We start from the raw sequence: 57,671 nt of genomic DNA, 5'->3' as shown, positions 1-57,671 counted from the left end.
TGGCCGCGGCCAGTGGCCGGCATCGTTCAGGGTTAGCGAAAAGCCGGGCTGGCGAATGCGCGCGGCAAGCTGACTGAGCGCCGTGGCTTTTTCAGTGTGAACATCGCCCAGAAACGCCAGCGTCAGGTGCAGGTTTGCCGCCGCCACCGGATAGCCGATGTCAGCCGGAAAAGCCTGCGCGCGCCAGCTCACGATCTGTTGCTGTAAAGCGTCAGGCAGCGCGAGGCCAAAGAATAAACGTCGTGTCTGCATAGCGGTCTCCGGTAAACAAGACGGGAATGCTACAATGTTCGCCAGCTTATCACCACGCGATCGCGGAGTTTTCGTTTGAGTGTTTTACCGGTCAGTGCCGTCCTGCCGCAAGTGCTTGATGCGCTTCAGCAGCACCCTCAGGTTTTACTGGTTGCGCCGACCGGCGCGGGCAAATCAACCTGGCTTCCTCTACAGATCTTGCAGCAATCGACGCTTACCGGCCGCATTTTGCTGCTGGAGCCACGGCGGCTGGCGGCGCGCAACGTAGCGCAACGGCTGGCGGAGCAGCTCGGCGAGCAGCCGGGCGAGACCGTAGGCTATCGCATGCGGGCGGAAACGCGCGTTGGGCCAGGCACGCGGCTGGAGGTGGTAACCGAAGGAATTCTGACCCGCATGCTGCAGCAGGATCCGATGCTTGATGGCGTGGCGCTGGTGATTCTGGATGAGTTTCATGAGCGCAGTATTCAGGCCGACCTGGCGCTGGCGCTGCTGCTGGATGTGCAATCGGGTCTGCGTGACGATCTCACGGTGCTGATCATGTCCGCCACGCTGGATAACAGCGCACTGCAAACGCTGCTGCCAGCGGCACCGCTGATCGTCTCTGAAGGACGCAGCTTTCCGGTCGAACGTCGCTATCTCTCGTTGCCAACTCAGCTACGGTTTGATGAAGCGGTAGCGCGGGAAGTGGCGCAGCTGTTGCGTGAAGAAGGCGGCTCGCTGCTGCTGTTTTTACCCGGCGTGGGCGAAATTGAGCGGGTGAAAAATCAGCTGGCAGAACGCGTTGCGGCGGATATCGATCTCTGTCCGCTCTACGGCGCTTTGCCGCTGGCGGCTCAGCAGCGTGCCATTATGCCCGCGGCCGCCGGACGGCGCAAAGTGGTGCTGGCGACTAACATCGCTGAAACCAGCCTGACCATTGAGGGTATCCGGCTGGTGGTCGACAGCGCGCAGGAACGGGTGAGCCTTTTTGATGCACGCAGCGGCTTGAGCCGACTGATTACCCAACGTATCAGCCAGGCGTCAATGACGCAGCGTGCAGGCCGCGCCGGTCGCCTGGAAGCGGGCATCTGTTTGCATCTGCTGGCGAAAGAGCAGGCGGAGCGGGCACCCGCGCAAAGTGAAGCGGAGATTCTGCACAGCGATCTTGCTGCGCTGTGGCTGGAGCTGCTGCAATGGGGCTGCCGCGAGGCAAATCAGTTACGCTGGCTCGATATGCCGCCCGCAGGCCATCTGCAGGCGGCGCAGCGGCTGTTGCAGCTGCTGAATGCCACCGATCAGTCGGCGCAGCTCAGCGCTAAAGGGCGGCGCATGGCGCAGCTGGGCAGCGATCCGCGGCTGGCCGCGCTGATGATCGCCGCCGGCAACGATCGTCATCAGGTCGCCAGCGCCACGCGGCTGGTGGCGATTCTGGAAGAGCCGCCGCGTCAGGGCAGCGTGGATCTGCGTGACGCCTTCTTTCAGACGCAGCCGCACTGGCAGCGCCGCGCGCGCCAGCTGCAAAAACGGTTACAGCAGCCTGAGGGCCACCCGGACGTTGCGCATTTGCCTGCGCTGATGGCCAGCGCCTTTCCCGATCGTCTGGCTCAGCGCCGCGGACAGCAGGGGCGCTATCAGCTGGCAAGCGGTATTGGCGCCATGCTGGAAACTGACCATGCGTTAACGCGCTATGAATGGCTATTTACCCCGTTGCTGCTGCAAAACGGCGCGCAGCCGGACGCACGTATGCTGCTGGCGATGCCGGTTGAGATCACCGAACTGCTCGCCGCGGCGCCGCAGCTGGTGCGGCAAACCACCGAAGTGGAGTGGGATGAAGAAAAAGGTACGCTACGCGCGTGGCAGCGCGAGCAAATCGGCGCGCTGGTGCTAAGATCGCAGCCGTTGGCGAAGCCGGAAAAAGCGCAACTGCAGGCGGCCATGCTGCGCTGGATCGAACAGAAAGGCCTGACGGTGCTGAACTGGACGCCTGAGGCAACGCAGCTGCGTTTACGCCTGCACTGCGCTGCTGTCTGGTTGCCGGAGGGCAGCTGGCCCGCCGTGGATGATGCCACGCTACTGGCGACGCTGGATCGCTGGCTGTTGCCGATGATGGGCGAGGTGCGGGACCTGAAAAGTCTGCGTCAGGTCAACCTCGCCAACGCGCTCTTACACTTACTCACATGGTCGCAACGGCAGCGGCTGGATAGTGCGCTGCCAACTCACTACACTGTGCCGACCGGCAGCCGCCTGCCGATCCGTTATGATGAAGAAAAACCGCCTGCGCTGGCGGTGCGCCTGCAGGAGATGTTCGGCGAGGCGCAGAATCCAGCCGTGGCGGAAGGTCGGATAGCGCTGGTACTGGAACTGCTCTCACCGGCGCAGCGACCGTTGCAAATTACCCGCGATCTGGCGGCCTTCTGGCAAGGCGCCTGGCAGCAGGTACAGAAAGAGATGAAAGGGCGTTACCCCAAACATCTCTGGCCGGATGATCCGGCCAATGCGCTGCCCACGCGGCGTACTAAGAAGTTTTCCCCGCCTGAGAAATAAACGGCATCAGTGCCACTATTTCAGAGGGTTCTGTCAGGGAAAAATAAGAAAAGCGTATAGAGTACTCGGCCTTGCCGACGGCTAACTCTGGAGAAAAAAAACTGATGTCTGGAGACGATCGCGAACCGATAGGACGCAAAGGAAAGTCCTCCACACCGCCACGCAAGCCGACGGTAAAAGGTCGCCGCAGGGAACGGGAAGAAGAGAACGTGCAGGATGATTTCGATAATGATGAAGAAGAGGTTGCGCCGATGCCGCGTAAGGGAAAAGGGCGTCCGCCTGTGAAAAAACGGCGCTGGTTAGGGCTGCTGATAAAGCTGTTCCTGGTATTTGTGGTGGCGATGGCTGCCTATGGGGTTTATCTCGACTCAGAGATCCGCAGCCGTATTGATGGCAAGGTGTGGCAACTGCCTGCCGCCGTTTATGGCCGCATGGTTAGCCTTGAGCCGGGCATGTCCTACAACAAAAAAGAGATGATTGCGCTGCTGGAAGGCACGCAGTATCGCGAAGTTACGCGGATGACGCGGCCTGGTGAATTCACCGTACAGGCCAACAGCATTGAGATGATCCGTCGACCGTTTGATTTTCCCGACAGCAAAGAAGGGCAGATTCGTGCGCGCTTGAGCTTCAGTAACGGCAAGCTCAGTGAGATTAAAAACCTCGACAGCAACCGCGACTTTGGTTTCTTCCGTCTCGATCCGCGGCTGATTACCATGTTGCAGTCGCCTAACGGCGAGCAGCGCCTGTTCGTGCCACGCGCCGGGTTCCCGGATCTGCTGGTCGATACGCTGGTGGCAACGGAAGACCGCCACTTCTATCAGCATGATGGCGTGAGTTTATCCTCGATTGGCCGTGCTTTTATTGCCAACATCACCGCCGGTCGTGCGGTGCAGGGCGGCAGTACCTTAACGCAGCAGCTGGCGAAAAACCTGTTCCTGACCAGCGAGCGTTCGCTGTGGCGTAAAGCGCGTGAAGCCTATATGGCGGTGATCATGGATGCGCGCTACAGCAAAGATCGCATCCTTGAGCTTTACCTGAACGAGGTCTATCTCGGTCAGGCGGGCAACGATCAGATCCGCGGCTTCCCGCTGGCCAGCCTCTACTACTTTGGTCGTCCGGTGGATGAGCTGAGTCTCGATCAGCAGGCGCTGTTGGTGGGCATGGTGAAAGGCGCATCGCTCTACAATCCGTGGCGTAATCCGAAGCTGGCGCTGGAACGCCGCAATCTCGTGCTGCGTTTGCTGCAACAGCAGAAGGTGATCGATCAGGAGCTGTATGACATGCTCAGCGCCCGTCCACTCGGCGTGCAGCCGAAAGGCGGCGTGATCACGCCACAGCCAGCGTTTATGCAGATGGTGCGTAACGAGCTGCAGGCGAAAATGGGCGATAAGGTCAAAGACCTCTCCGGCGTGAAAATCTTTACCACGCTTGACTCCGTCTCCCAGGATGCCGCCGAGCAGGCGGTGGAAGAGGGCATTCCGACGCTGAAAAAACAGCGCGGACTGAAGGATCTGGAAACCGCAATGGTGGTGGTGGATCGCTTCACCGGCGAAGTGCGTGCCATGGTGGGCGGAGCGAACCCGCAGTTTGCCGGTTATAACCGTGCGCTGCAGGCGCGTCGTTCCATCGGCTCGCTGGCGAAACCGGCCACTTACCTGACCGCGCTCAGCCAGCCAGACAGCTATCGCCTCAACAGCTGGATTGCCGATGAGCCAATCGCGCTGAAGCAGCCTAACGGCCAGATCTGGAAACCGCAGAACGACGATCGCCGCTTTAGCGGTAAAGTGATGCTGGTGGATGCGCTGACCAACTCCATGAACGTACCAACGGTAAATCTCGGCATGACGCTGGGGCTGGCCAGCGTAGTGGATACCTGGACCAAACTGGGCGTGCCGAAAGATCAGCTGAATCCGGTGCCTTCGATGCTGCTCGGTGCCATGAACCTGACGCCGGTTGAAGTGGCGCAGGCGTTTCAGTCGATCGCCAGCGGCGGCAACCGTGCGCCACTGTCGGCACTGCGTTCGGTGATTGCTGAAGATGGCACGGTGCTTTATCAGAGCTTCCCGCAGGCGGAACGCGTTGAACCGGCACAGGCCGCTTATCTGACGCTGTACACCATGCAGAATGTTGCGGCACGCGGCACTGCGCGAGCGCTGGGCGCACGCTATCCGGGCGCGCATCTGGCGGGCAAAACCGGTACCACCAACGATCAGATCGACAGCTGGTTTGCCGGTGTGGATGGTAAAGAGGTGGCGATCACCTGGATTGGCCGCGATAACAACCAAACCACCAAACTTTATGGTGCCAGCGGCGCGATGCAGATTTATCGTCGCTATCTCGATAATCAGGCGCCGATGCCGCTGGTGTTAACGCCACCGGAAGATATCGCGCAGATGAACATCGATTCTGCGGGGAACTTCGTGTGTGGCACCGGCAGCAGCAGCTGGCGCACCATTCCGGTCTGGACCATCGATGCTAATGCGTTGTGTCAGCAGCAGATGCAGCAGCAACAGCAGCTGTTCCAGCAGCAGCAGGCTCAGCAGCAACAGCAGCAGCCAGCGGGACAACCGCAGCAAAACGCGCCGCAGGATGAGAGCAACGGCGTCGCGGGCTGGATCAAAGATATGTTTGGCAAATAATCTCCGGCAGTAACCTGAAATCCCGGCCACCATGCCGGGATTTTTTTTGCCTGCTTTTTACCCGGTCGATGGCTGTTTTCCGCTCGCAGGCCGCGCCGGGCGGGGAATTTTGTTGCAGACTTTCCGCCAATTCGCATATTATCCGACCGTTATAATAATAATTCTCGTTTCGTTTCGCTTTCATCCTTCTTATTGCTGAGAAAAACTATGAGTCCGCACGCATCCTTTCCTTCTTACAAAAGGCCGCTTTCTCTGCTGATCGCGCTTTCTCTGGGTAGTCTGAGCGCCTCGGCGCTGGCGGCTGACGCTGATACGCTGGTGGTTTCCGCCGACGGTGGCAACGCGGCGGCGGCAGAGAGCGCGTGGGGCCCGGCACCGACTATCGCGGCGAAGCGCAGCGCGACCGGCACCAAAACCGACACGCCGCTGGAAAAAACGCCGCAGTCGATCTCGGTCGTGACGCAGGAAGAGATGGAGATGCATGGCGTATCCAGCGTCAAAGGCGCGTTTAACTACACGCCAGGCGTGATGACCGGCAATCGCGGCAGTTCGAACGTCATTGATGCGCTGTCGATCCGCGGCTTCAGCGAAACCAACACCAATCAGTATCTCGATGGGCTGAAACTGCAGGGTGACAACTACTCTGAGTTTGCCATCGATCCTTACTTCCTTGAGCGCGCTGAACTGCTACGCGGTCCGGCCTCGGTGCTGTATGGCAAAAGCAACCCTGGCGGCGTGGTGTCGCTGGTCAGCAAATGTCCCACCACTGAGACGCTACGCGAAGTGCAGTTCCAGATGGGCGACGACAATTTGTTTTCAACCGGCTTCGATTTTGGCGGTGCGCTGGATGATGCCGGTGTTTACAGCTACCGTCTGACCGGCCTGGCGACCAGCCAGGATGCTCAGCAGGATATGAACAAAGAGAAGCGCTACACCATTGCGCCATCGTTCACCTGGCAGCCCGATCAAAACACCCGGTTTACGCTGCTGACCTATTTCCAGAACGAGCCGGAAACCGGCTATTACGGCTGGCTGCCGCGTGAAGGCACCGTGGTGCCGCTCACCGATGCCAGTGGCCGTCAGCACAAGCTGGCAACCGATTTTGACGAAGGCGAGAACAGCAACAAGATTTCGCGTAACACCAAAATGGTCGGCTACAGCTTCGAACATCGCTTTAATGATACCTGGAGCGTCCGCCAGAATCTGCGCTATGCCGATCTGCGTACCGACTATCGCAGCATTTATGGTGATGGTCTGAATGTTGCTGATAATTCCATAAACCGTGGCTATGCACATTCCCAGGAAGAACTTAATCAGTTCGCTGTAGATACTCAGGCCCAGGCTAATTTCACTACGGGTGCCGTTGAGCATACTGTATTGCTTGGCGTAGATTACCAGCGCAGTCGCAACGATATTAATGGCATTTTTGGCGCAGCTACACCGTTAGATGCAGTAAACCCACAGTACGGCAATGACACGCCCACCACGCTCTATGCGCCTTATCTATATCTGAATAAGCAGCAGCAAACAGGCCTGTATGCTCAGGATCAAATAGAGTTAGATCGTTGGGTATTAACCCTCGGCGGTCGTTATGACTATTTAATGAATTCAGCGTTTAATCGTACGGACAATGATGACAAAAAAGATCATCATCAGGATTTCACCTGGCGCGGTGGGCTGAATTACGTCTTCGATAACGGGATTGCTCCCTATATCAGTTATAGCGAATCGTTTATCCCCAATTCAGGAACGACCTTTGGCGGAGAGACGTTTGATCCTTCGCGGGCTAAACAATATGAAGCTGGCGTAAAATATATTCCGAAAGATCGCCCAGTGGTAATCACTGGGGCAATCTATCAGCTGACTAAAACCAATAACTTGACCGGCGATCCTACGGCGCCGTTGTTTAGCGTTCAGGGTGGAGAAATTCGTTCGCGAGGTGCTGAACTTGAAGCAAAAGCAGCGCTGAACGCAAATATCAATATCACGGCAGGTTATAGCTATACCGATGCTGAATATACTGAAGATAATTTCCTTCGCGGCAAAACGCCTGTTCAGGTGCCTAAACATTCCGCATCGTTGTGGGGTGATTATACGTTTAATGAAACAGCATTTAGCGGCTTAACGCTGGGTGCAGGGGTGAGATATATTGGCGAAAGTAAGAGCTTATATCGTCACTTACCCGCCAATGGTGACAAGCAGGATCAAAACTTTGATGTTGCTGGCTACACGCTAGTGGATGCCGCCATTAAATACGATCTGACCCGCTTTGGCCTGCCTGGCTCATCAATCGGTATCAATGTTAACAATCTGCTGGATCGTGAATATGTTGCCAGCTGCTATCGCGAACATGCCTGTTACTGGGGCGCGGAGCGGCAGATCGTCGGCACGGCAACCTTCCGTTTTTGATCGTCAACCGGGCGCGTTGCAGGCGCGCCCGCTAACCTGAAGAATTCCATGTCACATCAGTACGCCAGTGAAACCACCTTCCGGCTGGACAACGTGAGCTTCACGGTGCCTGGCCGCACGCTTTTACAGCCGCTATCGATGGCCTTTTCGCCGGGAAAAGTCACCGCGTTGATTGGGCACAACGGCTCAGGAAAATCGACCCTGCTGAAGATGCTGGGTCGCCATCATGCGCCGTCTGCCGGGCAGGTGATGCTCAACGACCAGCCGGTCAGCCAGTGGTCAGGCAAAGCCTTTGCTCGTCAGGTCGCCTATCTGCCGCAGCAGCTGCCAGCGGCAGAAGGCATGACGGTGCGCGAGCTGGTGGCGATTGGTCGCTATCCCTGGCACGGTGCGCTTGGTCGTTACGGAATGGAAGATCGTCAGCGCGTGGATGAGGCGATTGCGCTGGTGGGCCTGAAACCCTTTGCCAGCCGTCTGGTCGACAGCCTCTCTGGCGGCGAACGTCAGCGCGCCTGGCTGGCGATGATGGTGGCGCAAAACAGCCGTTGTTTGCTGCTTGATGAACCGACCTCGGCGCTGGATATCGCGCATCAGGTTGAAGTGCTGGCGCTGATTCAGCGTCTCAGCCAGCAACGCGGACTGACGGTAATTGCCGTGCTGCACGACATCAATATGGCCGCGCGCTACTGCGATCGCATGGTTGCGCTGCATGGCGGCAGCATGATTGCCGAAGGCGAGCCGGAAAGCATTATGCAGGCCGACGTGCTGGCGAAAATCTACGGTATTCCCATGGGCATTCTGCCGCATCCGCACGGCGGCGCGCCGGTAAGTTTTGTCTGGTGAGCGCAGGAGCCTTTATGCCCGATCTGTTTCGTCGTCGGCTGCTGCAGGCCGCCGCGCTCACGCCGTTAATGGCGTCACCTGCGCTGTTTGCGCAGGCACCCTCTGCCGGGCGTATCGTCGCGCTGGAATGGCTGCCGGTAGAATTACTGCTGGCGCTGGGTATCACGCCGCTGGCCGCTGCCGATACCACCAGCTATCGCCAGTGGGTCCAAACGCCAGCGTTGCCAGTGGATATCATTGACGTTGGGCTGCGTACCGAACCCAATATGGAACTGCTGACCCAGCTGCAACCCTCACTGATTCTCTATTCTCAGGGCTACGGTCCCTCGCCAGAACGGCTGGCGCGCATTGCGCCGGGCATGGGCTTCAGCTTCAACGACGGCAGCGGCAAACCCTTAACCAATGCGCGCCATTCACTGACGCAGCTGGCTGACAGGCTGGCGATGTCGGAACGCGCCGCGCACCATTTGCAGGCCTTTGATTCGTTTATCGCCTCGATGCGTCAGCGCTTTGCGGCGCGACCGCAGCCGCGACCGGTGCTGCTGATGTCGATGCTGGATAGCCGTCACGCCATCGCTTTTGGTAAAAACAGCCTGTTTCTGGAGACCATGGAGCTGCTTGGTTTACAGAATGCCTGGCAGGGCGAAACCAATTTCTGGGGCAGTGCAGTGATCGGCCTGGAGCGGCTGGCGGATATCGGTGACGCTGAAGTGATCTGTTTTGATCATGGCAATGAGCCGATGATGCAGCAGATCACCTCGGGCGCACTCTGGCGATCGCTGCCATTTGTGCGTCAGGGACATTTTCAGCGCGTGCCGCCGGTCTGGTATTACGGTGCCACGCTGTCGGCGATGCAGCTCTGCCACGTGTTAGATCGCGCGCTGGAGCCCGCATGAAAAAATCGTTAGCTTTTGCTCTACTTTGCGCGCTTTTCCTGGCGGCGCTGGCCCTGACGCTGATTAACCTGCAGGCGCGACTGCCGATGGCGCAGTGGGGCCAGGCGCTGTGGCAACCCGATAGCGATCGCATTCATCAGGTGGTATTTCATTACAGCCTGCTGCCGCGGCTGGCGCTGGCGCTGTTAATCGGTGCCGGACTCGGGCTGGCAGGCCTGCTGTTTCAGCAGATTTTGCGCAATCCGCTGGCGGAGCCGACCACGCTGGGCATTTCTACCGGCGCGCAGCTCGGCGTCACGGTGACCACGCTGTGGAGCCTGCCCGGTGGATTGTTGACCCAGCAGTTTGCGGCCATGGGCGGCGCGCTGCTGGTCGGACTGCTGGTGTTTGGCGTGGCCTGGGGTAAACGGCTGTCGCCGATCACCCTGATTCTGGCAGGCCTGGTGCTCAGCCTCTATTGCGGCGCTATCAATCAGATCCTCGCCATCTTTAAACACGATCAGCTCCAGAACATGTTTCTGTGGAGCACCGGATCGCTGAATCAGCAGGACTGGAGCAATGTGGCCTTTCTGTGGCCGCGGCTGCTGCTCGCTTTCCTGCTGGCGCTGGCGTTGTTGCGCCCATTAACGCTGATGGGGCTGGATGATGGCGTGGCGAAAAACCTGGGCCTGACGCTGGCACTGACGCGGTTTGGCGGCCTGCTGCTGGCTATTTTGCTCAGCGCTCAGTTGGTTAATGCCGCGGGAATTATTGGTTTTATCGGGCTATTTGCGCCGCTGCTTGCCAGGCTGCTGGGCGCCCGACGTCTGCTCAGCCGCATGCTGCTGGCGCCGCTGATCGGTGCGCTGCTGCTCTGGCTGGCCGATCAGTGCGTGTTGTGGCTGGCCTCTCATTGGCGGGAAGTTTCAACCGGCACGGTCACGGCGATCATCGGTGCACCTTTGCTGCTCTGGCTGTTGCCTTATCTGCGCAGCGGTTCGCAGACACCCGATATGCATCAGGGCGAAAACGTACCGCGTGAGCGCCATGCGGTGCTGCACTGGCTGTTGGGGCTGCTCGCTGTTATGGCGCTGCTGGCGCTGGCCGCGCTGTCGCTGGGCCGTGACGCGCACGGCTGGATGTGGGCCAGCGGCGAACTCTGGCATCAGTTACAGCAGTGGCGTGCGCCGCGTCTGCTGGCGGCGCTGTCAGTGGGTATGATGTTGGCGGTGGCGGGCTGCATTATTCAGCGTCTGACCGGCAACGCCATGGCCAGCCCGGAAGTGTTAGGCATCAGTTCAGGCTCCGCGTTTGGTGTGGTGATCATGATGTTTCTGGTACCCGGCAACGCTTTTGGCTGGCTGCTGCCCGCTGGCATTATCGGTGCGGCGGTGACGTTGGCGATTATTCTTTTGGTTGCCAGTCGCGGTGAGTTTTCGCCTCAGCGCATGCTGCTCGCGGGCATGGCGCTGAATAGCGCCTTTATGACCGTTCTGACACTGCTGATGGCCAGTGGCGATCCGCGCATGGCGAAGCTGCTGACCTGGATTTCGGGTTCAACCTACAACATTACCGCCCGTGAAGCGCTGAATGGCGCGCTGGTCGGTGTGGCGCTGATAGCGCTCGCGCCGCTGGCCACGCGCTGGCTGACGCTGCTGCCACTGGGTACGGCGACCGCGCGTTCCGCGGGTTTGTCGTTGTCGCTGTCGCGCATTGCCTTGCTGTTGTTGGCTGCGGCGCTGACCGCCACCGCCACCCTGACCATTGGACCGCTGAGTTTTATCGGGCTGATGGCACCGCATATCGCACGCATGCTGGGATTCCGTCGCGCCTTACCGCAGCTGATTATGGCGGCGTTACTGGGCGGATCGCTGATGATTATTGCCGACTGGTGTGGCCGAATGCTGGCCTTTCCGAATCAGATTCCGGCAGGGCTAATGGCGACCTTCTTTGGCGCGCCCTATTTTATCTGGTTGATGCGTCGGGCGAGATAAGCAGGGGCGGCAGGGCGCCGCCCCGATTTATTTACAGCTGAGCAAAACAGCGACGTGCCGCGTCGATGGTGCGCTGAATATCTTCATCGCTGTGCGCCACGGACATGAAACCCGCTTCATAGGCGGAAGGGGCGAGATATACCCCTTCTTGCAGCATCAGGTGGAAGAAACGCTTAAAGCGCTCAACATCACAACGGGTCACGTCGGCATAACAGGTGACGCTTTCGGCATCGGTGAAGAACAGGCCGAACATGCCGCCCACGTGATTAACCACCAGCGGAATGTTCTCCTCCTGCGCCACTCGCAGCAGGCCCGCTGCCAGCTTGTCAGTCTGTTCGGTCAGACGCTGATGCACGCCCGGCTGTGAAACCGCGGTCAGACAGGCAAAACCGGCTGCCATTGCTACCGGGTTACCGGACAGCGTACCTGCCTGATAAACCGGTCCGGTTGGCGCCAGCGCCATCATCACGTCACGACGTCCGCCAAAAGCACCTACCGGCATGCCGCCGCCGATGATTTTGCCAAGGCAGGTCAGGTCGGGCTGCACATTGTAATATTCCTGCGCGCCGCCCAAGGCTACACGGAAGCCGGTCATCACTTCATCGATAATCAACAAGGCACCGAACTCGTCGCACAGGCTGCGCAGGCCCGGCAGAAAATCGTCCTGCGGAGGAATGCAGTTCATGTTACCGGCCACCGGTTCTACGATGATGGCCGCGATCTCCTGTGGATACTGCTCGAAAGCCGCGCGCACGGAATCGAGATCGTTATAGCTGCAGGTCAGCGTGTGTTTGGCGAAGTCGGCTGGCACGCCCGGCGAGTTCGGCTGACCCAGCGTCAGCGCACCGGAACCGGCTTTCACCAGCAGATGATCGGCATGACCGTGATAGCACCCTTCAAACTTGATGATTTTATCGCGATGGGTGAAGCCGCGCGCCAGACGAATCGCGCTCATGGTCGCTTCGGTGCCGGAGTTAACCATGCGCACCATGTCCATGCTCGGCACCAGTTCGCACACCAGCTGCGCCATTTTCACTTCCATCTCGGTGGGTGCGCCAAAGCTCAGGCCGCGTTCGGCGGCATCGATCACCGCGTTACGGATGGCGGGATGATTGTGGCCCAGCACCATCGGTCCCCATGAGCCAACATAATCGATGTAGGCTTTGCCATCGGCATCATACAAATATGCGCCGTTAGCGCGTTCAATAAACAGCGGCACGCCGCCAACGCCAGTAAACGCACGCACCGGCGAGTTGACACCGCCCGGAATTAATCGCTGTGCATCGGCGAACAGGGTTTCAGACTTACTCATGGCGTGACTCCAGTCAGGGATTAATGCGCATATTCTAGGGAACAGGGCGCGAGGATGAAAGGCGCGACGTGGATTTGGCACTAATGGTGACATATTTCCCCAGGCGATTGGCGCAGAGTGACGTATCATGCGGGTTACCTGAGGCGGAAACGCTATACTTCAGAGGCAGGGCAGGCGGCACAGAGTGTCAAGCGCCCCCCTTGATTGCCACATCGGCCTGTAAGATAATAGAAACATTGAGGTCATTTTCTGACCTGGACGTTTTCGGAGTGTAAAATGAGCGACGAAGTAGCAGCATTGCCCCTGCAGTTTACCGATGCGGCAGCCAGCAAGGTAAAAAATCTGATCTCTGACGAAGAGAACCCGGATCTGAAACTGCGGGTTTATATCACTGGCGGCGGCTGTAGCGGATTCCAGTATGGCTTTACCTTCGATGATAAAGTTAACGATGGCGATATGATGATTGAAAAATCGGGCGTGTCGCTGGTTGTGGATCCGATGAGCCTGCAATATCTGGTGGGCGGCTCGGTGGATTACACCGAAGGCCTGGAAGGGTCGCGTTTTATCGTGACCAACCCGAATGCCAAAACTACCTGCGGTTGCGGTTCCTCCTTCAGTATCTGACTGAAGTCAGGCTGCACGTCCTGTGCGGCCTGTTATTACCACTCAATAGTAATGAGTTTTCCTGCTGTTTTTCGCTGTGCGTCGACGGGCAAACTGCTCTGTATCACGCGCGGCTGAGCGGAAGGTTGCATACCACATGCGATCTGTGGCGTGCGTTGTCCGCTACGGCCGTCGATCTGACACTGTGAAATAATTGTCAGTTTTACCCCAATGGTGCCGGTGGTGCTGGCCGCATAGAGTTGTCCCGCCATCAACAAGCCTGTGGCCAGTAGAATGGCTTTCATTTTTAGGTCCCGGTGCAAAGCGCAGAATGCGCAAATAAGAAGCGTTAAACCTGGTCAGGCTTAACGTGCCTCCCTATCTATAACGGCATAATTTGCACAATCTTTAAGCGCGCGATGCGAATGACCTAACGCTGCGGCTGTAGCGCCGCACACAGCTGCTGCGCCGCCAGCAAAATACGTGGGCCCGGACGGCTGAGCCAGTCATCATTGATGGCGATAACCGGTACGGTTAACTGCGGATACCAGAATGCTTTAACCGTCGCAGCGCGGGCGTTATCACCGCCAACGACGATGGCCACAGGCTGGCGCAGTAAAACCTGCTCACGGCTGACCTGTGGCCAGGCGACCGGGCTATCAGCGAAAATATTATTGCCGCCGCATAACCGCAGTACGGCATTTTGTAGCGTATTCGCCGAGGCGGTAAACAGCGGTTGCTGCCCAAACTGCAGGAATACCGGTTTTGGCGTGCGGGTGGCGTAACGTTGTCGCAGCGCAGCAAAGCCCGCGGCCAGTTCACGCGCATGTTGCTGCGCCAGCGCAGGCTGCGGACTCCATGCCTGCAACGCGTCCAGCGACGAGACAATGTCCTCGATCGAGTCGGTATCCAGCCACTGCACTTTAATGCCAAAGCGCGTCAGCTGATCAACCTGGCGCTGCGGATTGCCATTGCGCCACGCCAGTACCACGTCCGGCTTGATGAGCAGGATGCGCTCAACGTTAATGCCTTGCCAGTTGGCGACCTGTTCAATGTCGCGGGCGGCAGGCGGGTAATCTGACCACGCGCTAACCGCTACCGGCGTAATGCCAGCGGCGAACGCGAGTTCAGTCAGATGGGGGGAAAGCGTGATTACACGCGGAGCGGCCAGCAGTGACGTGCTGGCCAGTAGCAGCGCCAGCCAGAGCCAGCGCAGGCGTTTAGCCATGGGCAAGGTTGCCGAGCAGCGTTTCCACCATCAACGATGATTGCTGTGCCGCGACCACAAGGAACTCATCAAAGCTGAGGTGTGATTCCCGATCCGCGACGTCAGAGATAGCACGCACCACCACGAACGGCACGCCAAACTGATGACAGACGTGCGCAATGGCGGTGGCTTCCATCTCGACGGCAATCGCCTGCGGAAAGGTGGTACGAATGCGTGCCAGCGGCTCAGCGCCGTTGATAAAAGCATCGCCGCTGACCACTAAACCGCGCACCGCATTCAGCTTGAGCTGGCCAATACAGGCTTCAGCGGCGGTCACCAGATCGGCATCGGCGACAAAGGCGGCCGGGCAACCGGCCATCTGGCCTGGCTGATAGCCGAATGCCGTCACATCGACATCGTGGTAGCGCACTTCTTCAGAGACCACGATATCGCCCACTTCCAGCGTTGGCGCCAGGCCGCCGGCAGAACCGGTGTTGATGATCACATCTGGCTTGCAGAGCTGCAGCAGCAACGTGGTGCCCAGCGCCGCGGCGGTTTTACCAATGCCCGATTTCAGCAGCGCCACTTCAACGCCGTTCAGCGTGCCGGTGTAAATTTCACAGCCGCCCAGCGACAGCGTTTCCCGATTTTCAATTTTATCGCGCAGCAGCGTTACTTCCTGCTCCATTGCCCCAATAATGCCTGCTTTCATAGTGATACCCGCTAATGTTATAGAGTCAGTGGCGTCATTGTACGCATCCGCAGTGGGCGATTGCCACCGCGACGGTTTTGCGCCAATCACGCGTTACGAGCTGGTGTAAGCCCTTAAAACCAGGGCATAGTTTATCATGGCCGATGGATGATTATTTCAGGAACAGCAAGGGGACGGTATGGCGCAGCTTGATTTCAGGACGAAAATTAGCCTCAAACGGCCTTATAACACGCGGGAAGAGCCGCAGGGCGAATATGCTATCAGCCGTCATTTCGAAAGCGATCGCGGACGCATCATCAATTCCGCTGCTATTCGACGCCTGCAACAAAAAACCCAGGTTTTTCCGCTGGAGCGCAATGCCGCCGTCCGTTCCCGACTGACCCACTCGCTTGAAGTCCAGCAAACCGGGCGCTATATCGCCAAAGAGATTTTGCAAACGTTGCGCCATCAGCGCGGCCTGGCGTGGTACGGCCTGGAAGAACTTTCCGGCGCCTTTGAAAGCCTGATTGAGATGGCGTGTCTGCTGCATGACGTGGGCAATCCGCCATTTGGGCATTTTGGCGAAGCCGCTATTGGCGACTGGTTTGAAGAGCATCTGCCGATGGAGCTGGTGGATCCGTTGGTGGCGGGCGTGTCAACTGACGCGCAACAGGCTGATTTTAGCCAGCTCAATGCAGAGATTCGTCAGGATCTTTGCCATTTTGAGGGCAATGCGCAGGCCATTCGTATCGTGCACACCTTGCTGCAGCTTAATCTCACCTATGCGCAGGTCGCCTGTATCCTGAAATATACGGCGCCCGCGTGGTGGCAGGGTGAAAAGCCTGCGGCCTTTACCACGCTGATGAAGAAGCCGGGGTTTTATCTTTCGGAGCGCGAATTCATTGCCGATTTGCGTGCTGCGACCGGACTGGAGGAGCATCATCGCTATCCGCTGACCTATATCATGGAAGCGGCAGACGATATCTCATACTGTATTGCCGATCTTGATGATGCGGTGGAAAAGGCGATATTCAATGTCGATCGACTCTATGAATATCTGGAACAGACCTGGGGTACGGTAAAACCCGGCGATGCTTTCAGCCGCACTGTGGGTTATGCGTGGAAAGACGCGGCAACGAAAAAAATGCGCAGCAAAAGCGATCAGTTCTTTATGTCGTTGCGCGTTAACGTGCAGAACGTGCTGGTGGCCTATGCGGTGAAACGCTTTATTGAAAATATCGAGGCGATTTACGCCGGTAATTTCAATCATGCGCTGCTGGAGGATGAAGGCGAAGAGGGCCGGTTACTGGCGATGTTTAAAACCGTGGCCCGCCGTCACGTATTTAACCATTCTGAAGTAGAACAGCTGGAATTGCAGGGATACCGGGTGATCAAAGGCCTGCTGGATATCTATCAACCGCTGATGGCGCTGAGTTATGAAGATTTCACTACACTAATGAAGGATGATTATCTGGCCAAACATCCAATTGAAACACGGCTGTTTCATAAACTGTCAGGCAAACAGCGGCGTGCTTATCAATATAAAATGCGCAGCTTGCAGATTGAGCACAAATACCAGCGGTTATTGTGGGAGCGCTATTATCGCTCGCGTTTATTACAGGATTACATCAGCGGCATGACCGATCTCTATGCCTGGGATGAATATCGTCGTTTAATGGCGGTAGAGTAAAGCGCGCCGATCCAGTCATTTGTAAAGACGGCGCATAAAATTTTACCTTTACTCAACACTTCCTCATGAACTTCGCGGTAAAAAATATATCTCATTTCGCGACCACAGCAATGGTCTGGGCTTAAGTTCAAATACGAGAAAAAACCAATGAAAAAACGCACCTTAACATTAAGCGCGCTGGCCCTCAGTATGGGGCTGGCACTGAGTCCGATCGGCGTGATGGCGGCTGAAACCGCATCCTCTTCCAGCCAGCAGCTGCCAAGTCTGGCACCGATGCTGGAGAAAGTGATGCCGTCGGTGGTCAGCATCAATGTGGAAGGCAGTACCACGGTAAAAACGCCGCGCTTGCCGCAGCAGTTCCAGCAGTTCTTTGGCGATAATTCTCCTTTCTGCCAGGATGGCTCGCCTTTCCAGCAGTCGCCGGTTTGTCAGGGTAACGGCGCGCCGGGCGGCGGTGGTGAAGCGCAGCAGGAGAAATTCCGTGCGCTGGGCTCGGGCGTGGTGATCAACGCCGAAAAAGGCTATGTGGTAACCAACAATCACGTGGTGGATAACGCGACCTCAATCAAAGTTCAGCTCAGCGATGGCCGGAAATATGATGCCAAGGTCATTGGCAAAGATCCGCGCTCCGATATCGCCCTGATTCAGCTAAAGGAGGCTAAAAACCTCACCGCGATCAAGCTGGCCGATTCCGACGCGCTGCGCGTGGGCGATTACACCGTTGCGATTGGTAACCCTTACGGCCTGGGTGAAACGGTGACTTCGGGCATCGTCTCTGCGTTGGGCCGCAGCGGCCTTAACGTCGAGAACTATGAAAACTTTATTCAGACCGATGCCGCCATTAACCGCGGTAACTCGGGCGGCGCGCTGGTCAATCTCAACGGCGAACTGATCGGCATTAATACCGCGATTCTGGCGCCAGACGGCGGCAATATCGGTATCGGCTTTGCTATTCCAGCCAATATGGTGAAAAACCTCACCGCGCAGATGGTGGAATTTGGTCAGGTGAAGCGTGGTGAACTGGGCATTCTGGGCACCGAACTCAATTCTGAGCTGGCGAAAGCGATGAAAGTGGATGCGCAGCGCGGCGCCTTTGTCAGCCAGGTGCTGCCGCAATCCTCCGCGGCGAAGGCGGGCGTAAAAGCGGGCGATGTGATCGTGTCACTGAACAAGAAGCCGATCTCCAGCTTCGCAGCGCTGCGGGCGGAAGTAGGTTCACTGCCGGTAGGGACCAAAATGGAGCTGGGCCTATTGCGCGATGGCAAACCGGTCACGGTTAACATTGAGCTGCAGCAAAGCACGCAGGACAAGGTGGCCTCAGCCACCATTTACACTGGCATCGAAGGCGCCGACCTGAGTAATATCGAGGCTAACGGCCAGAAAGGCGTGCGTGTCGATGCGGTGAAACCTGGCTCAGCGGCCGCGCGCATCGGCCTGAAAAAAGATGACGTCATTCTGGGCGTTAATCAGCAGCCGGTTACCAATCTTGGCGAGCTGCGCAAAATCCTCGACGGTAAACCGTCGGTGCTGGCACTGAACATTCAGCGCGGCAATACCCGACTCTATTTGCTGATGCAGTAATCGTTACATCCCGCAACCGGAGCGCAGGCTCCGGTTTTTTTTGCTCCGCAGAATGTGATAATCCCCGCAAATCTTTCAGCCCGCTTGTGGCTCTGTGCAAATGCACAATGTCGCCCGGACCTGGCACGCGTATGCTAACTAACCCCATGCGCTACAGGAGTAATTGATGGCCACTTACCATCTCGATGCCCGGCTTGCCCAGGAAATTGTCGCCCGCACCATGAAGATTATTGACAGCAATGTCAACGTCATGGACGCGCGTGGCCGGATTATCGGCAGCGGCGATCGGGAGCGCATTGGTGAATTGCACGAAGGTGCGCTGCTGGCGCTGTCGCAGGCGCGGGTCGTGGATATCGATGATGCCGTGGCTAAACACCTTCACGGCGTGCGGCCCGGCATCAACCTGCCGTTACGCATTGATGGCGATATCGTTGGCGTGATTGGATTAACTGGCGATCCGGCAACGCTGCGTCATTATGGTGAACTGGTCTGCATGACCGCCGAGATGATGCTGGAACAGGCGCGGCTGCTGCATATGCTGGCGCAGGACAGTCGGCTGCGCGAAGAGCTGGTGCTGAATCTAATCCGCAGCGATACGCTGTCGCCCGCGCTGATTGAATGGGCACAGCGCCTGGGTATCGATCTCAACCAGCCGCGCGTGGTGGCGGTGGTGGAAGTGGACAGCGGCCAGTTGGGCGTTGACAGCGCGATGTCCGAATTGCAGCAACTGCAAACGCTGCTGACCACGCCGGAGCGTGACAACCTGATCGCCATCGTTTCCCTGACTGAAATGGTGGTGCTGAAGCCTGCGTTGAATGCGCATGGCCGTTACGATCAGGATGAACATCGACGGCGGGTGGATCAGCTGCTGTTGCGTATGAAGGAGAGTGGGCATCTGCGCATGCGTATTGCGCTGGGGAACTATTTCACCGGACCGGGCAGCATTGCGCGTTCTTATCGCACCGCACGTACCACGCTAATGGTGGGTAAACAGCGTATGCCTGACAGCCGCAGCTATTTTTATCAGGATCTGGTGCTGCCAGTGTTGCTCGACAGCCTGCGCGGCGGCTGGCAGGCCAACGAGCTTTCACGGCCGCTGGCCAGGCTCAAAAGCATGGACAGCAATGGCTTATTGCGACGCACGCTGGTGGCCTGGTTTAGCCACAATGTGCAGCCGTCGCTGACCGCCAAGGCGCTGTTTATTCATCGCAATACGCTGGAATATCGGCTTAACCGTATTTCTGAACTGACCGGACTCGATCTGAGCAGCTTTGACGATCGTCTGCTGCTGTATGTAGCGCTGCAGCTGGATGAGCAGGCGTAAGGCCGCCTGAAAAAGAAAAGGCCAGCTTTCGCTGGCCCTGTGAAACGGTATAAAGCAAATTAACGGCCGTTGCGCGTTAACTTCTCCAGATCCGATTCGATTTCCGCAATTTTATGCGCTACGACGCTTTCCAGATGATGCAGGTCATCAAGGATTTTACGTTTCAGATCGACTTCAACCTGATCACGCTGGCAGATTTGATCAAGTTCATCAATCACGTAGCGAAGGTTAGGGCTGATTTCCTGCACTTCTTTGTAGCCCTGGCCGATGTTATCCGCGACCACGGTTTTACGCTGGCGTGGATATTTGAACTTCACGCTCTTGGCAAAAAATTCGCCTTTATCTTTGCGGAAGTAGATCTTCAGAATGTCGTTGTTCGCTTCCTGACGCAGGCTATAGCGATCAATATCATCAGGTTTGCTAATGCCAAGACCTTTCAAATTGTCGTACATAGTGGTTAATTCCTTCGAGGATGTCATATCAATGTCGGTTCGGCTACGCTGCGGGAATGGCAGGAGTGCTGCCATGCTGCATGCTCGTCCCGCTCTCAGGAGTATAAATAAAACAGTCGGAAAGGGCGGATGAGCATCTGGCGCGTTATCTGGCGCGGATTATGAACTGATTGAAAAGTAAACGCACCTGTTGATTCGTGAGGAGAATCAGGTTTTCATTCAGTAAGTGTAAAGAAAAGATTACGGGCCAGCGATGTGGCCCGCAGAAGATCAATCGATGGTACGTAATAATTCGTTGATGCCCACTTTGCCGCGGGTTTTTGCGTCAACTTTCTTCACGATGACCGCGCAGTAGAGGCTGTAGCTGCCATCTTTAGAAGGCAGGTTACCCGATACCACCACCGATCCTGCCGGTACGCGGCCGTAATGCACTTCACCGGTTTCGCGGTCATAGATTTTGGTGCTCTGGCCGATGTACACGCCCATGGAAATCACCGCACCTTCTTCAACGATCACCCCTTCAACAATCTCAGAGCGCGCGCCAATAAAGCAGTTATCTTCGATAATGGTCGGGTTTGCCTGCAACGGTTCCAGTACGCCGCCGATGCCTACGCCGCCGGAAAGGTGAACGTTCTTACCGATCTGTGCACAGGAGCCCACGGTTGCCCAGGTATCCACCATAGAGCCTTCATCAACGTAGGCACCGATGTTGACGTAAGAGGGCATCAGCACGGTGTTGCGCGCGATATAGGCGCCCTGGCGAACTGCTGCCGGTGGCACTACGCGGAAACCCTCTTTTTTGAAGCGCGCATCATCATAGTCAGCAAACTTCATCGGCACTTTGTCAAAATAACGGCTTTCTGCGCCATCAATGACCTGATTGTCGTTGATGCGAAAAGAGAGCAATACCGCTTTTTTCAGCCACTGATGAGTCACCCACTCACCCGCAATTTTTTCGGCTACGCGCAGGGCGCCGCTGTCGAGCAGGGCAATCACCTGGCTGACGGCGTCGCGCGTTGCGGCGTCGGCGTTAGCAGGGGTGATGTCGGCACGGCGCTCAAAGGCCGCTTCAATAACGCTTTTTAACTGTTCCATGATGCCTTTCCTGATTCTGTCTGTTCACCGCGTTAACCGGACAACGCGCCCGGGCGATGAGAATGAAAATAAAAACCGATAAAGGTCACACTTTATCGTTTGGATTAAGGGCGTCTGTCAACCGTTGTTGCAACAGTTCGCATAATTCAGCATCAAGGGCGCGCCTTTCGCTGTTGGCCAGAATAAACAGGTCTTCAACGCGTTCGCCAATGGTGCTGATGCGGGCGCCATGCAGTGAGACGTTGAGATCGGCAAACACTTCTCCCACCTGTGCCAGCAGGCCGGGCTGATCGAGCGCGATCAGTTCAAGGTAGGTGCGGCGATCGGTGTGCGTCGGTAGAAAATTGACTTCGGTATCCACGCTGAAGTGCTTTAACCGCGGCGACGGTCGTCGGGTGCGCGGCGTCACCCACTCTGTCTGCGTGATCGCCTGCTCAAGCGCGTGGCTGATCATGGCGTGGCGGTCGGGTGCCAATGGGCTGCCGTCTGGCTCAAGCACGATAAAGGTATCCATCGCCATGCCATCGCGGCTGGTAAAAATCTGCGCGTCATGGACGCTGAGATTGCGGCGATCGAGCTCGCCTGCCACCGTGGCGAAGAGATAAGGACGGTCCGGGCTCCAGATAAAGATTTCTGTGCCGCCGCGCGTCGCCTGTGGGCTAAGCAGCACCAGCGGCTTGCTAAGATCGTGCGGCATCAAATGACGCGCGTGCCAGGCGAGCTGATTAGGCGTATGCCGCAGGAAATAGTCTGCCCGGCAGCGATTCCAGATCTGGTGCAGACGCTGCTCGTCGATGTTATCCATACGCAACAGCGCCAGCGCTTGCAGCCGGTGATGGCGCACGCGCTCCCGCAAATCGGGGCTGTTTTCCATGCCGCGCCGCAGCTGTTTTTCCGTAGCAAAAAACAGTTCGCGCAACAGGCTTTGCTTCCAGCTGTTCCATAGCGTTTCGTTGGTGGCGCAAATATCGGCCACTGTCAGACAGACCAGGTAACGCAGTCGGTTTTCGTTCTGCATCACTTCAGCAAACTGCTGAATGACGGTGGGATCCTGGATATCACGCCGCTGGGCGGTGACCGACATCAGCAGGTGATGACGCACCAGCCAGGCAACCAGCTGAGTTTCTCGCGAGTTAAGGCCGTGCAGCTCGGCAAACTCCAGCGCATCCTGGGCGCCAAGAATCGAGTGATCGCCGCCGCGCCCTTTGGCGATGTCATGAAACAGCGCCGCCATCAGCATCAGTTCCAGCTGAGGTAGACGCGGCCATAGCTCGACGCAGAGCGGATGGCGCGAACGCGTGCTTTCATCGGCGAAGCTTTCCAGCTTTTGCAGCACGCGAATGGTGTGTTCATCAACGGTGTAAGCATGAAACAGGTCAAACTGCATCTGGCCAACAATGTTGCTCCACTGCGGCATATAGGCCCATAACACGCTGTGGCGATGCATCGGCACCAGCGCACGGCTTACCGCGCCGGGATGGCGAAGGATGGACATAAACAACTGGCGCGCCTGAGGAATATGACACAGCGGCTGCTTGAGATGGCGACGGGCATAGCGCAGATGGCGCAGCGTGGTGGAGTAAATTCCTTCTATTTGCGGATTGCGCACCATGACATAGAACATGCGCAGGATCGCGGCGGGCTCCTGTTCAAACAGCGTGGCGTCGCGCAGATCGATGAGGTTGCCGCGCAGCTGAAAATAGTCGTCGATATGGCGCGGCTTTTCAGTGGTATCGATAGCCAGAATCGCCTCATCAAACAGCTGCAGCAGCATCTGATTTAGCTCGCCGATTTTGCGCGTAACGCGGTAAAAATCCTTCATCATCCGTTCAACCGGCTCGTTGCCTTCGCCCTGATAATTCAGGCGCTGAGCAACGTTCAGCTGGCGATCAAACAGCAGGCGATTGTCATAACGCGTTAGCGTTAAATGCAACGCAAAGCGGATGCGCCATAAAAACGTCTGGCACTCGTTCAACTCGTTACGTTCGGCTTCGGTGAGAAAACCAAAGCCAACCATCTCACTGAGTGAGGTGGCGCCAAAATGCCGCCGTGCCACCCAAAGCAGCGTATGAATATCGCGTAATCCGCCGGGGCTGCTTTTGATGTCGGGTTCAAGGTTGTAGCTGGTACCGTGATAGCGTTTATGGCGCTCGACTTGCTCAGCGATTTTAGCGGCGAAAAAATGCGCCGATGGCCAGAAGCCATCGCTGAAAACGTTGCGCTGCAGCTCAAGAAACAGCGTGACGTCTCCGGCCAGCATGCGCGATTCGATCAGATTGGTGGCGACGGTGAGATCGGACAAACCCTCGAGCAGGCACTCTTCCAGCGTGCGTACGCTGTGGCCCACTTCCAGTTTAAGATCCCACAGCAGGGTGAGCAGCTCGCTGGTGCGCTGCGCCGCTGTTTCGGAGAGCGTTTGCCGGCTGAGAATCAGCACGTCGATATCGGACAGCGGATGCAGTTCAGCACGTCCGTAACCGCCTACCGCCACCAGCGCAACGTCGCTGAGCGCTTCAAAACCATAGAAACGCCACAGGCGGCGCAGTAGCCGATCGACGTAGAGCGTGCGCGCATCAATCAGTGAAGAGACAGGCACACCGCCATCGAAAGCGGTGGCCAGATGCTGCTGGAAAATGTCGAGCTGCTGCTTAATCTGCTCGCGCGTTAACGCCTCGTCCGGCCATTCTCCGGGCGACTGTTTCAGCCCGGCCTGCACGCTTTCATTTACGCTGTTACTCATCCGTCCCCCTTTTCAGCGGCCATAAAAAAGCCGGCATGCGCCGGCTTTGTCTTCTTGCTATGCGTTTTACTCTTCGTTAACCAGAACGGCAGGGAGAGTCTCATCTTTACGCAGCGTTAAAATTTCACAGCCGTTTTCTGTGACCACAATAGTATGCTCATATTGTGCCGACAAGCTGCGATCTTTGGTTTTTACCGTCCAACCATCTTTCATGGTGCGAATGCGATAATCACCGGCGTTGACCATCGGTTCAACGGTAAAGGTCATGCCCGGCTGCAGCACCACGCCGCCGTCATCGGCATCATAATGCAGGACCTGCGGCTCTTCGTGGAACCCTTTGCCGATGCCGTGCCCGCAATATTCACGTACCACGGAAAAATTTTGTGCTTCAACGAACTTCTGGATCTCACGGCCCAGCGTGCGCAGACGCACGCCTGGCTTAACCTGACGAAGCGCCAGATAAAGGCTCTCTTGTGTAATGCGACACAGGCGTTCACCCAGAATGGTCGGCTTGCCTGCGATAAACATCTTCGAGGTATCGCCGTGATACTCATCTTTGATCACAGTGACGTCGATGTTAACGATGTCGCCATCTTTCAACACGCGATCGTCGCTGGGAATGCCGTGGCAGACGACTTCATTAATGGAGATGCACACCGATTTAGGAAAACCATGATAGCCGAGGCTGGCTGATACGGCTTTCTGCTCGTTAACAATGTGGTCGTTACAGATGCGATCCAGTTCGGCGGTGGTGATGCCGGGCTTAACGTGGGGCTCAATCATTTCCAGCACTTCGGCGGCCAGGCGACCGGCAACGCGCATTTTTTCGATTTCGTCAGGGGTCTTAATTGAAATTGCCATTCATTTTGTCCGCTGCTGCCGAAAAAATCGGCGATAATAAGGTCAGTGGCGTCATGTTAGCAGCCCGTCCGGATGCTGCCAAATGCAGATTAAACCGGACGTCTCCGCGCAACATTTATTGGCGCCGCGATGCGCAATATGGTATAAAGCGCGCCGACGATTCTTTGTGCATCTTGCAGAGAAACGCATAACTCTCATTATGTGTAATAAAACACACATGTATCGACACATGTGCCGGGGTGCTTCGAAAGAGGTCGGTTGCATGGGATACATGGAGGCTCAACCCCAAACATTCATTCAGAGGTAATCATGGCAACTGTTTCCATGCGCGATATGCTTAAGGCCGGTGTTCACTTTGGTCACCAGACCCGTTACTGGAACCCGAAAATGAAGCCATTCATCTTCGGTGCGCGTAACAAAGTTCACATCATCAACCTTGAGCAGACTGTACCAATGTTCAACGACGCGTTGACTGAACTGCACAAAATCTCTGCCCGTAAAGGCAAGATTCTGTTCGTTGGTACCAAGCGCGCTGCAAGCGAAGCTATCAAAGAATCTGCACTGAGCTGCGACCAGTTCTTCGTAAACCACCGCTGGTTAGGTGGCATGCTGACTAACTGGAAAACCGTTCGCCAGTCAATCAAGCGTCTGAAAGATCTGGAAGGGCAATCTCAGGATGGCACTTTCGAGAAGCTGACCAAAAAAGAAGCACTGATGCGTACCCGTGAACTGGCCAAGCTGGAAAACAGCCTGGGCGGTATCAAAGACATGGGCGGCCTGCCAGATGCGCTGTTTGTGATCGATGCCGATCATGAACACATTGCTATCAAAGAAGCTAACAACCTGGGTATCCCGGTATTCGCTATCGTTGATACCAACTCTGATCCAGACGGTGTTGATTACGTTATCCCTGGTAACGACGATGCAATCCGTGCTGTAAGCCTGTACCTGACTGCTGTAGCGACTACCGTTCGCGAAGGCCGTTCACAGGATCTGGCTGAACAAGCTGAAGACGCGCCTGTAGAAAACGCGTAATAAGGTTTGCTCTGTAATAAGAGCCCTTAAAGATCAGATGTTTTTCTGTAAGGGGCCGAAGCTGGCCCCTTTATTTTTAAAGGCTGCTGCGCATGACATCACGTCAGGCGGGGCAGAAAACTCCTGCGAAGAATGCTGTTTACCCTGGCTTATGCCGGATTAAACACGCCACAGCTAACCGAGGAATAGAGAATGGCTGATATTACTGCTGCTCTGGTAAAAGAACTGCGCGAGCGTACTGGCGCTGGCATGATGGACTGCAAAAAAGCGCTGACTGAAGCAAACGGCGACATTGAGCTCGCTATCGAAAACATGCGTAAGTCTGGCGCAATCAAAGCGGCCAAAAAAGCTGGCAACGTTGCGGCTGACGGCGTGATCAAAACCAAAATCGCTGGCGATTACGCGGTGATTCTGGAAGTAAACTGCCAGACCGACTTCGTAGCAAAAGATGGTGGTTTCCAGGCGTTTGCTGACAAAGTTCTGGACGCTGCGGCGGCCGATCGCGTGAGCGATGTTGAAGTGCTGAAAGCGCAATTCGAAGAAGAGCGCGTGGCGCTGGTTGCTAAAATCGGTGAGAACATCAACATCCGTCGCGTGGCTATCCTGGAAGGTCAGGAACTGGGCAGCTACCTGCACGGCGCACGTATCGGTGTGCTGGTGTCGGCGAAAGGCGCTAACGAAGAGCTGATCAAGCAGATCGCTATGCACGTTGCCGCCAGCAAGCCTGAGTTTGTTAAGCCTGAAGATGTGTCTGCTGAAGTGGTTGATAAAGAATACCAGGTTCAGCTGGACATCGCGATGCAGTCTGGCAAGCCAAAAGAGATCGCTGAGAAGATGGTTGAAGGCCGCATGAAGAAATTCACCGGCGAAGTTTCTCTGACCGGTCAGGCATTCGTGATCGATCCGAGCAAAACCGTTGGCCAGGCGCTGAAAGAGCAGGGCGCTGACGTCATCAACTTCATCCGCTTTGAAGTGGGCGAAGGCATCGAGAAAGTCGAAACCGACTTCGCAGCAGAAGTTGCGGCGATGTCCAAGCAGTAATTGCACGACAAGAACCGCCTCCTGGCGGTTCTTTTTTATCTGCGTCAGGCAGACCTTTTTCAGTTTCATCCCAATAGTAATCCACGCCCACTAAGCGGATGATAGATCAGATTTAACTCTTCCAATCTCACGTTATCTTCCAGGAAAATGATCATGGCGACCAATGCAAAACCTGTTTATCAACGCATCCTGCTAAAATTGAGCGGCGAAGCTCTGCAAGGTGCCGAAGGCTTCGGTATCGATGCCAGCGTACTGGACCGTATGGCCCAGGAAATTAAAGAGCTGGTCGAGCTGGGCATTCAGGTGGGTGTAGTCATTGGTGGCGGAAACCTGTTCCGCGGCGCCGGCCTGGCAAAAGCGGGCATGAACCGTGTGGTCGGCGACCATATGGGCATGCTGGCAACGGTTATGAACGGCCTGGCTATGCGTGATGCGTTGCATCGTGCCTATGTGAATGCGCGTCTGATGTCAGCAATTCCACTGAATGGCGTATGCGACAACTACAGCTGGGCAGAGGCGATTAGCCTGCTGCGTAATGACCGTGTGGTGATTTTCTCCGCCGGTACCGGTAACCCATTCTTTACCACCGATTCTGCTGCCTGCCTGCGCGGTATCGAAATTGAAGCCGACGTGGTGCTGAAAGCGACTAAGGTTGATGGCGTTTATTCTGCCGATCCGGTTAGCGATCCGACCGCGACTTTGCATGATCAGTTGAGCTACCAGGATGTGCTGGAACGTGAATTAAAAGTGATGGATTTGGCCGCCTTTACCCTGGCGCGCGACCATTCTTTGCCGATTCGCGTCTTCAACATGAACAAACCTGGCGCACTGCGTCGTGTCGTTATGGGTGAAAAAGAGGGCACGCTGATTACGCATTAATACGCGTCAGCGCATAAAATAGAGTATATTCTGTCAGCGCGCCGCAAAACAGTGCGCGCAATATTCAGGATGCAGCACCGATTTTCGACCCAATCCTGCGTCAGGCAGGATTGGCTGGTCAAACAGAATCCAAAGGTTTTATCGTGATTAATGACATCAAAAAAGACGCTGAAACACGCATGGAAAAATGCGTTGATGCGTTCAAAAACAATATCAGCAAAGTGCGCACTGGCCGCGCTTCACCTGCCATTCTTGATGGTATTGTGGTGGAATACTATGGTACGCCAACCCCGCTGCGTCAGCTGGCTAACGTCACCGTAGAAGACTCCCGCACGCTGAAAATCAACGTATTCGATCGTTCACTCAGCCAGGCGGTTGAGAAGGCGATCATGACCTCCGATCTTGGCCTGAATCCAAGCTCAGCCGGTACCGATATTCGTGTGCCGCTGCCTGCGCTGACGGAAGAGCGCCGTAAAGATTTGATCAAAATTGTTCGTGGCGAAGCTGAGCAGGGTCGTGTATCCGTGCGCAACGTTCGTCGTGATGCCAATGAAAAACTCAAAGCTCTGCTGAAAGATAAAGAAGTCAGCGAAGACGAAGAGCGCCGCGCGCAGGAAGAGGTTCAGAAAATGACCGACGCCAGCATTAAAAAAGTCGACGCGGCTCTGGCTGATAAAGAAACGGAGCTGATGGAGTTCTGATTCCATCATTTCGCGATTAAAACGCCGTACAGAGAGGTTTCCTTCGGGAATGCGTTATCTGGCGGCGTTTTGCATTCTGCCTATTTTGCGCGGCCTTTCTCAGCGCCGCGCCTGACTTAACGACGCACACCGGGCACTCTATGAAGCATTTAACCATCCTTGGCTCCACTGGCTCAATTGGCACCAGTACGCTGGCGGTAGTCGCCGCTAATCCTGAACTTTATCAAGTGACCGCTTTAGTAGCGGGTAAAAACGTCGCTGTTATGACGGAACAATGTCAGCAGTTTCGCCCCCGGTACGTCGCGATGGCTGACGAAAGCGCGGCCACTGCGTTGCGTGAACGACTGAGAGCATTAAACTTGCAGGTCGAAGTGCTCTCCGGCGTTCAGGCTGCCTGCGAACTGGCGGCGCTGGATGAGGTCGATCAGGTGATGGCCGCTATCGTCGGCGCATCAGGTCTGATGCCGACGCTGGCTGCTATTCGCGCCGGTAAAACGGTGTTGCTGGCAAATAAAGAGTCGCTGGTGACCTGCGGCCGTTTATTTATGGAGTCTGTGAAGCAGCATGGTGCGCAGTTATTGCCGGTCGATAGCGAGCATAACGCCATTTTTCAGAGTTTGCCCGCTACCATCCAGCACCAGTTAGGTTACGCTGACCTGGAGAATAATGGCATTGATTCTATTATTCTGACTGGATCTGGTGGCCCATTCAGAAACACACCGCTAAACGATCTGCGTGACGTTACGCCCGATCAGGCTTGTGCTCATCCGAACTGGTCAATGGGGCGAAAAATCTCCGTTGATTCGGCCACCATGATGAATAAAGGTTTGGAATACATTGAAGCGCGATGGCTGTTCAACGCCACTGACGCGCAGATGGAAGTGATTTTGCACCCGCAATCAGTGATTCACTCCATGGTGCGCTACTGTGATGGCAGCGTGCTGGCGCAGCTGGGTTCGCCTGACATGCGCACGCCGATTGCGCATGTGATGGCTTGGCCGCAGCGTATCGCTTCGGGCGTGACGCCGCTGGATTTTACCCGCATGCGCGACTTGAGCTTTGCTGAGCCCGATTTTGCACGTTATCCCTGCCTGAAACTGGCAATCGATGCGTGTAAGCAAGGGCAGGCGGCCACCACGACGCTGAACGCAGCGAACGAAGTGGCCGTCGCGGCCTTCCTGGAGCAGCAGATTCGCTTTGTCGATATTGCTGCGCTAAACCAGTCAGTGCTTGCTTCGCTGGCGGTAAGTGAGCCAGACAGCATCGAGGCTGTGGTCGCTATCGATCATCAGGCTCGCCTGACCGCGCGCGAGTTACTGCCCCGTTTCGCCCGTTAGTCACAACGCGAGATTTGCGCTGGCGCCATTTGTTCGCCTGTAGCGAAAATGGTATAGTCGCCAGCTTGCGTTTGACGGCTTTGGGCGTCAGAACGGTTGCACAAATGCAACGCTGAAGCCGCTCGTACAATGTATTCAGAAACGGCACTCTTTCTGAACAAAGGAATTACTACGCGTTATGTCGTCCGAAAATCAAATAATAACTGATGACCTGCACGAGTCTGGCCCACGTCATGTGGCCATAATCATGGATGGCAACGGTCGTTGGGCTAAAAATCAGGGCAAGTTACGCATTTCTGGTCATAAAGCGGGAGTGAAATCGGTGCGTCGTGCCGTAAGCTTCGCGGTCAGTAACAAGCTGGAAGCGCTCACGCTTTATGCCTTCAGTAGTGAAAACTGGAACCGCCCAACGGCGGAAGTCACTGCGCTAATGGAACTGTTTGTCTGGGCACTGGATAGTGAAGTGAAAAGCCTGCACAAGCACAATGTTCGTCTGCGCGTGATTGGCGACACCAGCCGTTTTAATGCGCGTATTCAGGAGCGCATCCGTCGCTCTGAGGAACTTACTCAACAAAATAATGGACTCACGCTCAACATTGCCGCGAATTATGGCGGACGTTGGGATATTATCCATGGAGTGCAACAACTGGCAGCGCAGGTTCAGGAAGGACTACTTCGTCCCGATCAGATCACTGAGGAAAGTCTCAGTAGCCGCCTGGCGCTTCACGATTTGACACCCGTGGATTTGGTAATAAGGACCGGGGGAGAACATCGAATCAGTAACTTCCTGCTATGGCAGATTGCCTATGCAGAATTCTATTTTACTGATGTTCTTTGGCCTGATTTTGATGAACAAGTTTTTGAAGGTGCAATGAATGCTTTCTCTCTCCGGGAGCGCCGTTTTGGCGGCGCAGCACCTGGCGGCGCCTGAGCGCCCTGGGGGTAACTTTTGCTGAAGTCTCGTCTTCTCACTGCATTTATCCTGATTCCACTGGTGATCGCCGCGCTGTTTTGGCTACCACCGGTTGGCTTTGCGATGACGACGTTGGCAATTTGTATGTTGGCCGCCTGGGAATGGGGTCAGTTTGCAGGTTTCGCTTCTGCCTCGCAGCGCATCTGGATGGCGTTGCTTTGCGGTTTGCTGCTGGTGCTGATGATGTTCAGCCTGCCAGCCTACCAACATTCCGTTCATCTGCCACAAATTGCCGGTTCTCTGTGGGCTGCGCTCGCCTGGTGGTGTGGCGCACTGCTGTTGGTCCTCTCCTATCCTGTTTCTGCAAAATTCTGGCGCGATTCCCGGCCTGCGCGCGTGATTTTTGGCGTACTCACCATCGTACCTTTTTTCTGGGGTATGGTGGCGTTACGGCAATATCATTACGAAACCGATAGCTTTGCTGGCGCATGGTGGCTGCTCTACGTGCTGTTGCTGGTGTGGGGCGCTGATTCGGGGGCTTACATGTTTGGGCGCTTGTTCGGCAAGCACAAACTGGCACCTAAAGTTTCACCGGGCAAAACCTGGGAAGGCTTTTTTGGCGGCCTGCTGACATCGGCTATCATCGCTGGCCTGTTTGGCCTGCTGGCACCGTTGAACATTACCGTCAGCGCACTGTTGGCGTGCTCAATTGTTGCCGCGCTGGCCTCGGTGCTGGGCGATCTGACCGAAAGTATGTTCAAGCGTGAAGCAGGCATCAAGGATAGCGGTCACTGGATTCCGGGACACGGTGGAATTTTGGATCGAATTGACAGCCTGACTGCTGCCGTGCCGGTGTTTGCCTGCCTGCTGCTGTTGGTGTTTGGCACGCTGTGAGGATGTCTGAACTATGTTAAGCATTCTCTGGAGCCTGGCCGCATTTATCATCGCGCTGGGAATATTGATTACTGTGCACGAGTTTGGCCACTTTTGGGTGGCCAGACGTTGTGGCGTCAAGGTTGAACGCTTTTCCGTTGGTTTCGGCAAAGCGTTATGGCGACGCCGCGACAAGCAGGGCACAGAATACGTTGTCGCACTCATTCCACTCGGCGGCTACGTCAAAATGCTTGATGAACGCGTTGAGAGCGTGCCACCCGAGCTGCGTCATCAGGCCTTCAACAATAAAACGGTTGCTCAACGTGCAGCCATTATTGCCGCCGGTCCCATCGCTAACTTTATTTTTGCCGTCTTTGCTTACTGGCTGGTTTTCATGCACGGCGTGCCGGGCGTTAAGCCGGTCACCGGTGAAATTGTGCCGGACTCCGTCGCTGCAGCAGCGCAAATTTCGCCAGGAATGGAACTTAAGACGGTAGACGGTATCGAAACGCCTGATTGGGATGCAGTGCGCATGGCGCTGGTCGGTAAAATTGGCGACAGTGAAACCACCTTTGGCCTTGCGCCGTTTGGTTCCGATCGAGTGGTTGAGAAACGTCTTGACTTAAGCCACTGGCAGTTTGAGCCGGACAAGCAAGATCCCGTGGTGTCGTTGGGCATTTACCCGCACGGGCCGGAAATAAAGACAGTATTAGCGGAAGTGCAGGCGGGTTCACCCGCCAGCGATGCCGGTTTGCAAGCAGGCGACAGGATCGTTAAAGTCGATGGTCGGCAAATCGAGCGTTGGCAGAATTTTGCCGCAACCGTACGCGATAATCCCGGTAGAACGGTGGTAGTGGAAGTTGAGCGTCAGGGTGCAATCAAAACCGTTTCGCTGACTCCAGAGCCAAAAAAAGGTAATCAGGCGGAAGGCTACGTTGGGGTTATCCCACAGGTTCAGCCGCTGGCAGACGAATACAAAACGGTACGCCAGTATGGTCCGTTAACCGCTATCGGCGAGGCTGGAGTAAAAACCTGGCAGTTGATGAAGTTAACCGTGGGCATGCTGGGCAAACTGATAACCGGTGAGGTTAAGCTGAACAACCTGAGTGGGCCGATTTCTATTGCTCAGGGTGCAGGAATGTCAGCAGAATACGGGATTATTTATTATCTGATGTTCCTCGCGTTGATTAGCGTCAACCTTGGCATTATCAACCTTTTCCCGTTACCGGTATTAGATGGTGGGCATCTGCTTTTCCTGGCGATCGAAAAGATCAAAGGTGGACCGGTGTCTGAGCGAGTTCAGGACTTCAGTTATCGCATTGGCTCAGTTTTGCTGGTGATGTTAATGGGGCTTGCACTTTTCAATGATTTCTCTCGTCTGTGATGCCGGAATGCAATCAGGCTTGAGATAGGTTAGGAAGAACGCATAACAACGATGGCGATGAAAAAGTTGCTCATAGCGTCGCTGCTGTTTAGCAGCGCCACCGTATACGGTGCAGACGGGTTCGTAGTGAAGGACATTCATTTCGAAGGGCTGCAGCGGGTCGCCGTCGGGGCGGCTCTGCTGAGCATGCCGGTTCGTGTTGGAGATACGGTATCCGATGAGGATATCAGTAATACCATTCGTTCTCTGTTTGCCACTGGAAACTTCGAAAACGTTCAGGCTTTGCGCGATGGCAATACGCTTATCGTGCAGGTTAAGGAACGTCCAACCATTGCCAGCATCACTTTTTCCGGTAACAAAGCGGTTAAAGACGATCAGCTGAAGCAGAACCTTGAAGCCTCAGGCGTGCGCGTAGGCGAAGCGCTGGATCGCACCACGATCTCCTCAATTGAAAAAGGGCTCGAAGACTTCTACTACAGCGTAGGTAAATACACCGCCAGCGTGAAAGCCGTGGTAACACCACTGCCGCGTAACCGCGTGGATCTCAAGCTGGTCTTCACCGAAGGTGTCTCAGCTAAGATTCAGCAGATTAACGTGGTCGGTAATAAAGCTTTTAGCTCTGATGAGCTGATCTCCCGTTTCCAGCTGCGTGATGAAGTGCCGTGGTGGAACCTGGTCGGCGATCGCAAGTATCAGAAGCAAAAGCTGGCGGGAGACCTTGAAACCCTGCGCAGTTTCTATCTTGATCGCGGTTACGCCCGCTTTAACATCGATTCGACTCAGGTCAGCCTGACGCCGGATAAAAAAGGCATATATGTCACCATCAACATTCACGAAGGCGATCAGTACAAGCTTTCTGGTGTAGTGGTTAACGGCAGCATGGCCGGTCACTCAGCTGAGATCGAGCAGTTGACCAAGGTCGAGCCAGGTGAACTCTATAACGGTGCGAAAGTTACCCGCATGGAAGACGACATCAAGAAACTGTTGGGTCGTTACGGTTACGCCTATCCGCGTGTGGTTACCCAGCCTGATATTGATGACGCTGGCAAAACGGTTAAATTGCGTATCAGCGTAGATGCGGGCAACCGTTATTACGTGCGTAAGGTGCGTTTTGAGGGCAATGACACCTCGAAAGATTCCGTGCTGCGCCGCGAAATGCGTCAGATGGAAGGTGCCTGGTTAGGCAGCGACCTGGTTGAGCAGGGCAAAGAGCGTTTGAACCGTACCGGCTATTTTGAAACGGTAGATACCGATACGCAGCGCGTACCGGGTTCGCCGGATCAGGTTGATGTGGTCTACAAAGTGAAGGAGCGTAACACGGGCACCTTTAACTTTGGCGTAGGCTACGGCACCGAAAGCGGCGTCAGCTTCCAGGTTGGCGTAACCCAGGATAACTGGCTGGGCACCGGTAACACGGTGGGTATCAGCGGTACCAAAAACGACTACCAAACCTACGCTGAATTCTCATTAACCGATCCTTACTTTACGGTTGATGGCGTTAGCCTCGGCGGTCGTGTGTTCTATAACGACTTTAAAGCAGACGATGCAGATCTTTCTGACTACACCAATAAAAGTTACGGTGTGGACGGCACGTTAGGCTTCCCGGTTAACGAAAATAATACCCTGCGCGTCGGCCTCGGCTATGTGCATAACGACCTTTCCAACATGCAGCCGCAGGTTGCGATGTGGCGTTATCTGGACTCGGTTGGCGAGCATCAGGCAGAAACCAAAGATGGCGATTATGCGGCTGATGATTTCACCTTCAACTACGGTTGGACGTACAACAACCTGGACCGCGGATTCTTCCCAACGCAGGGCAACCGTACCAACCTAAACGGTAAAGTCACCATTCCGGGCTCGGATAACAGCTTCTATAAAGTGACGCTGGATACGCAACAGTACGTACCGCTTAATCAGGATAAAACCTGGGTAATGCTGGGACGCGGACGTGTGGGTTACGGCGATGGACTGAGCGGCAAAGAGATGCCGTTCTATGAGAACTTCTATGCTGGTGGTTCAAGCACCGTGCGTGGCTTCCGGTCCAACAACATTGGTCCGAAAGCGGCTTATTTCAACGATGGTTCATCAACCTGTTCAGGCAGTAACCGACTGTGTGACTCAAATGATGCGGTGGGCGGTAACGCCATGGCAGTTGCCAGCCTTGAGCTGATCACGCCGACACCTTTCCTGAGTGAGAAATACGCTAACTCAGTGCGCACGTCGGTGTTTATCGACAGCGGCACCGTGTGGGATACCAACTGGGAAAACACCACGGATACGCGTACAGCCGGGATTCCTGACTACAGCGATCCCGCCAATATCCGTGTTTCCAGCGGTATCGCACTGCAGTGGATGTCGCCGCTTGGTCCGCTGGTGTTCTCGTATGCCCAGCCGTTGAAAAAGTATGATGGAGATAAAGCAGAGCAGTTCCAGTTTAACATTGGTAAAACCTGGTAATGCGCTGCGCACGGATGCGCTGATAACGAGTACTGCACTGATGTCCGGCAACTCGCCGGCTTCAGGCAAATCTGTGTCAAAGACACAAACGTTGATGGTAAGGAGTTTATAGTGAAAAAGTTGTTGTGTGCCGCAGGTCTGAGTGTTGCATTAGCGGTTTCCGCCGGTGCTCAGGCTGCTGATAAAATTGCAGTGGTAAACGTGTCCAGCATTTTCCAACAGTTACCGCAACGTGCCACTGTTGCCAAGCAGCTGGAGAATGAATTCAAAGGTCGTGCAACTGAGCTGCAGACCCAGGAGCGCGATCTGCAAACCAAAATGCAGCGTCTGCAGCGCGACGGTTCAACCATGAAGGCCAGCGAACGTAGCCGCATGGAAAAGGACATCATGACTCAGCGTGAAGCATTCTCTTCAAAAGCACAGGCTTTTGAGCAGGACAATCGCCGTCGTCAGATGGAAGAGCGTAATAAAATCCTGAGCCGTATTCAGGATGCTGTGAAGAAAGTTGCCAGCGATGAAGGCTATGACGTTGTCGTCGATGCCAACGCTGTGGCTTACGCAAGCAGCTCAAAAGATATTACCGCTGATGTTCTGAAGCAGGTTAAATAACAGATGCCTTCAATTCGACTGGCTGATTTAGCCCAGCAGTTGGATGCAGAATTGCATGGAGATGGCGATATCGTCATCTCCGGCATTGCTTCTATGCAATCCGCAAAAACTGACCACATTACTTTCCTCGCTAACAGCCGCTACCGTGAGCAGCTCGCCAGCTGTCAGGCCTCCGCTGTGGTGCTGACGGAAGCGGATCTGGAATGGTGCAAGAGTGCCGCTCTGATCGTCAAAGATCCCTATCTGACCTATGCGCGTATGGCGCAACTGCTGGATACTACGCCGCAACCCGCCAGCAATATTGCCCCAAGTGCTGTTATCGATCCCACTGCAACCTTGGGTGAAAATGTAGCGATTGGTGCCAACGCGGTTATCGAATCTGATGTTGTACTCGGTGATAACGTAGTCATTGGTGCTGGCTGCTTTGTGGGTAAGAAAACCCGCATTGGCGCGCATTCCCGCTTGTGGGCCAACGTGACGGTATACCATGAGATTGAAATCGGTGAGCGCTGCTTGATTCAGTCCGGCACGGTGATCGGTGCTGATGGCTTCGGTTATGCCAACGATCGTGGCAACTGGGTGAAGATTCCTCAGCTTGGCGCGGTGATCATCGGCGATCGTGTTGAAATTGGCGCCTGTACCACAATTGACCGTGGCGCGCTGGATGACACCCGCATTGGCAACGGTGTGATTATTGATAATCAGTGTCAGATTGCACATAACGTCGTGATTGGCGACAATACGGCAGTTGCAGGTGGTGTGATCATGGCCGGTAGTCTGAAGATTGGCCGTTATTGTATGATTGGTGGCGCAAGTGTGATCAACGGTCACATGGAAATTTGCGACAAGGTCACCGTTACCGGTATGGGAATGGTGATGAGACCAATCACGGAACCTGGGGTATACTCTTCGGGCATTCCGCTACAACCGAATAAAACCTGGCGTAAAACTGCAGCGCTGGTGATGAACATCGATGAAATAAGCAAACGCCTGAAAACCATCGAACGTAAGGTCAACAAAGACTAACCGGTACGCTCCGGAACAGGCGCACAGATGCACGGAATGCCTTGAGGCGGTGAACGCTTACAGGCAACACCGTGCTTTTTGCATCGTTCAGATTGCACCGGATACGACAATCATCATCAACTGCCCGGCTTTCATAATTAAAACATGCTAAGCAGGGAAGCCAGACACACTGATTTGCGGCCTGCTAAGGATCATTTGGTCTGTGCAGGCCGTGTTATTAATGCCATCAGAATTTTTAGGACAGGAAGAGTATTTTGACTACTGAAACTCATACTCTGAAAATTGAAGAGATTTTAGAACTGCTGCCGCACCGTTACCCGTTTCTGCTGGTCGACCGCGTTCTTGAGTTTGAAGAGCATAAATTTTTACGCGCTGTAAAAAACGTATCTGTAAATGAACCGTTTTTCCAGGGGCATTTCCCTGGTAAACCGATTTTTCCGGGCGTCCTGATTCTGGAAGCAATGGCACAGGCCACCGGCATTCTGGCGTTTAAAAGCGTGGGCAAACTGGAACCAGGCGAACTTTACTATTTCGCCGGTATCGATGAAGCACGCTTTAAACGTCCGGTTGTGCCTGGCGACCAGATGATCATGGAAGTCACTTTCGAAAAAACCCGTCGTGGGCTGACGCGCTTTAAAGGCGTGGCAACCGTTGATGGCAAAATTGTCTGTGAAGCTACCATGATGTGCGCCCGCAGCCGGGAGTCTTAATCAGTGATTGATCAAACCGCCGTAATCCACCCAAGTTCTGTCATCGAAGAGGGCGCTGTTATTGGCCCTCGCGTTCGCATTGGTCCTTTCTGCTATATCGGGGCGCATGTCGAAATCGGTGAAGGAACCGTGCTCAATTCTCATGTCGTGGTCAATGGCCACACACGTATCGGCAAAGAAAACCAGATTTACCAGTTTGTCTCCATCGGTGAGGTAAACCAGGATCTGAAATATGCCGGAGAACCCACGCGCGTTGAAATTGGCGATCGTAACCGCATTCGTGAAAGCGTAACGATTCACCGTGGCACCGTGCAGGGCACCGAAGTCACCGTTATTGGCAACGATAATCTGCTGATGGTCAATACGCACATTGCGCATGACTGTACCATTGGCAATCGTTGCATCTTTGCGAATAACGCGACCCTGGGTGGCCATGTCACCGTTGATGATTTTGCTATCATCGGCGGCATGACGGCGGTTCATCAGTGGTGCACCATTGGCGCACACGTGATGGTTGGCGGCTGTTCTGGCGTTGCCCAGGATGTGCCGCCTTACGTGATTGCTCAAGGGAATCACGCAACGCCGTTTGGTATCAACATTGAAGGCCTGAAACGTCGTGGCTTCAGCAAAGAATCTCTTCACGCGATTCGCAATGCCTATAAGCTGCTTTATCGCAGTGGCAGAACGCTGGATGAAGTGAAACCGGAAATCGAAGCGATTGCGCAGCAGCATCCTGAAGTGCAGCCGTTCTACGATTTCTTTGCCCGATCGACCCGAGGCCTAATTCGCTAACTCATGTCTGAGCGTCCACTCGTTATTGCCCTTGTCGCCGGAGAAACCTCCGGCGATATTCTTGGCGCCGGCCTTATCCGCGCGCTGAAAGCTAAGCATCCTGATACCCGCTTTGTTGGCGTTGCCGGCCCGCGTATGCAGGCTGAAGGCTGCGAAGCCTGGTATGAAATGGAAGAGCTGGCGGTGATGGGCATTGTTGAAGTGCTTGGTCGCCTGCCGCGTCTGATCAAAATAGGCGGCGATTTAACGCGTCGCTTTACCGCATTAAAACCTGATGTTTTTGTTGGCATCGACGCGCCTGATTTTAATATCACGCTGGAAGGCCGCCTGAAACGGCAGGGTATTCGCACCATCCACTATGTCAGCCCGTCAGTATGGGCATGGCGACAGAAGCGTGTGTTCAAAATTGGTCGCAACACCAATATGGTGTTGGCATTTTTGCCGTTTGAAAAAGCGTTCTACGATCGCTTTAACGTGCCTTGCCGCTTTATCGGCCACACTATGGCCGATGCAATGCCGCTGCAGCCGGACAAACAGGCTGCTCGCCGCACGTTAGGCATTGCTGAAGATGCGCATTGCCTGGCGCTGCTACCGGGCAGTCGCGGTGCTGAAGTGGAAATGTTGAGCGCCGATTTCTTACGCACAGCGCAGCTTTTGCGGCACACCTGGCCCGACCTGGAAATTGTCGTGCCGCTGGTAAATGCCAAACGGCGTGAACAGTTTGAGCAGATCAAAGCGCAGGTGGCGCCAGAATTAACCATGCATCTGCTGGACGGCCATGGGCGTGAAGCGATGGTCGCCAGCGATGCGGCTCTGCTCGCCTCCGGTACCGCCGCGCTGGAATGCATGCTGGCGAAATGCCCCATGGTTGTGGGATACCGCATGAAGCCGGTGACCTTCTGGCTGGCTGAGCGGCTGGTTAAAACTGACTACGTTTCCCTGCCAAACTTGCTGGCTGGCCGTGAACTGGTCAAAGAGTTGCTGCAGGATGAATGTCAGCCGGAAAAATTAGCCGCGGCGTTAAAACCGCTGTTGATGCCAGGCGAAACGCGTAAAGCGTTGCTGGACACATTTACTGAACTGCACCAGCAAATTCGCTGGAACGCAGATGAGCAAGCGGCGCAGGCCGTCCTGGAGTTGGCGTTTGACTAATTTTATCTATCCGCTGGCCACTACGATAGCGGGCGTTGATGAAGTCGGTCGGGGACCGCTGGTCGGCGCGGTGGTTACTGCTGCGGTGATCCTTGATCCGGCAAACCCGATCCCTGGCCTTGCCGATTCGAAAAAATTATCTGAGAAGCGACGCAATGCGCTCTATGATCTGATTATTGAGCGATCGCTTGCCTGGAGCCTCGGTCGCGCTGAGCCGGAAGAGATCGATCGGCTGAATATTCTGCATGCGACTATGTTAGCGATGCAGCGTGCCGTGGCTGGATTATCGCTGACGCCAGATTATGTATTGATCGATGGCAACCGCTGTCCAGCATTGCCGATGCCGTCGCAGGCGGTGGTAAAAGGCGATAGTCTGGTGGCTGAAATCAGCGCCGCGTCGATACTTGCCAAGGTCACTCGCGATCGTGAAATGGCCGAACTGGACCTGCAGTTTCCTGATTACGGCTTTGCCCAGCATAAAGGTTATCCCACCGCTTTCCATCTGGAAAAGCTGGCGAAACATGGCGCAACGCCGCATCACCGACGCAGTTTTGCTCCGGTGCGTAACGCCCTGCTGGATGCAGAAGTGCTGGCCTCGTCCCGCACGCTGTAATGGCTTCAACCTGTTTTAAGCGGAAAATACTATGGCCGAACCACGTTTTATTCACCTGCACGTACACAGTGATTATTCGATGGTCGATGGACTGGCCAAAACCGGGCCGCTGGTAAAAAAAGCGGCAGCGCTTGGCATGCCTGCCATTGCCATTACCGATTACACCAACCTCTGCGGTCTGGTGAAGTTCTACGGTACGGCACACAGTGCTGGCATCAAGCCGATTATCGGCGCCGATTTCCATGTCGCCAGCGAGTTGATGGGCGATGAGCTCACCTATCTCACCGTGCTGGCCTCCAATAACGACGGCTATCAGAACCTGACCCAACTTATTTCGCGCGCCTATTTGCGTGGCTACGGCATTGCCGGTCCGATCATCGATCGTGACTGGCTGATTGAGCTGGGTGAAGGATTAATACTGCTTTCTGGTGGCCGACGCGGCGATGTCGGCCGCAGTTTATTACGTGGCAATCAGGCGCTGGTTTCACAATGCCTGGCCTTTTATCAGACACATTTTCCCGATCGTTATTACCTCGAACTGGTGCGCACCGGGCGTCAGGATGAAGAGAGCTACCTGCATGCCGCCGTTGAACTGGCCATTGCCGAATCGGTGCCGGTAGTTGCTACCAATGAAGTCTGCTTCCTGACCGAAGATGAGTTTGACGCGCACGAAATCCGCGTGGCGATTCATGATGGTTTCACCCTCGACGACCCCAAGCGTCCGCGTAACTACAGTCCGCAGCAATATATGCGCAGCGAAGAAGAGATGTGCGCGCTGTTTGCTGACATCCCGGAAGCGCTGGAAAACAGCGTAGAAATTGCGCGTCGCTGTAACGTCACCGTGCGCCTTGGCGAATACTTCCTGCCGCAGTTCCCTACCGGCGAGATGACCACCGAAGATTTTCTGGTAAAAAAATCCCGGGAAGGGCTGGAAGAGCGTTTGGAATTCCTGTTTCCGGATGAGGCGGTGCGTCTGGAAAAACGCCCGGCTTACGATGAACGTCTGGAGATTGAACTGACGGTGATCAACCAGATGGGATTCCCGGGCTACTTTTTGATCGTGATGGAGTTTATCCAGTGGTCAAAAGACAACGGTATTCCGGTCGGTCCCGGCCGTGGCTCTGGTGCTGGCTCCCTGGTCGCCTATGCGCTGAAAATCACCGATATCGATCCGCTGGCTTTTGATCTGCTGTTTGAACGCTTCCTGAATCCGGAACGTGTTTCCATGCCTGACTTTGACGTCGATTTCTGTATGGAAAAACGCGATCAGGTGATTGATCACGTGGCTGAAATGTATGGCCGCGAGGCGGTATCGCAAATTATCACCTTTGGTACCATGGCGGCGAAGGCGGTTATTCGTGACGTGGGACGCGTGCTGGGCCATCCCTATGGCTTTGTTGATCGCATCTCCAAACTGATTCCGCCCGATCCCGGCATGACGCTGGAAAAAGCCTTTGTCGCTGAGCCGCAGTTGCCGGAGATTTACGAGGCGGATGAAGAGGTTAAAGCGCTGATTGATATGGCGCGTAAGCTGGAAGGCGTTACGCGTAATGCCGGTAAACATGCCGGTGGCGTGGTCATTGCCCCAACCAAAATCACCGATTTTTCCCCGCTCTATTGCGATGAAAATGGCCAGTTCCCGGTAACGCAGTTTGATAAGAACGACGTCGAATATGCTGGGCTGGTGAAGTTCGACTTTTTAGGCTTGCGCACCTTAACCATCATCGACTGGGCGCTGAAGATGATCAATCCGCGCCGGGCGAAGCAGGGCCTTGAGCCGATTGATATTACTGCGATCCCGCTTGAGGATAAAAAAAGCTTCGACATGCTGCAGCGCGCGGAAACCACGGCGGTATTCCAGCTCGAATCACGCGGCATGAAAGATCTGATCAAGCGCCTGAAGCCGGACTGCTTTGAAGATATGATCGCGCTGGTGGCGCTGTTCCGTCCGGGGCCGCTGCAATCCGGCATGGTGGATAACTTTATTGACCGTAAACACGGCCGTGAAGCGATCTCCTATCCTGATATTCAGTGGCAGCACGAGTCGCTGAAACCGGTGCTGGAACCGACCTACGGCATTATTCTGTATCAGGAACAGGTGATGCAGATTGCGCAGGTGCTTTCCGGCTACACGCTGGGCGGTGCGGATATGCTGCGTCGCGCAATGGGTAAAAAGAAGCCAGAAGAGATGGCCAAGCAGCGCTCAGTGTTTCAGGATGGCGCCGAAAGCATGGGCATCGACGGCGAACTGTCGATGAAAATCTTCGATCTGGTAGAGAAATTTGCCGGTTACGGCTTTAACAAATCGCACTCGGCTGCCTACGCCCTGGTCTCCTATCAAACGTTGTGGCTGAAAGCGCACTATCCGGCGGAATTCATGGCGGCAGTAATGACCGCGGATATGGACAATACCGAGAAGGTGGTTGGCCTGGTGGATGAGTGCTGGCGTATGGGCCTCAAGGTGCTGCCGCCGGATATCAACTCCGGTCTGTATCAGTTTCACGTTAATGATGAAGGCGAGATCGTTTACGGCATCGGCGCAATCAAAGGCGTGGGTGAAGGCCCGATCGAGGCGATCCTTGAAGCACGTAACCAGGATGGCTATTTTAAAGAGCTGTTTGATCTCTGCGCGCGCACCGATACCAAAAAGATCAATCGGCGGGTGATGGAAAAACTGATCATGTCCGGCGCTTTTGATCGCCTTGGCCCACACCGGGCGGCGTTGATGAGTGCGCTGCCCGATGCGCTGAAAGCCGCGGATCAGCATGCCAAAGCGGAAGCCATCGGCCAGTCAGACATGTTCGGCGTGCTGGCGGAAGAGCCGGAGCAGGTGGAGAAATCCTATGCCAGCGTGACCCGTTGGCCAGAGCAGGTTCAGCTGGATGGTGAACGCGAAACGTTAGGATTGTATCTAACCGGGCATCCGATTAATCAGTACCTTAAAGAGATCGAGCGTTATGTTGGCGGCGTGCGCCTGAAAGAGATGCACCCAACGGAACGTGGTAAGATCATTACCGCAGCCGGATTAGTGGTGTCGGCGCGTGTGATGGTAACCAAACGCGGTAACCGTATCGGCATCTGTACGCTTGACGATCGATCCGGTCGTCTTGAGGTCATGTTATTTACCGATGCCCTCGATAAGTATCAGCATTTGCTGGAAAAAGACCGTATCCTGCTCGTCAGCGGACAGGTCAGCTTCGATGATTTCAGCGGCGGGCTTAAAATGACCGCGCGCGAAGTGATGGACATTGACGAAGCACGCGAAAAGTATGCTCGCGGGCTTGCTATCTCGCTGACGGACAGGCAAATTGATGACCAGCTTTTAAACCGTCTCCGTCAGTCCCTGGAACCCCATCGTTCGGGAACCATTCCGGTGCATCTCTACTATCAGAGAGAAGACGCACGGGCGAAGCTGCGCTTTGGTGCAGCGTGGCGTATTTCGCCCAGCGATCGTTTGCTCAACGATCTGCGATCGTTGATCGGTTCGGAGCAGGTGGAACTGGAGTTTGACTAAAACAGGAACATTATGAGTCTTAATTACCTGGATTTTGAACAGCCAATCGCGGAACTGGAAGCGAAGATTGATTCGCTTAAGTCGGTTGGCCGTCAGGATGAGAAACACGATATTAATCTGGATGAAGAAGTGCAGCGCCTGCGCGAAAAAAGCGTTGAGCTGACACGGAAAATATTCTCAGATTTGGGTGCCTGGCAAATTGCCCAGTTGGCGCGTCATCCGTTGCGCCCTTATACCTTTGATTATGTGCGTAACATCTTTACTGACTTTGACGAGCTGGCGGGCGATCGCGCCTATGCAGACGACAAAGCCATTGTTGGCGGTACCGCGCGTATTGATGGCCGGCCGGTGATGATCATTGGTCATCAGAAAGGACGTGAAACCAAAGAGAAGATTCGCCGTAACTTTGGTATGCCCGCTCCGGAAGGTTATCGCAAAGCGCTGCGCCTGATGGAAATGGCCGAGCGCTTTAAAATGCCGATCATTACTTTTATCGATACGCCGGGTGCTTACCCGGGCGTGGGTGCAGAAGAGCGCGGACAGTCCGAAGCTATCGCACGCAATCTGCGCGAGATGTCCGGCCTGAAAGTGCCGGTTATTTGTACGGTCATCGGTGAGGGCGGTTCTGGCGGTGCGCTGGCCATTGGCGTAGGCGACAAAGTGAACATGCTGCAATACAGCACCTATTCGGTGATTTCACCGGAAGGCTGCGCGTCGATTCTGTGGAAAAGCGCAGACAAAGCGCCGCTGGCTGCGGAAGCGATGGGCATTATTGCTCCTCGCCTGAAAGAGCTGAAGCTGATCGACTCGGTGATTCCTGAGCCGTTGGGTGGCGCGCATCGTCATCCACTGGAAATTGCAGCATCATTAAAATTGCAGCTGCTGGCCGATCTGGCCGATCTCGACGTGTTGAGCACCGAAGAGCTGCTTAATCGTCGCTATCAGCGCCTGATGAGCTACGGTTACGCCTGATCATCACCCCAACAAAGAAAGCGCAGGGCAGAATAGCGATATTCTGCCCTTTTTTATGTGCTTTTACCGACTGCCGCGCGGGTTTCGCTATGCTTATCCCTTGCTATCACCTTCAGGAGAAGAGCCTTGAATATTATTGCGATAATGGGGCCGCACAACGCTTTTTATAAAGATGAACCCATCAGAGAACTCGATCTGGCGCTCACTCGTCAGGGCTTTAAGTTGATTTACCCCCAGGATGCCAACGACCTGTTAAAGCTGATTGAACACAATCCGCGCATCTGCGGCATTATTTTCGACTGGGACGAATACAGCCTCGAGTTGTGCAGCGAAATTCATCTGCTCAACGAATACCTGCCGCTCTACGCCTTTATCAACACGCACTCTTCTTTTGATGTCAGCCTCAATGAAATGCGCATGGCGCTATGGTTCTTTGAATATGCGCTGGATGCTGCTGAAGAAATCGCGCAGCGTATCCGTCAGTATACCGATGAATATATTGATACCATTACGCCGCCGCTGACCAAAGCACTGTTCACCTATGTGAAAGAGGGCAAGTATACCTTTTGTACGCCAGGTCATATGGCGGGCACCGCCTTTCAAAAAAGTCCGGTCGGCAGCTTGTTTTACGATTTTTTCGGTGGCAATGCGCTGAAGGCGGATGTATCGATCTCGGTAACCGAGCTCGGATCGTTACTGGATCACACCGGGCCGCATCTGGAAGCTGAAGAGTATATCGCCCGCACGTTTGGTGCCGAGCAGAGTTATATGGTGACCAATGGCACGTCGACATCGAATAAAATTGTCGGTATGTATGCTGCGCCTGCCGGCAGCACGGTGCTGATCGATCGCAACTGCCATAAGTCGCTGACTCATCTGCTGATGATGAGCAACATTGTGCCAATCTGGCTCAAGCCGACGCGCAATGCACTTGGCATCCTCGGTGGCATTCCGAAGCGCGAATTCACCCGCGAGAGTATCGCTCTGAAGGTGGCACAAACCGAAAACGCCAGCTGGCCGGTGCATGCGGTAATCACCAATTCGACCTACGATGGTCTGCTCTACAACACGCAGTACATCAAAGAGACGCTGGATGTGCCATCGATCCACTTTGATTCCGCCTGGGTTCCTTACACCAATTTTCATCCTATTTATCAGGGCAAAAGCGGCATGAGCGGCGATCGTATGCCGGGCAAAGTGTTTTATGAAACGCAGTCAACGCACAAGCTGCTCGCGGCATTTTCTCAGGCGTCGATGATTCATATTAAAGGCGATTACGATGAGCAGACCTTTAATGAAGCCTACATGATGCACACCACGACGTCGCCGAACTATCCGATTGTCGCCTCAATTGAAACGGCTGCGGCGATGCTGCGCGGTAATCCGGGCCGCCGCCTGATAAATCGCTCGGTGGAACGCGCGCTGCATTTCCGGCGTGAGGTGCAGCGTCTGCGGGAAGAGTCAGAAGGATGGTTTTTTGATATCTGGCAGCCCGACGGCATCGATGAGGCGGAATGCTGGCCGATTCAGCCGGGTGACGAGGCGTGGCACGGTTTTACGCATGCCGATCGCGATCATATGTACCTCGATCCGATCAAGGTGACTATTTTAACCCCCGGCATGAGTGAGCTTGGCGACATGGCGGCTGAAGGGATCCCGGCGGCGCTGGTAGCGAAATTCCTCGATCAACGCGGCGTGGTGGTGGAAAAAACCGGGCCTTATAACCTGCTTTTTCTGTTCAGCATTGGTATCGATAAGACCAAAGCAATGAGCCTGCTGCGCGGTCTGACCGAATTTAAACGCGCCTTCGATCTGAATCTGCGCGTCAAAAATATGCTGCCCGATCTCTACGCAGAAGATCCCGACTTTTACCGCAACATGCGTATTCAGACGCTGGCTGCGGGCATTCATAACATGATCCGCCAACACGATCTGCCGCGTTTGATGTTGCAGGCATTCGATACGTTGCCGGAGATGAAAATGACCCCGCATCAGGCATTTCAGCAACAGGTCACCGGCAATGTAGAAACGGTATCCATTGATCGATTAATCGGCCGCGTTTCAGCCAATATGATTCTGCCGTATCCGCCGGGCGTGCCGCTGGTCATGCCGGGCGAGATGATCACCGAGGCGAGCCGGGCGGTACTCGATTTTCTGCTGATGCTCTGCACGATAGGCGAGCATTATCCTGGCTTTGAGACCGATATTCATGGTGCTACGTTAACGGAAGAAGGGCGCTATCTGGTACGCGTGCTAAAAGAGCAGCCGTCGACATAATCCAGAAAAGTCGTGCTTGCGGCGATGCGATGAGCGGCATAAGGTACGCGTCACAAAAAATTTTCAGGAGTTTCCATGTTAGGACTGAAGCAGGTTCATCACATCGCCATCATTGCCACCGACTATGCGCGCAGCAAAGCGTTCTATTGCGACATTCTTGGCTTCACGCTGATGGGGGAATTTTTTCGTGAAGAACGCAACTCGTGGAAAGGCGACCTGGCGTTAAACGGTCACTATACCATTGAGCTGTTCAGCTTTCCTGAACCGCCGGCGCGCGTCAGTCATCCTGAAGCCTGCGGCCTGCGCCATCTCGCCTTTAGCGTTGATGATATTGATGCGGCATGGCAGCAACTGCAGCAGCAGGGCGTAATGTGTGAACCGGTGCGTATCGATCCGCTGACCGGCAAGCGGTTCACCTTTTTTGCCGATCCCGATGGATTGCCGTTAGAACTTTATCAGGCGTAAAATAGTCAGCTGTCGGGCCGCACTGCGCGGCCCGCTCTGTTTGAGAGTGCCATGTCCCGTTTAGCCCATCTACATATCCTGCAATCCTGTCGGCGTCTGCTGGTGGCATTTAGTGGCGGGCTGGATTCTACCGTACTGTTGCATCAGCTGGCAGGCTGGCGGCAACAGCATGATGTCGAACTGCGCGCGATACACATACATCATGGCCTCAGCCCGCATGCCGATGAATGGGTTATGCATTGTCAGCAGCAATGCGCGCACTGGCAGATACCGTTAATCGTTGAGCGAGTTGCCGTTGACGGTCGCGAGGCGGGCATTGAGGGCGCGGCCCGTGCGGCGCGCTATGCGGCATTTCGCCAGGCGCTGCTGCCGGATGAAGTGCTGGTTACCGCGCAGCATCTTGACGATCAGGCAGAAACCCTGCTGTTGGCGCTGAAACGTGGCAGTGGACCGGCAGGCCTGGCGGCAATGCCTGCCACGCTCTCGCTGGGTGAACATCAGCTGGTGCGGCCGCTGCTAACGCAGTCTCGTGCGCAGCTTGTCGAGTGGGCACAGGCGCATCAGCTCAGTTGGATCGAGGATGAAAGTAATCTCGATACCCGCTTTGATCGTAACTTTCTGCGCCAACAGGTGCTGCCCATACTCAGCGCCCGCTGGCCACACTTTTCTCAGGCGGCGGCGCGCAGTGCGGCACTGTGCGGTGAACAGGAACAGCTGCTCGATGAATTGCTCGCCGTGTCGCTGTCCCAGCAGATACAGGGCAACGGATCGTTACTGATTCCACCGCTGCTGAATCTGAGCGAGGCGCACCGCAATGCGCTACTGCGCCGCTGGATTGCGCTACAGGGCGGCAAAATGCCATCGCGCGACGCGCTGACTCGCATCTGGCATGAAGTGATTCTCAGCCGACCCGACGCTGTGCCTTGCCTGCAACTCGGCCTGCATCAGCTGCGCCGTTATCGTAATGCACTTTACTGGCTGCCGCCATTTGCAGATATCAGCCAGCAGGTACTGCCCTGGCAGGCGCCCTGGGCCGCATTGCAACTGCCCGATAACCTTGGCATTGTGCATCGCGCCGACGCGGGTCAGCAGGTGCGTGCTCCACGTGAAGATGAAGGGGTCAGCATACGGTTTCAGGCGCACGGGCATGTTCATATTCTCGGCCGCAACGGTGGACGGAGTATGAAAAAAATCTGGCAGGAACTGGGTATTCCGCCTTGGCAGCGCGAGCGCACGCCGCTGATTTATTACAATGAACAACCGATCGCCGCGCCTGGCCTGTTTACCACCGTGCAGGGGCGCGACGATACCGATTCCGGCTGGCATATTTGCTGGCAACACCATGAGTAAGATAAGCATGAATAAAGGGATAATTGCGCTGCTGCTTATAGCCAGCGCGCCCGCTTTCGCCGCTGGCGACAGTAAAGCCGGTGAGCAAAAAGCCGCGGCCTGCGTGGCCTGCCATGGCGCCGCAGGCAAAGCAGCGGTGCCGCTTTACCCAAACCTTGCGGGACAACACGCCGACTACCTGGCGCATGCATTGCAGGCTTACAAGAAAGGTGAGCGTAATGGTGGTCAGGCAGAAGTGATGAAGGCGTTTGTGGCGGGATTAAGCGATGACGATATGGCAGATTTGGCGGCCTGGTACAGCGCATTGCAACCGTGAGAGAGGGCGGGAAAAGACCCCGCCCGCACCCGTTTAGTCAGCGTCGCTCATCACCACGGTGCCAATTTCTGGATGTTCAAAACTGGCAATATGATCGAGACGTAACTGTCGTGCTTCACCGGAAAGATTGATTTCCAGATACTCAACGTTTTTGCGCGATACCATGTCTACCGCTTCGGCCTTTAGCTTTTCGCCATCTTTCAACGCCAGCGATAACATCCATTTTTTCTGGCAGGCGAGTTCCAGGTTGTCATAGTCGTCGCAGTTGATCGGTGTATAGGCTTCATTCGTTAACATAATCGCTCACCAATAAGTTGGCGGCAGCATAGGCTGCCTGTTCCCTGACAGAAGAGTTTAGCGCAGAATTGGCGGCTATCTCATCGAGCGCTTTCAATGCACATCCGATAGCATCCGGGATATATCCCAGGTCACCGCTTCCAATTTCGGCATAACGTTGGCGAACCAGTTCACAATATTTATGCACTTATACCTCCCCTCAGAGCCTTTTTAGCTGGCTGTTTTCCACTATATCATAGGAAATTGCGTGAAATCAGCCGCCGTGAAGCGGAATGCTGTGCGTCTGGGGTACAATAGTGCGCAAAACCAGAGAGGAAAATCATGGCACTGAAAGCCACCATCTATAAAGCTAACCTGAGCATTGCCGATTTGGATCGTCAGGTCTATTTCGATACCAGCCTGACGCTGGCGCGCCATCCTTCGGAAACGGAAACGCGGCTGATGCTACGCCTGGCCGCCTGGCTCTGCCACGCCGATGAACGCCTGCAGTTTACCCGCGGTTTGTGCGCGGACGATGAGCCTGAAATCTGGCGGCTCAACGATCATCAGGGCATTGAGTGCTGGATTGAACTCGGCCTGCCGGATGAAAAGCGCCTGAAGAAAGCGAGCCATCGTTCGGCGGCGGTCTGGTTATATGCATACAGTGCTCGCGCAGCGACGGTATGGTGGCAGCAGCATCGCGATAAGCTGGCTCAGCTGAGTAACTTAACGGTGCGCTATTTGGATGATGAGCAGCTCGAAAAGTTAACCGCATTGGCGGCGCGTAACATGAATCTGCAGGCAACGGTGCAGGATGGCGTGCTGTGGCTCTCCGCTGAAGATCAGCATGTTGAGCTGCACTTTACCGAATGGCAACAGGTGAATCAGCCAGCATGATTACGCTCTCTCGACAGGTCACCCTCGCCGATAACGAAATTGAACTGACGGCTATCCGGGCGCAGGGCGCGGGCGGTCAGAACGTGAATAAATCTTCCACCGCCATCCATTTGCGTTTCGATATCCGCGCCTCTTCGCTACCGGATTTTTACAAGACGCGGCTGCTGGAAGCGACGCATCATCTGATTACGCCAGAAGGTATTGTGATCATCAAGGCGCAGGAGTATCGCAGCCAGGAGATGAACCGCGAAGCGGCGCTGCAGCGCCTGAAAAACCTGATCAATGAACTCACCGTGGTGGAAAAAGCCCGTCGTCCTACGCGGCCAACGCTGGCTTCCAAAAAACGCCGGCTGGAAGGCAAAACGCGCAAAAGCACGACCAAAGCGCTACGCGGTAAGGTGCTGTAAAAGCAGTGCGTTGGCAGGATATGCACGATGCTGATTAAAGCAGATACAAAAAAGCCACCGCAGAGGGTGGCTGAGAGAGTCAGGGTAGGGCGTTAGCCTTTAATGGCGCTAATCAGGAAGTCGACGATAGCATCTGTCTTGATCATCTGCTTTTCACCTTCGCGGCGCGCTTTGTATTCCACTTCTTCGCTGTCCAGATTACGATCGCCGATCACAATGGTATGCGGCACGCCGATCAGTTCCATATCAGCAAACATCACGCCTGGGCGCTCTTTACGATCGTCCAGAATGACGTCAATGCCGTGGCTGCGCAGCGTGTCATACAGCGTCTCTGCAACCTCTTTCACGCGGAAAGATTTGTGCATATTCATTGGCAGAATAGCAACCTGGAAGGGTGCCAGCGCGGCTGGCCAGATGATGCCGCGCTCGTCATGGTTTTGCTCAATCGCCGCCGCGACCACACGCGTGACACCGATACCGTAACAGCCCATCGTCAGCGTCTGGTTACGGCCTTCTTCGCCCTGAACAGACGCTTTCATCGCGTCAGAATATTTGGTGCCGAGCTGGAAAATGTGGCCCACTTCGATCCCGCGTTTGATTTGCAGCGTGCCTTTACCGTCCGGGCTGGCGTCGCCTTCCACCACGTTGCGAATATCAGCAACCTGCGGCAGCGGCAGATCGCGCTCCCAGTTAACACCGATAAGATGTTTACCGTCGCGGTTGGCACCGGCAGCAAAATCACTCATCTTCTCAACGCTGCGATCGATCACAATCGGCAGCTCCAGGCCAACCGGACCCAGCGAGCCCGGACCGGCACCGACAGCGGCGCGAATCTCTTCCTCGGTGGCAAAAGTCAGCGGTGCTGCGACCAGATCGAGTTTTTCCGCTTTGACTTCGTTCAGCTCGTGATCGCCACGGACCAGCAGCGCGACCAGCGTATGGCCGCTCTCTTCTGCAGCTTTGACCAGCAGCGTTTTTACCGTTTGGGTAATGGGCAGAGCAAACTGCTCAACCAGCGCGGCAATGGTTTTAGCGTCAGGCGTGTCGATCTCTGTCATATCCTGCGCGGGCTGGGCACGCTCACCGGCTGGAGCAACCGCTTCGGCCAGCTCAATATTGGCGGCATAGTCAGAATCGGTTGAGAAAATCACATCATCTTCGCCGCTGTTGGCCAGCACCTGAAATTCGTGTGATGCGCTGCCACCGATCGAACCGGTATCCGCCTGCACTGCGCGGAAATCCAGCCCCATACGGCTGAAAATCTGGCTATAGGCGCGGTACATCGCCTCATAGGTTTCCTGAAGCGATGCCTGTGAGGTATGAAAGGAGTAGGCATCTTTCATGATGAACTCACGCGAACGCATGACGCCAAAACGCGGGCGCACTTCATCACGGAATTTGGTCTGAATCTGGAACAGATTTAGCGGCAGCTGTTTGTAAGAGCTCAACTCGTTACGAATCAGATCGGTAATCACTTCTTCGTGGGTTGGACCCAGTACAAAAGGGCGATCGCTGCGATCGCTGATACGCAGCAGCTCCGGGCCATATTGTTCCCAACGTCCACTCTCCTGCCACAGATCGGCGGGCTGCACCACCGGCATTGAAATCTCAATCGCGCCCGCGTTGTTCATCTCTTCACGCACGATATTTTCGACTTTTTTCAATACGCGCAGGCCGGTCGGTAACCAGGTGTATAAACCCGAAGCGAGTTTACGGATCATGCCAGCACGCAGCATAAGCTGGTGGCTGATGACTTCGGCGTCAGAAGGCGTCTCTTTTTGAGTGGCAAGCAAATATTGAGTAGTGCGCATTGATTACGATTCCATGTGGACGGAAAGCCAGTTAACGGGCCAAAAATTGCTGGCCGCTAGTGTACCAGCGTCATGGAATCCTAAAAAGCGTGTTTTAACGTCGATCCACCGCAACCACCAGCGTGGCGCCGGCATCAATGCGCCAGCGCACGTTGAAATCAAGCAGCCAGGCAGCATACTCACGATCGGGTTCATCACCCTTGCGATAGGCGGGCCGCGGATCCTGTGCCAGCACGTCATGAATGAAGCGCTGCAGATGTGGAAAACGTGCCTGCTCATCGGCAATCTGCTTCAGCGCATGTTCGCTGAACGCTACCGGCATGGCGGCAGCCGGCGGCAGCTGAGCAAATCCGGCGCGTGCATCCGGTAATGCTTCGGCAAAGGGCAGATAGGGTTTGATGTCAATCACCGGCGTGCCATCAACCAAATCGAGACTACCCAACTGCAAAATCACCTGATTGCCCTCGCAGCGCACCGCTTTTAGCTCAACCAGCGACATGCCTACAGGGTTAGGGCGAAAGGTCGAACGCGTGGCAAAAACACCCATACGCGCATTACCGCCGAGGCGAGGCGGCCGCACTGTCGGCCGCCATCCCGCTGATTGCGTTTGATGAAATACAAACAGCAGCCATAAATGACTGAAGCTTTCCAGGCCGCGTACCGCTTCAGGTTGATTATACGGCGCCTGCAGATGCAGTTCTCCACCGCCGTCAGCGACTAAACCGGGCTGACGCGGAACGGCAAATTTCTCTTTCCACGGCGAATGAATCACGCCGATCTGCTCGAAAGAGAATGCACTCATTGGCTGCTAACTTTTAAAGCGGATCCCTGACAGATGGCCTGACGATGACAGCCTGCGCCACTGGTGATGATTTCGCATTTGTGCAGCAACACCGCGTTAGCCTTCATTGATGAGGCTTTAATCTGCATGCGTTTGCGTGCGGTATTCAGGTTGGCGGGGGAATCCTGCGTTGAGATCTGGCAATCTTCGCCAGAGACTTCGCCTAAATCACGAAAGGGCTTGCTGAGCAGATCGGTCGTATCGGTATAAATTTTTACCGGCGCCGGGCGCGGTGTCACTTTATGCGCGGGTGTTGTTTTTGAAGCAGGCAGCGGGGTGATCGGCTGATACGGCTTATGAATAAGGGAACACCCTGTCAGCATCAATGCTAACAAACAGAGCGGTAAAGCGCGCATGGGAACATCCTTATGTGTATACAAGTGGCGGTATTGAAGCAAGCTCGCTGATAAATGACAAGTCGCGGGCTGAAATCGCACCATAGAAAAAGGGCGACGTTGCCGCCGCCCTTTTTGTCGTGAAGAGGCCTTACCAGCCTTTCACGGCACCACCGTTAAAGATTTTTTCAGCGGCAGCGGCCACTTCATCAGAGTGATAAGCCTGAACGAATTTCTTCACGTTTTCCGCGTCTTTATTATCTTCGCGTGAAACGATCAGGTTAACGTATGGAGAGTCTTTGTCTTCCACGAAAATGCCATCTTTCGCTGGCGTCAGGCCGATCTGGCTGGCATAGGTAGTATTGATAACCGCCAGCGCAATCTGCTGATCGTCCAGAGAACGTGGCAACTGTGGCGCTTCCAGCTCAACAATCTTCAGCTTCTTCGGGTTCTCAACGATATCCAGCGACGTTGGCAGCAGGCCCACATCATCCTTCAGCTTGATCAGGCCCACTTTCTGCAGCAGCAGCAGGGTGCGACCAAGGTTAGTGGGATCGTTAGGAATGGCAATTTGCGCGCCTTCCTGCAGTTCATCAATGGATTTGATTTTTTTCGAGTAGCCTGCGATTGGGAAGACAAATGTGTTACCGACCGGCACCAGCTTATAGCCGCGATCTTTGATCTGCTGATCCAGATACGGTTTGTGCTGGAAGGCATTGGCGTCAATGTCGCCTTTGCTTAACGCTTCGTTAGGCAATACGTAATCGTTAAAGGTCACCAGCTCAACGTCCAGACCGTATTTCTCTTTGGCCACTTTCTGCGCCGCTTCAGCAACCTGCTGCTCGGCACCCACAATCACACCCACTTTGATGTGATTCGGATCTTTCTCTTCCTGACCACAACCAGCCAGCGCCATTGCACCCAGCAGCGCACCCACAGCGGCAATTTTTTTGAATGTAAAAGACATATCTTATCCTTAATAGTCGCAATAATTGATGTTGCTTGTTTATTTGTGAGTCACTGCGCGTACGATGCGGTCACCACAGAACTGAATTAAATACACCAGAATCACTAACAACACTAATACCGTATTCATCACAGTAGCGTTATAACCGACATAACCGTACTGAATGCCGATCTGTCCCAGACCGCCAGCGCCTACCGCGCCACCCATGGCTGAATAACCAACCAGCGTAATCAACGTAATCGTAGCGGCGTTGATCAGCCCCGGCAGCGCTTCAGGCAGTAATACCTTGCGGATAATCTGCATCGGTGTCGCACCCATTGCGCGTGATGCTTCAATTAAGCCGGTAGGTAGCTCCAGCAGGGTATTTTCCACCATGCGCGCAATAAAGGGTGCGGCGCCAATGGTAAGCGGCACAATCGCCGCCTGCAGACCGATCGACGTACCAACCAGCACGCGGGTAAACGGAATCATCCATACCAGCAGAATAATGAACGGAATAGAGCGGAAGATATTGACCAGCGCGGACACCGAACGGTACAGCTTCACGCTCGGCATAATCTGCCCTGGACGCGTGATATACAGCAGCACGCCGAAAGGTAGCCCCACCGCAAAGCCGAGAAAGCCCGAAACGAAGGTCATAACCAGCGTTTCCCATACGCCGCGGGCGAGTAACCACATCATTGCCTCAGACATAACCCAGCACCTCAACTTTCACATGATTTTCCTGCAGATAGGCAACGGCGGCCTGCGTATCCGTTTCGCTGCCGTGCATCTCTGCCAGCATGATGCCAAATTTAACGCCACCGGCGTAATCCATCTGGGCACTGATAATGTTGTTGTTCACATTAAAGCGACGAGCCGTCTCTGACAGCAGCGGCGCGTCGACAGATTTGCCGGTGAATTCCAGACGCAATAAAGGAATGCCGTTCTGTCCGACTGTGGCTGACAGGCGATCGGCATAATCTTCCGGGATATCGAGATGCAGCGTCGACTGAATAAACTGCTGAGCAAGCGGCGTCTTTGGATGAGAGAAAACTTCGCTAACCGTGTCTTTTTCAATGAGCTGACCCTGACTGATCACCGCTACCTGATCACAGATGCGCTTGACCACATCCATTTCGTGCGTGATTAACAGGATGGTTAAACCAAGGCGACGGTTAATATCCTTCAATAGCGCCAGGATAGAACGGGTAGTGGCGGGATCGAGTGCGCTGGTGGCTTCATCGCATAACAGGACTTTTGGATTGCTGGCCAGGGCACGAGCAATGGCGACGCGCTGTTTCTGTCCGCCCGACAGGTTTGCTGGCCAGGCGTCCTGTTTATCGGCCAGGCCAACCAGTTCAAGTAGCTCATTCACCCGCGTCTTAATCTCTTCACGCGAGGCATTACCCAGCTCAAGCGGCAGAGCAACGTTGCCGAACACCGTGCGTGAATTCATTAGGTTAAAATGTTGAAAGATCATGCCGATTTCACGGCGCGCTTCCGTCAGTGCTTTTTCAGAAAGAGCGGTAAGATCTTTGCCATCAACCAATACGGTGCCGGAAGTGGGGCGCTCCAGTAGGTTGACGCAACGAATGAGCGTGCTTTTACCGGCGCCGGATGCGCCAATCACGCCATAAATCTGTCCGGCCGGAACATGCAGGCTGACATCATTAAGCGCTGATATGGTGCGTGTACCTTGCTCGAACATTTTGGTTATGTTGTTAAGTTTTATCATTAATCTTTATTATCGTAATCAAGTTGCCCATGGTGTACCGACCTGGCTGTGCAGAACGGTCGAATTAGCTACGGATGTTAAGGCATCCAGACGTCTAAATCAATCGAAGTCATTCAATCCGCCATTCTCTCTTCTATTGCAATCATGCGATACTCAGCAGCATCTTTTGTAGCAGGAGCGTCTACGTGACCACTAAAGTCCCGGCAATTTTTCTCGATCGTGATGGCACCATTAATGTCGATCACGGGTATGTTCATGAAATCGACAATTTTCAGTTTATCGACGGCGTGATCGACGCTATGCGTGAACTCAAGGAAATGGGTTTTGCGCTGGTCATTGTGACCAACCAGTCTGGTATCGCTCGCGGCATGTATAGTGAAGAGCAATTCATGCAGTTAACGGAATGGATGGACTGGTCGCTGGCCGATCGCGATATCGATCTGGATGGCATCTATTTCTGCCCGCATATGCCAGATGCGCCGGTTGAAAACTATCGCCAGCAGTGTGACTGCCGCAAACCACAACCCGGTATGATTTTATCCGCAACGGAAGAACTGGATATCGATCTAAGCGCTTCTTATATGGTGGGTGATAAAATTGAAGATGTTATGGCCGGTAAAGCGGCGGGCGTCGGTAAAACCGTGCTGGTACGCAGCGGTAAGACTGTCACGCCTGAAGGCGAGTCGGCGGCAGATTGGGTAATAGAGAGTCTTGCATCGCTGCCCGCCCGTATAAAACAGGGATAAACAAGCCGCTTTGACTAACTTTTGAGCGAACGAAATAAAAGTTTAAAAAAGCACTTGTCAGCCCGCAGAAAATCCCTATACTGCGCCTCCACTGACACGGAACAACGGCTTGCACAGCGGCGCGTCAGGAGGTTCGGGAAGCTGAACCGCCGGAAAAAATCCTGAGA

General features: G+C 54.9%; 51 protein-coding genes (1 of these 51 running past the window's edge). 34 read left to right on the top strand and 17 right to left on the bottom strand.

What is annotated here, in order from left to right:
* Positions 1–252: the 5' portion of an RNA 2',3'-cyclic phosphodiesterase gene (thpR, locus tag ACJY2L_RS10110; RefSeq protein WP_439213569.1), read on the bottom strand. The gene continues 276 nt to the left of window position 1, outside the view; 252 of the gene's 528 nt are visible here — the first part of the coding sequence; the start codon lies at positions 250–252; its stop codon lies beyond the left edge, outside the window.
* A gap of 75 nt (positions 253–327) precedes the next feature.
* Here thpR and hrpB point away from each other — a divergent pair, with 75 nt between their 5' ends.
* From hrpB to fhuB, 6 genes are all read left to right on the top strand, one after another.
* Complete coding sequence (gene hrpB / locus ACJY2L_RS10105) at positions 328–2,775, top strand: ATP-dependent helicase HrpB (RefSeq protein WP_439213567.1); 2,448 nt, start codon at positions 328–330, stop codon at positions 2,773–2,775.
* A gap of 104 nt (positions 2,776–2,879) precedes the next feature.
* Positions 2,880–5,414: a bifunctional glycosyl transferase/transpeptidase gene (mrcB, locus tag ACJY2L_RS10100; protein WP_439213566.1), complete on the top strand. Its 2,535-nt coding sequence runs from the start codon at positions 2,880–2,882 to the stop codon at positions 5,412–5,414.
* Positions 5,415–5,621: 207 nt separating this feature from the next.
* Positions 5,622–7,823 (top strand): ferrichrome porin FhuA, encoded by a 2,202-nt coding sequence (gene fhuA, locus ACJY2L_RS10095; protein ID WP_439213564.1) that lies wholly within the window; start codon positions 5,622–5,624, stop codon positions 7,821–7,823.
* Between the two features lie 48 nt (positions 7,824–7,871).
* Positions 7,872–8,666, top strand: coding sequence for a Fe3+-hydroxamate ABC transporter ATP-binding protein FhuC (fhuC, locus tag ACJY2L_RS10090; protein WP_439213563.1), 795 nt, complete (start codon positions 7,872–7,874; stop codon positions 8,664–8,666).
* 14 nt (positions 8,667–8,680) lie between these two features.
* The gene (gene fhuD / locus ACJY2L_RS10085; RefSeq protein ID WP_439213561.1) at positions 8,681–9,562 is read left to right on the top strand and encodes a Fe(3+)-hydroxamate ABC transporter substrate-binding protein FhuD; all 882 of its coding nucleotides are present in this window, start codon (positions 8,681–8,683) and stop codon (positions 9,560–9,562) included.
* Complete coding sequence (gene fhuB, locus ACJY2L_RS10080) at positions 9,559–11,535, top strand: Fe(3+)-hydroxamate ABC transporter permease FhuB (RefSeq protein ID WP_439213560.1); 1,977 nt, start codon at positions 9,559–9,561, stop codon at positions 11,533–11,535. Before fhuD ends, fhuB begins: the two co-directional genes overlap by 4 nt.
* 31 nt (positions 11,536–11,566) lie before the next feature.
* Here fhuB and hemL read toward each other — a convergent pair whose 3' ends face one another.
* Positions 11,567–12,847, bottom strand: coding sequence for a glutamate-1-semialdehyde 2,1-aminomutase (gene hemL, locus ACJY2L_RS10075; RefSeq protein WP_439213558.1), 1,281 nt, complete (start codon positions 12,845–12,847; stop codon positions 11,567–11,569).
* Between the two features lie 276 nt (positions 12,848–13,123).
* On the opposite strand from hemL, the gene erpA reads away from it, so the two are divergent.
* Complete coding sequence (erpA, locus tag ACJY2L_RS10070) at positions 13,124–13,471, top strand: iron-sulfur cluster insertion protein ErpA (RefSeq protein ID WP_067428078.1); 348 nt, start codon at positions 13,124–13,126, stop codon at positions 13,469–13,471.
* Positions 13,472–13,506: 35 nt separating this feature from the next.
* Here erpA and ACJY2L_RS10065 read toward each other — a convergent pair whose 3' ends face one another.
* The 3 genes from ACJY2L_RS10065 to mtnN all read right to left on the bottom strand — a co-directional run bounded on the left by ACJY2L_RS10065 (position 13,507) and on the right by mtnN (position 15,369).
* Positions 13,507–13,755, bottom strand: a complete 249-nt coding sequence (locus tag ACJY2L_RS10065) for a hypothetical protein (RefSeq protein WP_439213557.1) — start codon at positions 13,753–13,755, stop codon at positions 13,507–13,509.
* Positions 13,756–13,880: 125 nt separating this feature from the next.
* Positions 13,881–14,678 (bottom strand): vitamin B12 ABC transporter substrate-binding protein BtuF, encoded by a 798-nt coding sequence (btuF, locus tag ACJY2L_RS10060; protein WP_439213556.1) that lies wholly within the window; start codon positions 14,676–14,678, stop codon positions 13,881–13,883.
* Positions 14,671–15,369 (bottom strand): 5'-methylthioadenosine/S-adenosylhomocysteine nucleosidase, encoded by a 699-nt coding sequence (gene mtnN, locus ACJY2L_RS10055; protein WP_067428083.1) that lies wholly within the window; start codon positions 15,367–15,369, stop codon positions 14,671–14,673. Before mtnN ends, btuF begins: the two co-directional genes overlap by 8 nt.
* Positions 15,370–15,547: 178 nt before the next feature.
* On the opposite strand from mtnN, the gene dgt reads away from it, so the two are divergent.
* From dgt to ACJY2L_RS10040, 3 genes are all read left to right on the top strand, one after another.
* Positions 15,548–17,038, top strand: coding sequence for a dGTPase (gene dgt / locus ACJY2L_RS10050; RefSeq protein ID WP_439213554.1), 1,491 nt, complete (start codon positions 15,548–15,550; stop codon positions 17,036–17,038).
* Positions 17,039–17,185: 147 nt separating this feature from the next.
* A complete protein-coding gene (gene degP, locus ACJY2L_RS10045; RefSeq protein WP_439213553.1) occupies positions 17,186–18,619 on the top strand; it encodes a serine endoprotease DegP in 1,434 nt (477 codons plus the stop codon).
* Between the two features lie 166 nt (positions 18,620–18,785).
* Positions 18,786–19,943, top strand: a complete 1,158-nt coding sequence (locus ACJY2L_RS10040) for a CdaR family transcriptional regulator (RefSeq protein ID WP_067428088.1) — start codon at positions 18,786–18,788, stop codon at positions 19,941–19,943.
* 59 nt (positions 19,944–20,002) lie between these two features.
* Here ACJY2L_RS10040 and ACJY2L_RS10035 read toward each other — a convergent pair whose 3' ends face one another.
* From ACJY2L_RS10035 to map, 4 genes are all read right to left on the bottom strand, one after another.
* On the bottom strand, positions 20,003–20,395 hold the full coding sequence (locus ACJY2L_RS10035) for a DUF3461 family protein (RefSeq protein ID WP_067428090.1): 393 nt from the start codon (positions 20,393–20,395) through the stop codon (positions 20,003–20,005).
* Between the two features lie 270 nt (positions 20,396–20,665).
* Positions 20,666–21,490: a 2,3,4,5-tetrahydropyridine-2,6-dicarboxylate N-succinyltransferase gene (gene dapD, locus ACJY2L_RS10030; protein WP_067428092.1), complete on the bottom strand. Its 825-nt coding sequence runs from the start codon at positions 21,488–21,490 to the stop codon at positions 20,666–20,668.
* Positions 21,491–21,575: 85 nt separating this feature from the next.
* On the bottom strand, positions 21,576–24,230 hold the full coding sequence (gene glnD, locus ACJY2L_RS10025; protein ID WP_439213552.1) for a bifunctional uridylyltransferase/uridylyl-removing protein GlnD: 2,655 nt from the start codon (positions 24,228–24,230) through the stop codon (positions 21,576–21,578).
* A gap of 66 nt (positions 24,231–24,296) precedes the next feature.
* The gene (gene map / locus ACJY2L_RS10020; protein ID WP_067428096.1) at positions 24,297–25,091 is read right to left on the bottom strand and encodes a type I methionyl aminopeptidase; all 795 of its coding nucleotides are present in this window, start codon (positions 25,089–25,091) and stop codon (positions 24,297–24,299) included.
* Positions 25,092–25,400: 309 nt separating this feature from the next.
* On the opposite strand from map, the gene rpsB reads away from it, so the two are divergent.
* From rpsB to ACJY2L_RS09915, 21 genes are all read left to right on the top strand, one after another.
* Positions 25,401–26,126 carry a 30S ribosomal protein S2 gene (gene rpsB, locus ACJY2L_RS10015; protein WP_067428100.1) on the top strand — a complete coding sequence of 242 codons (726 nt, stop codon included), beginning with the start codon at positions 25,401–25,403 and terminating at the stop codon, positions 26,124–26,126.
* 192 nt (positions 26,127–26,318) lie between these two features.
* Complete coding sequence (gene tsf / locus ACJY2L_RS10010) at positions 26,319–27,167, top strand: translation elongation factor Ts (protein WP_067428101.1); 849 nt, start codon at positions 26,319–26,321, stop codon at positions 27,165–27,167.
* A 153-nt stretch (positions 27,168–27,320) separates the two neighbouring features.
* Positions 27,321–28,046 carry a UMP kinase gene (gene pyrH / locus ACJY2L_RS10005; RefSeq protein WP_067428103.1) on the top strand — a complete coding sequence of 242 codons (726 nt, stop codon included), beginning with the start codon at positions 27,321–27,323 and terminating at the stop codon, positions 28,044–28,046.
* A 143-nt stretch (positions 28,047–28,189) separates the two neighbouring features.
* Positions 28,190–28,747, top strand: coding sequence for a ribosome recycling factor (gene frr, locus ACJY2L_RS10000; RefSeq protein WP_067435135.1), 558 nt, complete (start codon positions 28,190–28,192; stop codon positions 28,745–28,747).
* A gap of 140 nt (positions 28,748–28,887) precedes the next feature.
* On the top strand, positions 28,888–30,084 hold the full coding sequence (gene ispC / locus ACJY2L_RS09995; RefSeq protein ID WP_439213551.1) for a 1-deoxy-D-xylulose-5-phosphate reductoisomerase: 1,197 nt from the start codon (positions 28,888–28,890) through the stop codon (positions 30,082–30,084).
* A gap of 178 nt (positions 30,085–30,262) precedes the next feature.
* Positions 30,263–31,015: a (2E,6E)-farnesyl-diphosphate-specific ditrans,polycis-undecaprenyl-diphosphate synthase gene (ispU, locus tag ACJY2L_RS09990; RefSeq protein WP_067428107.1), complete on the top strand. Its 753-nt coding sequence runs from the start codon at positions 30,263–30,265 to the stop codon at positions 31,013–31,015.
* A gap of 18 nt (positions 31,016–31,033) precedes the next feature.
* Positions 31,034–31,891, top strand: a complete 858-nt coding sequence (gene cdsA, locus ACJY2L_RS09985; protein WP_067428109.1) for a phosphatidate cytidylyltransferase — start codon at positions 31,034–31,036, stop codon at positions 31,889–31,891.
* Between the two features lie 13 nt (positions 31,892–31,904).
* Positions 31,905–33,254, top strand: coding sequence for a sigma E protease regulator RseP (gene rseP, locus ACJY2L_RS09980; RefSeq protein ID WP_439213549.1), 1,350 nt, complete (start codon positions 31,905–31,907; stop codon positions 33,252–33,254).
* 51 nt (positions 33,255–33,305) lie between these two features.
* Positions 33,306–35,711, top strand: a complete 2,406-nt coding sequence (bamA, locus tag ACJY2L_RS09975; protein ID WP_187485898.1) for an outer membrane protein assembly factor BamA — start codon at positions 33,306–33,308, stop codon at positions 35,709–35,711.
* Positions 35,712–35,822: 111 nt separating this feature from the next.
* Entirely contained in the window at positions 35,823–36,320 is a 498-nt protein-coding gene (gene skp / locus ACJY2L_RS09970; RefSeq protein ID WP_067428113.1) for a molecular chaperone Skp, read from the top strand.
* A gap of 3 nt (positions 36,321–36,323) precedes the next feature.
* The gene (gene lpxD / locus ACJY2L_RS09965; protein WP_187487636.1) at positions 36,324–37,346 is read left to right on the top strand and encodes a UDP-3-O-(3-hydroxymyristoyl)glucosamine N-acyltransferase; all 1,023 of its coding nucleotides are present in this window, start codon (positions 36,324–36,326) and stop codon (positions 37,344–37,346) included.
* 254 nt (positions 37,347–37,600) lie between these two features.
* Positions 37,601–38,056: a 3-hydroxyacyl-ACP dehydratase FabZ gene (gene fabZ, locus ACJY2L_RS09960; protein ID WP_067428115.1), complete on the top strand. Its 456-nt coding sequence runs from the start codon at positions 37,601–37,603 to the stop codon at positions 38,054–38,056.
* A 3-nt stretch (positions 38,057–38,059) separates the two neighbouring features.
* Positions 38,060–38,848 (top strand): acyl-ACP--UDP-N-acetylglucosamine O-acyltransferase, encoded by a 789-nt coding sequence (gene lpxA, locus ACJY2L_RS09955; RefSeq protein ID WP_067428118.1) that lies wholly within the window; start codon positions 38,060–38,062, stop codon positions 38,846–38,848.
* A gap of 3 nt (positions 38,849–38,851) precedes the next feature.
* Positions 38,852–40,000 carry a lipid-A-disaccharide synthase gene (lpxB, locus tag ACJY2L_RS09950; protein ID WP_439213546.1) on the top strand — a complete coding sequence of 383 codons (1,149 nt, stop codon included), beginning with the start codon at positions 38,852–38,854 and terminating at the stop codon, positions 39,998–40,000.
* Positions 39,993–40,613: a ribonuclease HII gene (gene rnhB / locus ACJY2L_RS09945; RefSeq protein WP_439213544.1), complete on the top strand. Its 621-nt coding sequence runs from the start codon at positions 39,993–39,995 to the stop codon at positions 40,611–40,613. Before lpxB ends, rnhB begins: the two co-directional genes overlap by 8 nt.
* Positions 40,614–40,644: 31 nt before the next feature.
* Positions 40,645–44,127, top strand: coding sequence for a DNA polymerase III subunit alpha (dnaE, locus tag ACJY2L_RS09940; protein ID WP_439213542.1), 3,483 nt, complete (start codon positions 40,645–40,647; stop codon positions 44,125–44,127).
* Between the two features lie 12 nt (positions 44,128–44,139).
* On the top strand, positions 44,140–45,099 hold the full coding sequence (accA, locus tag ACJY2L_RS09935) for an acetyl-CoA carboxylase carboxyl transferase subunit alpha (RefSeq protein ID WP_439213540.1): 960 nt from the start codon (positions 44,140–44,142) through the stop codon (positions 45,097–45,099).
* 126 nt (positions 45,100–45,225) lie between these two features.
* Positions 45,226–47,376, top strand: coding sequence for a lysine decarboxylase LdcC (locus tag ACJY2L_RS09930; protein ID WP_209500508.1), 2,151 nt, complete (start codon positions 45,226–45,228; stop codon positions 47,374–47,376).
* Between the two features lie 75 nt (positions 47,377–47,451).
* Positions 47,452–47,841, top strand: coding sequence for a VOC family protein (locus tag ACJY2L_RS09925; protein ID WP_187485902.1), 390 nt, complete (start codon positions 47,452–47,454; stop codon positions 47,839–47,841).
* 51 nt (positions 47,842–47,892) lie between these two features.
* Positions 47,893–49,191, top strand: coding sequence for a tRNA lysidine(34) synthetase TilS (gene tilS / locus ACJY2L_RS09920; protein ID WP_439213537.1), 1,299 nt, complete (start codon positions 47,893–47,895; stop codon positions 49,189–49,191).
* Positions 49,184–49,507: a c-type cytochrome gene (locus ACJY2L_RS09915; protein ID WP_439213535.1), complete on the top strand. Its 324-nt coding sequence runs from the start codon at positions 49,184–49,186 to the stop codon at positions 49,505–49,507. The genes tilS and ACJY2L_RS09915 overlap by 8 nt, the downstream gene beginning before the upstream one ends.
* 33 nt (positions 49,508–49,540) lie before the next feature.
* On the opposite strand, the gene rof is transcribed toward ACJY2L_RS09915, so the two are convergent.
* Both rof and ACJY2L_RS09905 read right to left on the bottom strand, forming a co-directional pair.
* Positions 49,541–49,804 (bottom strand): Rho-binding antiterminator, encoded by a 264-nt coding sequence (gene rof, locus ACJY2L_RS09910; protein WP_067428135.1) that lies wholly within the window; start codon positions 49,802–49,804, stop codon positions 49,541–49,543.
* The gene (locus ACJY2L_RS09905; protein WP_071852482.1) at positions 49,791–49,991 is read right to left on the bottom strand and encodes a YaeP family protein; all 201 of its coding nucleotides are present in this window, start codon (positions 49,989–49,991) and stop codon (positions 49,791–49,793) included. Before ACJY2L_RS09905 ends, rof begins: the two co-directional genes overlap by 14 nt.
* 134 nt (positions 49,992–50,125) lie before the next feature.
* Here ACJY2L_RS09905 and ACJY2L_RS09900 point away from each other — a divergent pair, with 134 nt between their 5' ends.
* Together ACJY2L_RS09900 and arfB are read left to right on the top strand one after the other, a co-directional pair.
* Positions 50,126–50,680 (top strand): YaeQ family protein, encoded by a 555-nt coding sequence (locus ACJY2L_RS09900; RefSeq protein ID WP_067428136.1) that lies wholly within the window; start codon positions 50,126–50,128, stop codon positions 50,678–50,680.
* Positions 50,677–51,087 carry an alternative ribosome rescue aminoacyl-tRNA hydrolase ArfB gene (gene arfB / locus ACJY2L_RS09895; protein ID WP_439213532.1) on the top strand — a complete coding sequence of 137 codons (411 nt, stop codon included), beginning with the start codon at positions 50,677–50,679 and terminating at the stop codon, positions 51,085–51,087. Before ACJY2L_RS09900 ends, arfB begins: the two co-directional genes overlap by 4 nt.
* Positions 51,088–51,179: 92 nt before the next feature.
* Here the strand turns inward: arfB and proS are convergent, their stop codons facing one another.
* The 6 genes from proS to metN form a co-directional block, all read right to left on the bottom strand.
* On the bottom strand, positions 51,180–52,898 hold the full coding sequence (gene proS / locus ACJY2L_RS09890; RefSeq protein WP_439213531.1) for a proline--tRNA ligase: 1,719 nt from the start codon (positions 52,896–52,898) through the stop codon (positions 51,180–51,182).
* A gap of 94 nt (positions 52,899–52,992) precedes the next feature.
* Entirely contained in the window at positions 52,993–53,700 is a 708-nt protein-coding gene (gene tsaA, locus ACJY2L_RS09885; protein ID WP_187485907.1) for a tRNA (N6-threonylcarbamoyladenosine(37)-N6)-methyltransferase TrmO, read from the bottom strand.
* A complete protein-coding gene (rcsF, locus tag ACJY2L_RS09880) occupies positions 53,697–54,095 on the bottom strand; it encodes an Rcs stress response system protein RcsF (RefSeq protein ID WP_067428142.1) in 399 nt (132 codons plus the stop codon). Before rcsF ends, tsaA begins: the two co-directional genes overlap by 4 nt.
* Positions 54,096–54,225: 130 nt before the next feature.
* A complete protein-coding gene (locus ACJY2L_RS09875) occupies positions 54,226–55,041 on the bottom strand; it encodes a MetQ/NlpA family lipoprotein (RefSeq protein WP_067428144.1) in 816 nt (271 codons plus the stop codon).
* A gap of 39 nt (positions 55,042–55,080) precedes the next feature.
* Positions 55,081–55,734: a methionine ABC transporter permease MetI gene (locus ACJY2L_RS09870; protein ID WP_067428146.1), complete on the bottom strand. Its 654-nt coding sequence runs from the start codon at positions 55,732–55,734 to the stop codon at positions 55,081–55,083.
* Complete coding sequence (gene metN, locus ACJY2L_RS09865; protein ID WP_439213528.1) at positions 55,727–56,758, bottom strand: methionine ABC transporter ATP-binding protein MetN; 1,032 nt, start codon at positions 56,756–56,758, stop codon at positions 55,727–55,729. The genes ACJY2L_RS09870 and metN overlap by 8 nt, the downstream gene beginning before the upstream one ends.
* Positions 56,759–56,943: 185 nt before the next feature.
* Between metN and gmhB the strand changes: the two genes are divergently transcribed.
* Complete coding sequence (gene gmhB / locus ACJY2L_RS09860) at positions 56,944–57,504, top strand: D-glycero-beta-D-manno-heptose 1,7-bisphosphate 7-phosphatase (RefSeq protein WP_439213527.1); 561 nt, start codon at positions 56,944–56,946, stop codon at positions 57,502–57,504.
* Positions 57,505–57,671 lie beyond the last annotated feature (167 nt).

It is taken from the genome of Duffyella sp. Ts4 (genome assembly GCF_051851875.1).
GTDB classification, from domain to species: domain Bacteria; phylum Pseudomonadota; class Gammaproteobacteria; order Enterobacterales; family Enterobacteriaceae; genus Duffyella; species Duffyella gerundensis.
Note: the sequence above shows the minus strand (reverse complement) of the source record. Positions and strands in the feature narration are given on the sequence as shown.

Coding starts and splice junctions, on each gene's coding strand:
- tsaA (WP_187485907.1), bottom strand. CDS start 53,700: ATGAGTGCATTCTCTTTCGAGCAGATCGGCGTGATTCATTCGCCGTGG.
- tilS (WP_439213537.1), top strand. CDS start 47,893: ATGTCCCGTTTAGCCCATCTACATATCCTGCAATCCTGTCGGCGTCTG.
- mtnN (WP_067428083.1), bottom strand. CDS start 15,369: ATGAAAGCAGGCATTATTGGGGCAATGGAGCAGGAAGTAACGCTGCTG.
- ispC (WP_439213551.1), top strand. CDS start 28,888: ATGAAGCATTTAACCATCCTTGGCTCCACTGGCTCAATTGGCACCAGT.
- lpxB (WP_439213546.1), top strand. CDS start 38,852: ATGTCTGAGCGTCCACTCGTTATTGCCCTTGTCGCCGGAGAAACCTCC.
- btuF (WP_439213556.1), bottom strand. CDS start 14,678: ATGGCTAAACGCCTGCGCTGGCTCTGGCTGGCGCTGCTACTGGCCAGC.
- metN (WP_439213528.1), bottom strand. CDS start 56,758: ATGATAAAACTTAACAACATAACCAAAATGTTCGAGCAAGGTACACGC.
- rseP (WP_439213549.1), top strand. CDS start 31,905: ATGTTAAGCATTCTCTGGAGCCTGGCCGCATTTATCATCGCGCTGGGA.
- map (WP_067428096.1), bottom strand. CDS start 25,091: ATGGCAATTTCAATTAAGACCCCTGACGAAATCGAAAAAATGCGCGTT.
- ACJY2L_RS10035 (WP_067428090.1), bottom strand. CDS start 20,395: ATGTACGACAATTTGAAAGGTCTTGGCATTAGCAAACCTGATGATATT.
- dnaE (WP_439213542.1), top strand. CDS start 40,645: ATGGCCGAACCACGTTTTATTCACCTGCACGTACACAGTGATTATTCG.
- ACJY2L_RS09870 (WP_067428146.1), bottom strand. CDS start 55,734: ATGTCTGAGGCAATGATGTGGTTACTCGCCCGCGGCGTATGGGAAACG.
- dgt (WP_439213554.1), top strand. CDS start 15,548: ATGGCGCAGCTTGATTTCAGGACGAAAATTAGCCTCAAACGGCCTTAT.
- degP (WP_439213553.1), top strand. CDS start 17,186: ATGAAAAAACGCACCTTAACATTAAGCGCGCTGGCCCTCAGTATGGGG.
- accA (WP_439213540.1), top strand. CDS start 44,140: ATGAGTCTTAATTACCTGGATTTTGAACAGCCAATCGCGGAACTGGAA.
- lpxD (WP_187487636.1), top strand. CDS start 36,324: ATGCCTTCAATTCGACTGGCTGATTTAGCCCAGCAGTTGGATGCAGAA.
- arfB (WP_439213532.1), top strand. CDS start 50,677: ATGATTACGCTCTCTCGACAGGTCACCCTCGCCGATAACGAAATTGAA.
- ACJY2L_RS09875 (WP_067428144.1), bottom strand. CDS start 55,041: ATGTCTTTTACATTCAAAAAAATTGCCGCTGTGGGTGCGCTGCTGGGT.
- rcsF (WP_067428142.1), bottom strand. CDS start 54,095: ATGCGCGCTTTACCGCTCTGTTTGTTAGCATTGATGCTGACAGGGTGT.
- tsf (WP_067428101.1), top strand. CDS start 26,319: ATGGCTGATATTACTGCTGCTCTGGTAAAAGAACTGCGCGAGCGTACT.
- ACJY2L_RS10065 (WP_439213557.1), bottom strand. CDS start 13,755: ATGAAAGCCATTCTACTGGCCACAGGCTTGTTGATGGCGGGACAACTC.
- fhuD (WP_439213561.1), top strand. CDS start 8,681: ATGCCCGATCTGTTTCGTCGTCGGCTGCTGCAGGCCGCCGCGCTCACG.
- ACJY2L_RS09925 (WP_187485902.1), top strand. CDS start 47,452: ATGTTAGGACTGAAGCAGGTTCATCACATCGCCATCATTGCCACCGAC.
- ACJY2L_RS10040 (WP_067428088.1), top strand. CDS start 18,786: ATGGCCACTTACCATCTCGATGCCCGGCTTGCCCAGGAAATTGTCGCC.
- mrcB (WP_439213566.1), top strand. CDS start 2,880: ATGTCTGGAGACGATCGCGAACCGATAGGACGCAAAGGAAAGTCCTCC.
- erpA (WP_067428078.1), top strand. CDS start 13,124: ATGAGCGACGAAGTAGCAGCATTGCCCCTGCAGTTTACCGATGCGGCA.
- fhuA (WP_439213564.1), top strand. CDS start 5,622: ATGAGTCCGCACGCATCCTTTCCTTCTTACAAAAGGCCGCTTTCTCTG.
- proS (WP_439213531.1), bottom strand. CDS start 52,898: ATGCGCACTACTCAATATTTGCTTGCCACTCAAAAAGAGACGCCTTCT.
- rpsB (WP_067428100.1), top strand. CDS start 25,401: ATGGCAACTGTTTCCATGCGCGATATGCTTAAGGCCGGTGTTCACTTT.
- fhuC (WP_439213563.1), top strand. CDS start 7,872: ATGTCACATCAGTACGCCAGTGAAACCACCTTCCGGCTGGACAACGTG.
- dapD (WP_067428092.1), bottom strand. CDS start 21,490: ATGGAACAGTTAAAAAGCGTTATTGAAGCGGCCTTTGAGCGCCGTGCC.
- fhuB (WP_439213560.1), top strand. CDS start 9,559: ATGAAAAAATCGTTAGCTTTTGCTCTACTTTGCGCGCTTTTCCTGGCG.
- ACJY2L_RS09900 (WP_067428136.1), top strand. CDS start 50,126: ATGGCACTGAAAGCCACCATCTATAAAGCTAACCTGAGCATTGCCGAT.
- glnD (WP_439213552.1), bottom strand. CDS start 24,230: ATGAGTAACAGCGTAAATGAAAGCGTGCAGGCCGGGCTGAAACAGTCG.
- ispU (WP_067428107.1), top strand. CDS start 30,263: ATGTCGTCCGAAAATCAAATAATAACTGATGACCTGCACGAGTCTGGC.
- ACJY2L_RS09915 (WP_439213535.1), top strand. CDS start 49,184: ATGAGTAAGATAAGCATGAATAAAGGGATAATTGCGCTGCTGCTTATA.
- rof (WP_067428135.1), bottom strand. CDS start 49,804: ATGTTAACGAATGAAGCCTATACACCGATCAACTGCGACGACTATGAC.
- pyrH (WP_067428103.1), top strand. CDS start 27,321: ATGGCGACCAATGCAAAACCTGTTTATCAACGCATCCTGCTAAAATTG.
- hemL (WP_439213558.1), bottom strand. CDS start 12,847: ATGAGTAAGTCTGAAACCCTGTTCGCCGATGCACAGCGATTAATTCCG.
- bamA (WP_187485898.1), top strand. CDS start 33,306: ATGGCGATGAAAAAGTTGCTCATAGCGTCGCTGCTGTTTAGCAGCGCC.